53 protein-coding genes and 7 tRNA genes (1 of these 60 running past the window's edge) are annotated in these 54,533 nt (G+C 72.3%); 35 read left to right on the top strand and 25 right to left on the bottom strand.

What is annotated here, in order from left to right:
- Window positions 1-63 precede the first annotated feature (63 nt).
- Both AB0D99_RS29750 and AB0D99_RS29755 read right to left on the bottom strand, forming a co-directional pair.
- Window positions 64-660 (bottom strand): pyridoxamine 5'-phosphate oxidase family protein, encoded by a 597-nt coding sequence (locus tag AB0D99_RS29750; protein WP_362369027.1) that lies wholly within the window; start codon window positions 658-660, stop codon window positions 64-66.
- Window positions 661-731: 71 nt separating this feature from the next.
- The gene (locus tag AB0D99_RS29755) at window positions 732-2,093 is read right to left on the bottom strand and encodes a hypothetical protein (protein WP_362369030.1); all 1,362 of its coding nucleotides are present in this window, start codon (window positions 2,091-2,093) and stop codon (window positions 732-734) included.
- A 239-nt stretch (window positions 2,094-2,332) separates the two neighbouring features.
- Between AB0D99_RS29755 and argH the strand changes: the two genes are divergently transcribed.
- Entirely contained in the window at window positions 2,333-3,760 is a 1,428-nt protein-coding gene (argH, locus tag AB0D99_RS29760; RefSeq protein WP_362369033.1) for an argininosuccinate lyase, read from the top strand.
- A gap of 14 nt (window positions 3,761-3,774) precedes the next feature.
- Here the strand turns inward: argH and AB0D99_RS29765 are convergent, their stop codons facing one another.
- Window positions 3,775-4,284 carry an HAD domain-containing protein gene (locus AB0D99_RS29765; RefSeq protein WP_362369036.1) on the bottom strand — a complete coding sequence of 170 codons (510 nt, stop codon included), beginning with the start codon at window positions 4,282-4,284 and terminating at the stop codon, window positions 3,775-3,777.
- Window positions 4,285-4,369: 85 nt separating this feature from the next.
- Here AB0D99_RS29765 and AB0D99_RS29770 point away from each other — a divergent pair, with 85 nt between their 5' ends.
- Complete coding sequence (locus AB0D99_RS29770; RefSeq protein ID WP_362369039.1) at window positions 4,370-4,921, top strand: helix-turn-helix domain-containing protein; 552 nt, start codon at window positions 4,370-4,372, stop codon at window positions 4,919-4,921.
- Window positions 4,918-6,462, top strand: a complete 1,545-nt coding sequence (locus AB0D99_RS29775; protein WP_362369042.1) for an MFS transporter — start codon at window positions 4,918-4,920, stop codon at window positions 6,460-6,462. The genes AB0D99_RS29770 and AB0D99_RS29775 overlap by 4 nt, the downstream gene beginning before the upstream one ends.
- A gap of 74 nt (window positions 6,463-6,536) precedes the next feature.
- Here AB0D99_RS29775 and AB0D99_RS29780 read toward each other — a convergent pair whose 3' ends face one another.
- Window positions 6,537-7,208: a lysophospholipid acyltransferase family protein gene (locus AB0D99_RS29780; protein WP_362369045.1), complete on the bottom strand. Its 672-nt coding sequence runs from the start codon at window positions 7,206-7,208 to the stop codon at window positions 6,537-6,539.
- Between the two features lie 231 nt (window positions 7,209-7,439).
- Between AB0D99_RS29780 and AB0D99_RS29785 the strand changes: the two genes are divergently transcribed.
- From AB0D99_RS29785 to AB0D99_RS29795, 3 genes are all read left to right on the top strand, one after another.
- Complete coding sequence (locus tag AB0D99_RS29785; RefSeq protein ID WP_362369048.1) at window positions 7,440-8,600, top strand: glycerophosphodiester phosphodiesterase; 1,161 nt, start codon at window positions 7,440-7,442, stop codon at window positions 8,598-8,600.
- An 88-nt stretch (window positions 8,601-8,688) separates the two neighbouring features.
- Window positions 8,689-9,201 carry a sigma-70 family RNA polymerase sigma factor gene (locus AB0D99_RS29790; RefSeq protein ID WP_362369051.1) on the top strand — a complete coding sequence of 171 codons (513 nt, stop codon included), beginning with the start codon at window positions 8,689-8,691 and terminating at the stop codon, window positions 9,199-9,201.
- 38 nt (window positions 9,202-9,239) lie between these two features.
- Complete coding sequence (locus AB0D99_RS29795; protein WP_362369054.1) at window positions 9,240-9,722, top strand: GNAT family N-acetyltransferase; 483 nt, start codon at window positions 9,240-9,242, stop codon at window positions 9,720-9,722.
- A gap of 28 nt (window positions 9,723-9,750) precedes the next feature.
- Here the strand turns inward: AB0D99_RS29795 and AB0D99_RS29800 are convergent, their stop codons facing one another.
- On the bottom strand, window positions 9,751-10,161 hold the full coding sequence (locus tag AB0D99_RS29800; protein WP_362369057.1) for a hypothetical protein: 411 nt from the start codon (window positions 10,159-10,161) through the stop codon (window positions 9,751-9,753).
- Between the two features lies 1 nt (window position 10,162).
- Entirely contained in the window at window positions 10,163-10,525 is a 363-nt protein-coding gene (locus AB0D99_RS29805) for a hypothetical protein (RefSeq protein WP_362369060.1), read from the bottom strand.
- Window positions 10,526-11,105: 580 nt separating this feature from the next.
- On the opposite strand from AB0D99_RS29805, the gene AB0D99_RS29810 reads away from it, so the two are divergent.
- The 8 genes from AB0D99_RS29810 to AB0D99_RS29845 all read left to right on the top strand — a co-directional run bounded on the left by AB0D99_RS29810 (window position 11,106) and on the right by AB0D99_RS29845 (window position 22,227).
- Window positions 11,106-12,212, top strand: coding sequence for an ATP-binding cassette domain-containing protein (locus AB0D99_RS29810; RefSeq protein ID WP_362369063.1), 1,107 nt, complete (start codon window positions 11,106-11,108; stop codon window positions 12,210-12,212).
- Window positions 12,209-12,877 (top strand): methionine ABC transporter permease, encoded by a 669-nt coding sequence (locus AB0D99_RS29815; RefSeq protein WP_362369066.1) that lies wholly within the window; start codon window positions 12,209-12,211, stop codon window positions 12,875-12,877. Before AB0D99_RS29810 ends, AB0D99_RS29815 begins: the two co-directional genes overlap by 4 nt.
- 91 nt (window positions 12,878-12,968) lie before the next feature.
- Window positions 12,969-13,829, top strand: coding sequence for a MetQ/NlpA family ABC transporter substrate-binding protein (locus tag AB0D99_RS29820; RefSeq protein ID WP_362369069.1), 861 nt, complete (start codon window positions 12,969-12,971; stop codon window positions 13,827-13,829).
- Between the two features lie 177 nt (window positions 13,830-14,006).
- A complete protein-coding gene (locus AB0D99_RS29825) occupies window positions 14,007-14,642 on the top strand; it encodes a GNAT family N-acetyltransferase (protein WP_362369072.1) in 636 nt (211 codons plus the stop codon).
- 71 nt (window positions 14,643-14,713) lie between these two features.
- Entirely contained in the window at window positions 14,714-15,964 is a 1,251-nt protein-coding gene (gene cbiE / locus AB0D99_RS29830; RefSeq protein WP_362369074.1) for a precorrin-6y C5,15-methyltransferase (decarboxylating) subunit CbiE, read from the top strand.
- 330 nt (window positions 15,965-16,294) lie between these two features.
- The gene (gene cobT / locus AB0D99_RS29835; RefSeq protein WP_362369077.1) at window positions 16,295-19,735 is read left to right on the top strand and encodes a nicotinate-nucleotide--dimethylbenzimidazole phosphoribosyltransferase; all 3,441 of its coding nucleotides are present in this window, start codon (window positions 16,295-16,297) and stop codon (window positions 19,733-19,735) included.
- Between the two features lie 372 nt (window positions 19,736-20,107).
- Entirely contained in the window at window positions 20,108-21,343 is a 1,236-nt protein-coding gene (gene cobA / locus AB0D99_RS29840) for a uroporphyrinogen-III C-methyltransferase (protein ID WP_362369080.1), read from the top strand.
- A 65-nt stretch (window positions 21,344-21,408) separates the two neighbouring features.
- On the top strand, window positions 21,409-22,227 hold the full coding sequence (locus tag AB0D99_RS29845; protein ID WP_260230355.1) for an RNA methyltransferase: 819 nt from the start codon (window positions 21,409-21,411) through the stop codon (window positions 22,225-22,227).
- A 170-nt stretch (window positions 22,228-22,397) separates the two neighbouring features.
- Here the strand turns inward: AB0D99_RS29845 and AB0D99_RS29850 are convergent, their stop codons facing one another.
- Both AB0D99_RS29850 and AB0D99_RS29855 read right to left on the bottom strand, forming a co-directional pair.
- A complete protein-coding gene (locus AB0D99_RS29850) occupies window positions 22,398-24,656 on the bottom strand; it encodes a LamG domain-containing protein (protein ID WP_362369084.1) in 2,259 nt (752 codons plus the stop codon).
- A gap of 206 nt (window positions 24,657-24,862) precedes the next feature.
- Entirely contained in the window at window positions 24,863-25,342 is a 480-nt protein-coding gene (locus tag AB0D99_RS29855; protein WP_362369087.1) for a DUF2000 domain-containing protein, read from the bottom strand.
- A 49-nt stretch (window positions 25,343-25,391) separates the two neighbouring features.
- On the opposite strand from AB0D99_RS29855, the gene AB0D99_RS29860 reads away from it, so the two are divergent.
- On the top strand, window positions 25,392-26,219 hold the full coding sequence (locus AB0D99_RS29860; protein WP_362369090.1) for an AraC family transcriptional regulator: 828 nt from the start codon (window positions 25,392-25,394) through the stop codon (window positions 26,217-26,219).
- A 22-nt stretch (window positions 26,220-26,241) separates the two neighbouring features.
- Here the strand turns inward: AB0D99_RS29860 and AB0D99_RS29865 are convergent, their stop codons facing one another.
- Window positions 26,242-27,402, bottom strand: coding sequence for a protein kinase (locus tag AB0D99_RS29865; protein ID WP_362369093.1), 1,161 nt, complete (start codon window positions 27,400-27,402; stop codon window positions 26,242-26,244).
- A gap of 195 nt (window positions 27,403-27,597) precedes the next feature.
- On the opposite strand from AB0D99_RS29865, the gene AB0D99_RS29870 reads away from it, so the two are divergent.
- Complete coding sequence (locus AB0D99_RS29870) at window positions 27,598-27,831, top strand: hypothetical protein (protein WP_137990476.1); 234 nt, start codon at window positions 27,598-27,600, stop codon at window positions 27,829-27,831.
- A 188-nt stretch (window positions 27,832-28,019) separates the two neighbouring features.
- Complete coding sequence (locus AB0D99_RS29875) at window positions 28,020-28,187, top strand: hypothetical protein (protein WP_362369098.1); 168 nt, start codon at window positions 28,020-28,022, stop codon at window positions 28,185-28,187.
- A gap of 291 nt (window positions 28,188-28,478) precedes the next feature.
- Here AB0D99_RS29875 and AB0D99_RS29880 read toward each other — a convergent pair whose 3' ends face one another.
- From AB0D99_RS29880 to AB0D99_RS29890, 3 genes are all read right to left on the bottom strand, one after another.
- Window positions 28,479-29,198, bottom strand: a complete 720-nt coding sequence (locus AB0D99_RS29880; RefSeq protein WP_362369101.1) for a GDSL-type esterase/lipase family protein — start codon at window positions 29,196-29,198, stop codon at window positions 28,479-28,481.
- Window positions 29,195-29,665 (bottom strand): cupin domain-containing protein, encoded by a 471-nt coding sequence (locus AB0D99_RS29885; RefSeq protein ID WP_362369104.1) that lies wholly within the window; start codon window positions 29,663-29,665, stop codon window positions 29,195-29,197. The genes AB0D99_RS29880 and AB0D99_RS29885 overlap by 4 nt, the downstream gene beginning before the upstream one ends.
- A gap of 82 nt (window positions 29,666-29,747) precedes the next feature.
- Complete coding sequence (locus AB0D99_RS29890) at window positions 29,748-30,584, bottom strand: helix-turn-helix domain-containing protein (protein WP_362369107.1); 837 nt, start codon at window positions 30,582-30,584, stop codon at window positions 29,748-29,750.
- Window positions 30,585-30,666: 82 nt separating this feature from the next.
- Between AB0D99_RS29890 and AB0D99_RS29895 the strand changes: the two genes are divergently transcribed.
- On the top strand, window positions 30,667-31,617 hold the full coding sequence (locus AB0D99_RS29895; protein WP_362369110.1) for an aminoglycoside phosphotransferase family protein: 951 nt from the start codon (window positions 30,667-30,669) through the stop codon (window positions 31,615-31,617).
- Between the two features lie 40 nt (window positions 31,618-31,657).
- Window positions 31,658-31,930 carry a zf-TFIIB domain-containing protein gene (locus tag AB0D99_RS29900; protein ID WP_362369113.1) on the top strand — a complete coding sequence of 91 codons (273 nt, stop codon included), beginning with the start codon at window positions 31,658-31,660 and terminating at the stop codon, window positions 31,928-31,930.
- Window positions 31,931-31,986: 56 nt separating this feature from the next.
- Here the strand turns inward: AB0D99_RS29900 and AB0D99_RS29905 are convergent.
- The 5 genes from AB0D99_RS29905 to AB0D99_RS29925 form a co-directional block, all read right to left on the bottom strand.
- Window positions 31,987-32,061 (bottom strand) — tRNA-Val (locus AB0D99_RS29905).
- A gap of 39 nt (window positions 32,062-32,100) precedes the next feature.
- A tRNA-Val gene (locus AB0D99_RS29910) sits at window positions 32,101-32,172 on the bottom strand.
- Window positions 32,173-32,206: 34 nt separating this feature from the next.
- Window positions 32,207-32,278: transfer RNA gene (locus tag AB0D99_RS29915), tRNA-Val, on the bottom strand.
- Between the two features lies 1 nt (window position 32,279).
- Window positions 32,280-32,353, bottom strand: a tRNA-Cys gene (locus AB0D99_RS29920).
- Between the two features lie 39 nt (window positions 32,354-32,392).
- A tRNA-Gly gene (locus AB0D99_RS29925) sits at window positions 32,393-32,465 on the bottom strand.
- Between the two features lie 225 nt (window positions 32,466-32,690).
- Here AB0D99_RS29925 and AB0D99_RS29930 point away from each other — a divergent pair.
- The 3 genes from AB0D99_RS29930 to AB0D99_RS29940 all read left to right on the top strand — a co-directional run bounded on the left by AB0D99_RS29930 (window position 32,691) and on the right by AB0D99_RS29940 (window position 35,469).
- Window positions 32,691-33,743 carry a chorismate-binding protein gene (locus tag AB0D99_RS29930; protein ID WP_362369116.1) on the top strand — a complete coding sequence of 351 codons (1,053 nt, stop codon included), beginning with the start codon at window positions 32,691-32,693 and terminating at the stop codon, window positions 33,741-33,743.
- Window positions 33,740-34,567 carry an aminodeoxychorismate lyase gene (locus AB0D99_RS29935; RefSeq protein WP_362369119.1) on the top strand — a complete coding sequence of 276 codons (828 nt, stop codon included), beginning with the start codon at window positions 33,740-33,742 and terminating at the stop codon, window positions 34,565-34,567. Before AB0D99_RS29930 ends, AB0D99_RS29935 begins: the two co-directional genes overlap by 4 nt.
- 62 nt (window positions 34,568-34,629) lie before the next feature.
- Window positions 34,630-35,469: a GNAT family N-acetyltransferase gene (locus AB0D99_RS29940; RefSeq protein ID WP_362369122.1), complete on the top strand. Its 840-nt coding sequence runs from the start codon at window positions 34,630-34,632 to the stop codon at window positions 35,467-35,469.
- 33 nt (window positions 35,470-35,502) lie between these two features.
- Here AB0D99_RS29940 and AB0D99_RS29945 read toward each other — a convergent pair whose 3' ends face one another.
- Window positions 35,503-36,018: a DsbA family protein gene (locus AB0D99_RS29945; RefSeq protein WP_362369125.1), complete on the bottom strand. Its 516-nt coding sequence runs from the start codon at window positions 36,016-36,018 to the stop codon at window positions 35,503-35,505.
- A gap of 167 nt (window positions 36,019-36,185) precedes the next feature.
- Between AB0D99_RS29945 and AB0D99_RS29950 the strand changes: the two genes are divergently transcribed.
- Complete coding sequence (locus AB0D99_RS29950; RefSeq protein ID WP_362369128.1) at window positions 36,186-36,614, top strand: hypothetical protein; 429 nt, start codon at window positions 36,186-36,188, stop codon at window positions 36,612-36,614.
- Window positions 36,615-36,708: 94 nt separating this feature from the next.
- Window positions 36,709-36,861: a hypothetical protein gene (locus AB0D99_RS29955; RefSeq protein ID WP_362369131.1), complete on the top strand. Its 153-nt coding sequence runs from the start codon at window positions 36,709-36,711 to the stop codon at window positions 36,859-36,861.
- A gap of 19 nt (window positions 36,862-36,880) precedes the next feature.
- On the opposite strand, the gene AB0D99_RS29960 is transcribed toward AB0D99_RS29955, so the two are convergent.
- Entirely contained in the window at window positions 36,881-37,438 is a 558-nt protein-coding gene (locus AB0D99_RS29960) for a CGNR zinc finger domain-containing protein (RefSeq protein ID WP_362369134.1), read from the bottom strand.
- Between the two features lie 264 nt (window positions 37,439-37,702).
- The gene (locus tag AB0D99_RS29965; RefSeq protein WP_015032345.1) at window positions 37,703-38,116 is read right to left on the bottom strand and encodes an SsgA family sporulation/cell division regulator; all 414 of its coding nucleotides are present in this window, start codon (window positions 38,114-38,116) and stop codon (window positions 37,703-37,705) included.
- 189 nt (window positions 38,117-38,305) lie between these two features.
- On the opposite strand from AB0D99_RS29965, the gene AB0D99_RS29970 reads away from it, so the two are divergent.
- Both AB0D99_RS29970 and AB0D99_RS29975 read left to right on the top strand, forming a co-directional pair.
- Entirely contained in the window at window positions 38,306-38,728 is a 423-nt protein-coding gene (locus AB0D99_RS29970; protein ID WP_362369137.1) for a TIGR02611 family protein, read from the top strand.
- A 54-nt stretch (window positions 38,729-38,782) separates the two neighbouring features.
- Window positions 38,783-38,857, top strand: a tRNA-Val gene (locus AB0D99_RS29975).
- Window positions 38,858-38,916: 59 nt separating this feature from the next.
- Here the strand turns inward: AB0D99_RS29975 and AB0D99_RS29980 are convergent.
- Window positions 38,917-41,625, bottom strand: a complete 2,709-nt coding sequence (locus AB0D99_RS29980) for a hypothetical protein (RefSeq protein WP_362369140.1) — start codon at window positions 41,623-41,625, stop codon at window positions 38,917-38,919.
- Window positions 41,626-41,708: 83 nt separating this feature from the next.
- Between AB0D99_RS29980 and AB0D99_RS29985 the strand changes: the two genes are divergently transcribed.
- Both AB0D99_RS29985 and AB0D99_RS29990 read left to right on the top strand, forming a co-directional pair.
- The gene (locus tag AB0D99_RS29985) at window positions 41,709-42,167 is read left to right on the top strand and encodes an SRPBCC family protein (RefSeq protein ID WP_362369143.1); all 459 of its coding nucleotides are present in this window, start codon (window positions 41,709-41,711) and stop codon (window positions 42,165-42,167) included.
- Between the two features lie 39 nt (window positions 42,168-42,206).
- Window positions 42,207-42,278 (top strand) — tRNA-Val (locus tag AB0D99_RS29990).
- 78 nt (window positions 42,279-42,356) lie between these two features.
- Here the strand turns inward: AB0D99_RS29990 and AB0D99_RS29995 are convergent.
- Window positions 42,357-43,085 carry a 3'-5' exonuclease gene (locus AB0D99_RS29995; RefSeq protein WP_362369146.1) on the bottom strand — a complete coding sequence of 243 codons (729 nt, stop codon included), beginning with the start codon at window positions 43,083-43,085 and terminating at the stop codon, window positions 42,357-42,359.
- Between the two features lie 120 nt (window positions 43,086-43,205).
- On the opposite strand from AB0D99_RS29995, the gene AB0D99_RS30000 reads away from it, so the two are divergent.
- The 3 genes from AB0D99_RS30000 to thrS all read left to right on the top strand — a co-directional run bounded on the left by AB0D99_RS30000 (window position 43,206) and on the right by thrS (window position 47,187).
- Window positions 43,206-43,772, top strand: a complete 567-nt coding sequence (locus AB0D99_RS30000; protein WP_362369149.1) for a DUF4365 domain-containing protein — start codon at window positions 43,206-43,208, stop codon at window positions 43,770-43,772.
- Window positions 43,772-45,043, top strand: coding sequence for a hypothetical protein (locus AB0D99_RS30005; protein ID WP_362369152.1), 1,272 nt, complete (start codon window positions 43,772-43,774; stop codon window positions 45,041-45,043). Before AB0D99_RS30000 ends, AB0D99_RS30005 begins: the two co-directional genes overlap by 1 nt.
- Window positions 45,044-45,210: 167 nt before the next feature.
- Window positions 45,211-47,187, top strand: coding sequence for a threonine--tRNA ligase (gene thrS, locus AB0D99_RS30010; protein ID WP_362369156.1), 1,977 nt, complete (start codon window positions 45,211-45,213; stop codon window positions 47,185-47,187).
- A 17-nt stretch (window positions 47,188-47,204) separates the two neighbouring features.
- On the opposite strand, the gene AB0D99_RS30015 is transcribed toward thrS, so the two are convergent.
- The gene (locus AB0D99_RS30015) at window positions 47,205-47,882 is read right to left on the bottom strand and encodes an ion channel (protein WP_362369159.1); all 678 of its coding nucleotides are present in this window, start codon (window positions 47,880-47,882) and stop codon (window positions 47,205-47,207) included.
- Window positions 47,883-47,948: 66 nt separating this feature from the next.
- On the opposite strand from AB0D99_RS30015, the gene AB0D99_RS30020 reads away from it, so the two are divergent.
- On the top strand, window positions 47,949-48,521 hold the full coding sequence (locus tag AB0D99_RS30020; protein WP_362369161.1) for an HIT domain-containing protein: 573 nt from the start codon (window positions 47,949-47,951) through the stop codon (window positions 48,519-48,521).
- Between the two features lie 31 nt (window positions 48,522-48,552).
- On the opposite strand, the gene AB0D99_RS30025 is transcribed toward AB0D99_RS30020, so the two are convergent.
- Both AB0D99_RS30025 and AB0D99_RS30030 read right to left on the bottom strand, forming a co-directional pair.
- The gene (locus AB0D99_RS30025; protein WP_362369191.1) at window positions 48,553-50,193 is read right to left on the bottom strand and encodes a hypothetical protein; all 1,641 of its coding nucleotides are present in this window, start codon (window positions 50,191-50,193) and stop codon (window positions 48,553-48,555) included.
- Window positions 50,194-50,415: 222 nt separating this feature from the next.
- A complete protein-coding gene (locus tag AB0D99_RS30030) occupies window positions 50,416-52,623 on the bottom strand; it encodes an elongation factor G-like protein EF-G2 (RefSeq protein ID WP_362369164.1) in 2,208 nt (735 codons plus the stop codon).
- Between the two features lie 281 nt (window positions 52,624-52,904).
- Between AB0D99_RS30030 and pgsA the strand changes: the two genes are divergently transcribed.
- The 3 genes in view from pgsA to AB0D99_RS30045 are tightly spaced (each overlapping or abutting the next) and all read left to right on the top strand, a layout consistent with a single transcriptional unit that may run on beyond the window.
- Window positions 52,905-53,573 carry a phosphatidylinositol phosphate synthase gene (gene pgsA, locus AB0D99_RS30035; RefSeq protein WP_362369167.1) on the top strand — a complete coding sequence of 223 codons (669 nt, stop codon included), beginning with the start codon at window positions 52,905-52,907 and terminating at the stop codon, window positions 53,571-53,573.
- The gene (locus AB0D99_RS30040; RefSeq protein ID WP_362369170.1) at window positions 53,570-54,487 is read left to right on the top strand and encodes a phosphatidylinositol mannoside acyltransferase; all 918 of its coding nucleotides are present in this window, start codon (window positions 53,570-53,572) and stop codon (window positions 54,485-54,487) included. The genes pgsA and AB0D99_RS30040 overlap by 4 nt, the downstream gene beginning before the upstream one ends.
- Window positions 54,484-54,533 carry the 5' portion of a glycosyltransferase family 4 protein gene (locus tag AB0D99_RS30045; RefSeq protein WP_362369173.1) on the top strand. The gene runs 1,114 nt beyond the window's last position, so 50 of the gene's 1,164 nt are visible here — the first part of the coding sequence; the start codon lies at window positions 54,484-54,486; the stop codon falls past the right edge of the window. The genes AB0D99_RS30040 and AB0D99_RS30045 overlap by 4 nt, the downstream gene beginning before the upstream one ends.

Consider the following 54,533-nt stretch of genomic DNA (forward strand, 5'->3'; position numbering starts at 1 on the left):
CGGGGGCGGGGGCGGGCGGCGCACCGACGACCGTCGGTCCGCACCCCGCCCGTCCCCTCGGGCTCAGCGGACCGGGCCGGGGAGCGGCGGCAGGGGCAGGGGAAGCCCCGGCAGCCCGTCGAGGCTGGACGCGATGTGCTCCTTCTTCGCGAAGTACGCGCTCAGCGAGGCGTCGTCCTCGCGCGCGAACCGCCTCCCGTGGAGGTCGCGGTCCTCGTCGTACGCCATGAACGGCACCCCGTAGCCACAGCTGTCCCGGACCAGCTCGGCGGTGACCACCACGATCGCGCGCAGCCCGTGCTTGGTCACGTCGATGTCCGGGAAACGCGCCATGAGCCCCTCCCACCGGGGGTCGTCCCGGAAGACGGGCTCGCCCCGGCCGTGCACGCGCACGATGTTCGGCGGCCCCTGGAAGGCGCACCACATGAGGGTGATGCGACCGTTCTCCCGCAGATGCGCGACGGTCTCGGCGGTGCTGCCGGCGAAGTCGAGGTAGGCGACGGTCAGTTCGTCGATGACGGCGAAGGAGCCGGTCAGCCCCTTCGGCGAGAGGTTGACGGTGCCGTCGCCGTCGAGCGGCGCGGTGGCGGTGAAGAAGATCGGCTGGGCCTCGATGAAGGCGCGGAGTCGTCCGTCTATTCGCTCATACGTCTTTCCCATGCCGTGATTCTCCCCGCAGACGCACCGGGGCGTCCCACCCCCTGACCGCGCGGGCGCGCCGCGCCGCCCCCTCACCTGACCGTGCGCCAACCTCCCAGCACCGCACGCGCGTTGGCCCGCAGCCTCGCGTCCGCGTCGTCACTCAGCCGCCGCGCCGCCTCCCCACACGCCTCGCCGCCCCGCGCGGCCAGCAGCCGGAAGGCACCGACGCGGACGTGCCGGGGTCGGTCCGGGGCCAGGCGCTCCATCAGCTCCTCCGGGGACAGTCGGCGCACCCACGGGAGAAGCGCGGTCGCCGTCTCCCGTACGACACCGGGCGCGGGGTCGTCGAGCAGCACCGTCAGCCGTGCCACGTCCGCCGTCTCCAGGAGTCGCAGCCCTGCCACGGCGCGGGCGCGGACACCGTCGTGCGGGTGGCGAGTCAGCGGCCACAGCAAGTCCCTGTCGTCCCGCGCACCGCATTCGGCGAGCCCGACCGGAGCGCCGGCCGGCACGTCCGTGCCCACGCACAGCGCCCGGTAGAGGGGGACGGGGTCGACTCCGGCCTGCCGCAGTACGTAGCGCGCGCACGCCCGCACCAGCGGCGACCGGTCGGTGAGGAAGGGCTCGGCCTCCCCGTACCGCTCCGCCCGGCGCAAGGCCGTCACGCCGGCCGACCGCACCCGCGGGTACCGGGACCGCAGCAGCTGCCGCAGCACGTCGTCGTCGGTGGTGACGTCGACGGCCGCGAGGGCGCCGCTCGCGGCGAGGTCCTGGATGACCACGTCCTCGTCCGAGGCGGCGATCAGGGCGAGCCGGGCGGGGGAGAAGAGCCCGCGTTCGACCGCGAGCCGGTGGGCGAGCCTCCGCACGGATCGCTCCTCGCTCACGAGCACGGCGTCGAGCACGGGCGCGGGCGCCTCGCGCAGGGCGCTCTCCAACAGGTCGAGGGCGGCGGCTCCGCGCTGTCGGCCGGAGATCCGCAGGACGACCGAGGCCAGAACCCCGATCGCCTCCGGGCCGACGCCGGGCAGCGCGGCCCGCAGCATGCTCCGTGCCTCGGTGCGGACCGGCTCGACCCAGTCCGCGCAACGGATCACGACCAGGGGCAGCAGGGCGGGCACTCCCTCCGCCCGCCGCAGCGCGGCCTGCCGTATCCGGCCGTCGGGGTGGCAGAGCGCGAGGGCGAGCTCGGTCTCGGTCGGCTCAGGGTGGGAACGGCGCCGTGACAGGGGCACCGACGGCAGGGGCGCGTCCCACCTCCAGCTGACCCGGCGCACGGGGTGGTCGGACGCCCACGCGGGGGCGCGGCGCATCGAGGGTCGGTGCCGGGCGGTGTCGCGTACCGCGTGGTCCAGCTCGGTCCACTCGGACGCGTCGGAGACGTCGATCGCCTCGGCGATCGACGCCCCTCGCACGAGTCCCACGACTTGTTCGACGTCCCAGCTCGACATGGGGGGAGCGTAGGCGTCGCCTCCGGTGGGCGTCCCCGGATTTTCGGCGGGCGAGGGGCCGATTGACAGAACATACGGAGGACTGCATAGTTATGCCTATCGCAACGTCGAGCTCTCCGCGAAGAGCGCCGCCCGGCGTGACCTCGCGCAAGCCCTGGTCGTTCCACAGCCGCCTCCCCGGTCGTCCAGTGCGGGGAAGGCGGTCGCACATCTTCACCCTTGCCCTGAGGAGCACAGCAGTGAGCAGCAACAACGGTGACGTCCGGCTCTGGGGCGGACGCTTCGCCGACGGCCCCGCCGAGGCCCTCGCGAAGCTGTCCGCGTCGGTCCACTTCGACTGGCGTCTCGCGCCGTACGACATCGCCGGTTCCCGTGCCCACGCGCGCGTGCTCCACAAGGCCGGGCTGCTCACCGAGGACGAGCTGACGCGCATGCTCGCCGGCCTCGACCAGCTCGAAGCCGATGTCGCCGACGGCTCCTTCGTCGGCACGATCGCCGACGAGGACGTCCACACCGCCCTGGAGCGCGGCCTCCTGGAGCGCCTCGGCCCCGACCTCGGCGGCAAGCTGCGCGCCGGCCGGTCCCGCAACGACCAGGTCGCCACCCTCTTCCGGATGTACCTGCGCGACCACGCCCGGATCATCGGCGGCCTCGTCGCCGACCTCCAGGACGCCCTCGTCGGCCTCGCCGAGGCGCACCCGGACGTCGCCATGCCGGGCCGGACCCACCTCCAGCACGCCCAGCCGGTGCTCTTCGCCCACCACGTCCTCGCCCACGTCCAGTCCCTCTCCCGGGACGCGGAGCGGCTGCGGCAGTGGGACACCCGGACCGCCGTCTCCCCCTACGGCTCCGGAGCCCTGGCCGGTTCGTCCCTCGGGCTCGACCCGGAGGCGGTCGCCAAGGACCTCGGCTTCGAGCGCGGCTCGGCGGGCAACTCGATCGACGGCACGGCCTCGCGCGACTTCGTCGCCGAGTTCGCCTTCATCACCGCGATGATCGGGGTCAACCTCTCCCGCATCGCGGAGGAGATCATCATCTGGAACACGAAGGAATTCTCCTTCGTGACCCTGCACGACGCCTTCTCCACCGGCTCGTCGATCATGCCGCAGAAGAAGAACCCGGACATCGCGGAGCTGGCGCGCGGCAAGTCGGGCCGCCTCATCGGCAACCTCAGCGGTCTGATGGCGACCCTGAAGGCCCTGCCGCTCGCCTACAACCGTGACCTCCAGGAGGACAAGGAGCCGGTCTTCGACTCCTGCGACCAGCTGGAGATCCTGCTTCCCGCCTTCACCGGCATGATGGCCACGCTCACCGTCAACCGGGAGCGCATGGAGGAGCTGGCCCCGGCCGGATTCTCGCTCGCCACCGACATCGCCGAGTGGCTGGTCAAGCAGGGCGTGCCGTTCCGTGTGGCGCACGAGGTCGCGGGCGAGTGCGTGAAGGTCGCCGAGGCCGACGGCGTCGAGCTCGACGGCCTCACCGACGACCAGTTCGCCAAGATCTCCGAGCACCTGACCCCCGAGGTCCGCACGGTCCTCAACGTGCCGGGTGCGTTGGCCTCCCGTGACGGGCGTGGCGGTACGGCCCCCTCCGCCGTCGCCGCGCAGCTCGTCGAGGTCAAGGCGGACCTGGTCGTCCAGCACGCCTGGGCCACCGCCAAGCAGTAGCGGACACCCGCTCCTCACAGCGCCGCCGCCCACTCCGCGAGCGCGTCGAAGTCCGGCCGGATCAGTCCGATCCGGGGGTCGACGTGCAGCAACAGGGCGGCGGCGAGGTGGTTCGCCTCCACGTACGCGTGGTCGTACGAGGTGATGTCGTCGTCGACCCAGGCGAACGGCCGTCCCGCCGCGTACTCCAGGATGTACTGCGTCTTCCAGAAGGTCCCGCGAGGGGCCTTTCCGTGCATCTGGGGCCAGTCGATGAAGGGCAGCCCGGGCAGCCCGAGGTGCGGCCCTATCCAGGCATTGGCCTCGCCCTTCCACGTCGTCGCCCACACCAGCTCGTACGCCCCGGCCAGCGCGAGCAGCTCGGCGCCGTGGTCGGGGTTCAGCCATACCCGCAGCGGCTTCGGCCCCGTCCAGCCCTCGGGGCTCATCCGGTGCGTGTCGTACCCCTCCGGGCGGTGCTGGGCCTTCGCCGCATAGGGGTTCAGCGGTCCGTCCACGTCGATCAGCAGCAGCGGCTTCGTCATGTCCACAGCATTCCTTTCCCTGTCATGGTGAGGCGTCGATTTATCGAATGAGACAACGACGTCTCATTCGGTGTATGGTCGTCTCATGTCAGTCGACCGCAACCAGGTGCTCCGCACCGCAGCCGCCCTGCTCTCCCGGAAATCGACCGCCACCATGGACGAGGTCGCCCGGGCCGCGGGGATCGGCCGCGCCACCCTGCACCGGCACTTCGCCGGGCGGGACGCGCTGGTCAGGGCGCTGGAGGCGATGGGCCTCCGGGAGTTCGAGGCCGCGTGCGACGCCGCGCGCCTCGACGACGGTCCGGCGGACGAGGCGCTTATGCGGCTCGTCGCGGAGACCGAGCCCAACGCGCCGCTGCTGGCCTTCCTCGTCACCGAGAACCAGCTCTTCGAGGGCGACGACGTCGACGAGGGCTGGGCCCGGCTCGACGCGCGTGTCAGCGCCCTCTTCAGACGCGGCCAGGAGGAGGGCGCCTTCCGGATCGACCTGAGCCCCGCCTGGCTCACCGAGGCCCTCTACGGCCTCGTCTCGGCCTGCGCCTGGTCCGTCATCGACGGCCGGGTCGCCCCCAACGACTTTCAATACATGATCACCGAGCTGCTGCTCGGTGGCGCACGACGGAGCGTGGAGAAATGAGCACCACCCAGCAACTGGGCCTCGCGAAGGGGACGGAGGCGAAGAGCCCCGGGCGATGGCTCGCGCTCGCCGTACTCGTCCTGGCGGTCCTGCTGGTCGCGGTCGACGCCACCGTACTGGGTCTGGCCACGCCCTCGCTCAGCGAGGACCTCAAGCCGTCCGGCACCCAGCTCCTGTGGATCGGCGACATCTACTCGTTCGTCATCGCCGGTCTGCTCGTCTCCATGGGCTCGCTCGGTGACCGGATCGGCCGCAAGAAGCTGCTCCTGATCGGTGCGACGGCCTTCGGCGCCGTCTCCGTGCTCAACGCCTACGCCACCAGCCCCGAGTTGATGATCGTCGCCCGCGCCCTCCTCGGTGTCGCCGGTGCGACGCTGATGCCGTCGACGCTGGCGCTGATCCGGAACATCTTCCACGACCCCAAGGAGCGCAGCCTCGCCATCGGCATCTGGGGCGCCACCGCCTCGGCCGGCGCCGCCATCGGCCCGGTGATCGGCGGAGCGCTGCTCCAGCACTTCTACTGGGGCTCGGTCTTCCTCATCAACCTGCCCGTCATGGCGGTCCTGGTCCTCGTCGGCGTCAAGCTGCTGCCCGAGTCCAGGAACCCGGTCGCCGGACCCTGGGACCTCATCAGCGTCGGGCTCTCGCTCGTCGGCGTCATCGGAGTCGTCTACGCCATCAAGGAAGTCGCCTCCCACGGCCTGACATGGGAGGTCGCGGCGGCCGCCGTCATCGGCGCGGTCACCCTCCACGCCTTCGTCCGGCGCCAGCACACGCTGTCGTCGCCGCTGCTCGACATGCGGCTGTTCAAGCACCGCGGCTTCTCGGGCGCCGTCCTCGCCGACCTGCTCACCGTCTTCGGCCTGTCCGGGCTGGTCTTCTTCCTCTCCCAGTTCCTGCAGCTGGTCCAGGGCCGCGAACCCCTGGAGGCCGGCCTGGCCGAACTGCCGGCCGCCATCGGCGCGGTGGTCACCGGTCTGATCGCGGGCCGCTACGCCCGGCGGTTCTCGGTACGCGCCGTCGTCGCCGGCGGTCTCGGCGCGATCGGCCTCGCGCTCGCCGTCATCACCCTGGTCCACAAGGAGACCGGCTACCCGCTGCTCGGCGCGGCCCTGCTCGTCGTCGGCCTCGGCGCCGGGTTCTCGTTCACCGTCACCGCCGACGTGATCCTCTCCAGCGTGCCCAAGGAGCAGGCGGGTTCGGCGTCCGCGGTCTCCGAGACCGCGTACGAACTGGGCGCGGCGCTCGGCATCGCGCTCCTCGGCTCGATCGTCACCGGCGTCTACCAGGGCTTCGTCACCCCGGCCGGCGTTCCCTCGGACGCGGCGGCGGCGGCGCACGAGTCGCTCGGCGGAGCGGTCGAGGCCGGTGCCGGCCTCGCGCCGGACACGGCGAACGCCCTGGTCTCCGCGGCCCAGGTGGCCTTCGTCGACGGCCTGCGCATCGCGGCCGGCGTCGGCGCGGCGGTCCTCCTCGCGACGGCGGTCGCGGCCTGGTTCCTCCTGAAGGGCCAGAAGCTGGAGGACGGCGTCGAGCACTGACGCGCGGACGTCATCAACGATCGGGCCCCGCACGGCGACTGCCGTGCGGGGCCCGATCGTTCACTTCGTGACCGCTACGCGGCCTTCGCCTTGGTGGCGTACATGTCCACGTACTCCTGGCCGGACAGCCGCATCACCTCGGCCATCACCGAGTCCGTCACCGCCCGCAGCACATAGCGGTCGCGGTCCATGCCCTCGTACCGCGAGAACTCCATCGGCTCACCGAAGCGCACCGTCACCCGGCCCGGCCGGGGCAGCCCCGCCCCGCCCGGCTGGATCTTGTCGGTGCCGATCATCGCGAACGGCACGACCGGCGCCCCGGTCATCAGCGTCAGTCGCGCGATGCCGGTACGGCCCCGGTACAGCCGGCCGTCGGGGGAGCGGGTGCCCTCGGGGTAGATGGAGAAGATCTTGCCCTCCTCCAGCACCCGGCGGCCCGTCATCAGCGCCGCGACACCGCCGCGCCCGCCGTCGCGGTCGACCGGGATCATGCCGACGCTCGTGAAGAACCAGGCCATCAGCCGGCCCTTGAATCCCTTGCCCGTCACGTACTCGTCCTTGCCGATGAAGAAGACCGGGCGGTCCGTGCAGATCGGCATGATCATCGAGTCGATGAACGTCAGGTGGTTGCCCGCCAGGATCACCGGCCCCGTCCCCGGGATGTTCTCGGCGCCCTCCACACGGGGGCGGAACATCATGCGCAGGATCGGTCCGAGCACTGCCTTGATGAGTGCGAGACGGGACAACGGTTCCTCCGGTATCGGGACGGTCGGCGTCGGTGTGTGTGGGGGACTGTGCAGGTGAGGACGATACTCGCGGGTCGGCCCCCCGCGCACATCGGGTTCACCGAGTGGATACACAGTGTTGACGTGTGTTTCCGCCATGTTCGGCCGTGGTCTGCCGCAGGTAGGGGGTGACTGCCTACGGTCGGAGCAGCCGTTGACAGGTGCGGGACATCACACGACGAAGGAGCCTTCATGACACAGGGTGAGCAGCGGAGCCCCGGCCGGCGGACCGTCCTCGGGGCGGCGGGCGCGGCCGTACTGGGCGCCTCCACGGTCCTTCCCGCGGGCACCGCGCAGGCGGCGGAGAGCCGGGGCCGAGGACACGGACACGGCTTCCGCTCCCTCCCCGTCCCCACCGTCATCGCCCACCGCGGCGCCAGCGGCTACCGCCCCGAGCACACCCTCGGCTCCTACCAGCTCGCGCTCGACCTCGGCGCCCATGTGATCGAGCAGGACCTCGTCCCCACCAAGGACGGCCACCTGGTCTGCCGCCACGAGAACGACATCACCGGCACCACCGATGTCGCCGACCACCCCGAGTTCGCCTCGCGCCGCACCACCAAGTCCGTCGACGGGGTCTCCCTGACGGGCTGGTTCACCGAGGACTTCACCCTCGCCGAGCTCAAGACGCTGCGCGCCAAGGAGCGCATCCCCGGCACCCGCCAGGAGAACACGCTCTACGACGGCCGCTGGCAGATCCCCACCTTCGAGGAGGTGCTCCGCTGGGCCGACCGGGAGGGTCGCCGCCGGGGCCGTGAGGTCTGGCTCCACGTCGAGACCAAGCACCCCACCCATTTCCGCGCCCTCGGCCTCGGTCTGGAGGAGCGCCTCGCCAAGCTGCTGCGCCGGTACGGCCGGCACCGCGCCGACGCCGCGGTCTTCCTGCAGTCCTTCGAGCCGAGCAGCGTCCAGCGTCTCGCCGGGCTGGTGGACTCCCCGCGCGTGGTCCTGCTGTCAGCCGCGAACAGCCGCCCCTGGGACTTCGTCCAGGCGGGGGACCCGCGCACGGTCGCCGACCTCGTGACGCCCGCGGGGCTGCGCTGGATCGCGTCGTACGCCCAGGGCATCGGACCCACCCTGGACCTGGTCATCCCGCGCGACGCGAGCGGCCGGCTCGGCACCCCGACGACCCTGGTGCGCGACGCGCACGCGGCGGGCCTGATCCTCCACCCGTACACCCAGCGCAACGAGAACGGCTTCCTGCCCGCCGACTTCCGCCGCGGCACGGACCCGAACGCCTACGGAGACGTCTTCGGCGCCCTGCGGACGTACCTGGCGACAGGCATCGACGGCATCTTCTCCGACAACCCCGACACGGCCCTGCTGGCGGCGGCCGACCTCACGAGGGGCTGAGCCCCGCGCCACCCGGTCGGAACGCCCGACCGGGTGGTTTACGCCCCGTCCCGCAACCGCCCCGCACCTGACCCGCATCGTGGCGGTCATGACCCACCTCCTCCGAACCCTGGCTCCCCTCCTCGCCGCGGAATCCAAGGCCGAGGCCCCGGCCGCCGGCGTCGACGCCGGGGACCTCGAACAAGCAGTGTGGCTGCGGCTCCTGGAGCGCCTCGAAAGGGACGACGCCCCCACGCGCCCCGCCGACTGGCTCCGCCGAGCCGTCCGCGCCGAGGCCCGCCGAGCCCGCCGCGCCGCCCTGCGGGAACGCCCCTACGAGGGCGAGGAGGCCGCCGAACCGCACGCCTCCCCCGAGAGCTCCGCCCTCGTCGCCGAACGCCGCCGGGTCGTGCGCGCCGCCGTCCGCCGCACCCCCGGTCACTGCCCCCGCCTGCTCACCGCGATGCTCGACCCCGCCGACCCCACCTACCGGGAAATCGCAGGGGAGTTGGGTATCTCACAGGGCAGTCTGGGGCCGATGCGTTCCCGTTGCCTGGGATGCCTGCGCAGAATGCTGGCTGCAGAGGTTCCCGCATCGACCCGGAGGGGAAGGGTGCGGTAGACCGACCGGTGGACCAGGTGAGCGGGAGGCATGCGCACATGGGCATGAGCGTGACCATCTCAGCGGCAGACGCGCAGGACGCGGAGCACATACTCAAGCTGCAGTACCTCTGTTACCAGAGCGAGGCCGAGCTCTACGGCGACTACTCCATCGAGCCGCTCACCCAGACCCTGGACGCCCTGCGGGCCGAACTGGCCCAGGGCCACGGCCTCGTGGCCCGCCTCGGCGACGAGGTCGTCGCCTCCGTCCGCGGACGGGTGGACGAGACCGGCACGGTGCGGATCTCCAAGCTCATCGTCCATCCGCGGATGCGTCGCCACGGCCTCGGCGGCCGACTGCTCGACGCCATCGAGAGCCACTTCGCCGGCGACCCGGTCCCCGGCGCCAAGCGCTTCCAGCTCTTCACCGGCCACCGCAGCGAGGGCAACCTCCGGCTGTACCGCAGCAAGGGCTACGAGCCGGTCGCCACCCGCGAGATCGGACCGCGACTCACCCTGGTCACCATGGAGAAGGCGGCCTAGGCGCCCCGCACGGGGCGACCGCCTCCGCCTACGCGGTCGCCCGGGAGCGGCGGAGCCACCAGATTCCGGTCACCGGCAGCAGCACCGGGATGAAGATGTAGCCGTACCCGTAGTCCGACCAGACCGTGGCGTCGGGGAACGCGGAGGGGTCGACGAGGGTCCAGGTCCCCACGGTCAGTACGCCCACCAGCTCGGCGGCGCAGCACACCAGCGCCGCCCTGCGGGCCGTCTCCCCGCCCCTGACCAGTGTGTACGTGATGAAGGCGTACACCACGGCCGCCACCGCCGACAGCGCGTACGCCAGCGGAGCCCGGTCGAACTCGGTCGCGATCTGGTAGATCGAGCGCGAGACCGCGCCGACCGACATCACCCCGTACAGCCAGACCAGCAGCATGCCCGGGCCCGTGACCAGGCCGCCGGCTCCCTCGGTCGCACTCATCTCAGCCCACCGTCCAGATGTCGAAGAGACGCACCTCGAGCACCGCGAGCACGACCGCCCCGGCCGCCACCGTCGCCGAGCCCCAGCGGCTCCGCTCCGCGAGCGACATGAACCCGGCCGCCGGGACGGCGCAGAGCGAGCCCAGCAGATAGGCGACGAAGATCGTCGTGCCCTCCTCCGCCTTCTCACCGCGCGAGAGCTGCACGATGCCCACGATCAGCTGCACCAGCGCGAGGAAGGTCACCACGGCCATGCCGATGAAGTGCCAGTCCTTGGTGGGCTGATCACGGGAGAAGGCGAAGCCGCACCAGGCGGCGAGGGCGAGCGCGGCCACCGAGACCGCGACCGTCAGGGCGTCAAGCATGGGCCCGAGGGTATTACGCGCCGAAAGGCCCGATGCGCTCGCCCCCCACCCGCCCGGTGGGGTCGGCGGCCGCGGGCCCGCCCGGTGGACCGGGGGCCGGGCGGGCCGGCGCGGAGCCGTGGCCTTGGCCACAACCCGGGGCCGATCCGAGGCCGGCACCGGTGACGCCGGGACCGATCCGTCGGAGGCATCCGCGCAGGCCACGGACGGGGGTGCGGGGAGCGCCGCCGGAGCGCGACCGCCGGGCGACGTGTCCGCATGGCATCTCGATGATGTCCGCTATTCGGACACCCCCGATTCGGCCTGACAGGTGCGTGCTTTACTTGCAGCCATGACCACGACGAGCAGCCGCACCCTTGCGACCGAGGCGATCAGCACGCCCGGTGCTCGTTGTATGTGTCGAATGTGCGCCTTCTGAGGGCCCCCGCCGAGCCTCGCGCCCCGAAGCGAGACCCCGACGGCCGAGCCGATCCGCCCGCCCTTCCGGCGCCGGACCGTGCCCGCCCCGCGCACGCGCTGCCTTCCGGCCACCAGCTGGACCAGCCCTTTCGCGCCTGACTGTCCGAACGACGAATGCCCCGTGCCCGGCGGACCCCGCGCCGTGCACTCGACAGTGACGGAAACCCCTGTGATCACCACTACGGGCCTGACCAAGGTCTACGAGTCGCGAGGCCGCCAGGTCACCGCTCTGGACGGCGTCGACCTCCACGTCCGCGAGGGCGAGGTGTTCGGCGTGATCGGCCAGAGCGGCGCCGGCAAGTCCTCGCTCATCCGCTGCGTCAACCTCCTGGAGCGCCCCACCTCGGGCACCGTGACCGTCGACGGAGTCGACCTCACCGCACTGGCCGCGAACGGCCGCCGCGCCGGCAAGGACCTGCGCCGCGCCCGCAGCAGCATCGGCATGGTCTTCCAGCACTTCAACCTGCTGTCCTCCCGCACGGTCAAGGACAACATCGAGCTGCCGCTGGAGATCCTCGGCGTCTCCGGAGCCGAACGCTCCACCCGCGCCCTGGAACTCCTCGACCTCGTCGGCCTCGCCGACAAGGCCGCGTCCTACCCCGGCCAGCTCTCCGGCGGCCAGAAGCAGCGCGTCGGCATCGCCCGCGCCCTGGCCGGCAAGCCCAAGGTGCTGCTCTCCGACGAGGCCACCAGTGCCCTCGACCCCGAGACCACCCGCTCCATCCTCCAGCTGCTGCGCGACCTCAACCGGCAGCTCGGCCTCACCGTCCTGCTCATCACGCACGAGATGGACGTCGTCAAGACGATCTGCGACTCGGCCGCGCTGATGCAGAAGGGCCGGATCGTCGAGTCCGGCACCGTGAGCGAACTGCTCGCCACCCCCGGCTCCGAGCTGGCGGCCGAGCTCTTCCCCGTCAGCGGCGCCGCGACCGGTCCCGACCGCACGGTCGTCGACGTCACCTTCCACGGGGAGGCCGCCACCCAGCCCGTGATCTCCCAGCTCTCCCGCACGTACAACATCGACATCTCGATCCTCGGCGCCGCGATGGACACCGTCGGCGGCAAGCAGATCGGCCGGATGCGGATCGAACTGCCCGGACGGTACGAGGAGAACGTCGTGCCCGTCGGCTTCCTCCGTGAACAGGGCCTCCAGGTCGACGTCGTCGACGAGGACCAGGTCCCCGCCCAGGCCCAGAGCGCCGTGCTCGTCAAGGAAGGTGCCCAGTGACCTGGTCGGAGATGCAGCCCCTCCTCGAGCAGGGCACGATCGACACCCTCTACATGGTCCTGTGGGCCACGGTCGTCACCGTCGTCGGCGGACTGCCGCTCGGCATCCTCCTCGTCCTCACGGACAAGGGCGGCCTGCTCCAGAACACCGTGGTCAACAAGGTCGTCGGTGCGATCGTGAACATCGGCCGCTCGCTGCCGTTCATCATCCTGCTGATCGCCCTGATCCCCTTCACCACCTTCGTGGTGGGCACCTTCATCGGTCCCACCGCGATGATCGTGCCGCTCGCCATCGGCGCCATCCCCTTCTTCGCGCGCCTCGTCGAGACCTCGGTCCGCGAGGTCGACCACGGCCTCGTCGAAGCCGTCCAGTCGATGGGGGGCTCCGTGCCCACGATCATCCGCAAGGTGCTGCTGCCGCAGGCGCTGCCCTCGCTGGTCTCCGGGATCACCACCACCGTCATCGTGCTCGTGGGCTACTCCGCCATGGCCGGCGCGGTCGGCGGCGAGGGCCTCGGCTCCAAGGCGATCACCTACGGATACCAGCGCTTCGACACCCAGTTCATGCTGGTCACCGTCGTCGTCCTGATCGTGATCGTCACCGTCGTCCAGCTCATCGGCGACCTCGCCGTACGCCTCCTCGCCCGCCGGGGACGCGCCGCCTGACCCACGGCGCCACCACAGACTTCGTCCTTCGAAGAAGAGCCCGGACTTGTTGTCCAGGCGTCCACCGCACCACCAGAAAGAGGCACTCTTCGTGCGTAAGAACATCAAGCTCACCGCCGGTATCGCCGCCACCGCCGCACTCGCCCTCGGCCTCACCGCCTGCGGCACGTCGTCGGACCCGTCCTCCGCGAAGGACTCGGCCGGCTCCGCCGACAAGCCGCTCGTCGTCGCCGCGTCCCCCACGCCGCACGCCGACATCCTGAACTACGTCAAGGACAACCTCGCCGCGAAGGAGGGCCTGAAGCTGGAGGTGAAGGAGTTCACGGACTACGTCCTGCCGAACACCGCCACCGAGTCCGGCCAGGTCGACGCCAACTTCTTCCAGCACAAGCCGTACCTCGACGACTTCAACCTGAAGAACAAGACCCACATCGTCCCGGTGGTCAACGTCCACCTGGAGCCTCTCGGCCTCTACTCCAAGAAGGTCAAGGACCTCAAGGACATCAAGGCCGGCCAGACCATCGCCGTCCCCAACGACACCACCAACGGCGGCCGCGCGCTCAAGCTGCTCGCCGACAACGGGCTCATCACCCTCAAGGACGGCGTCGGCTCCAACGCCAAGCTCTCCGACATCACCGACAAGAAGGGCCTGGAGTTCAAGGAGCTGGAGGCCGCCACCGTGCCCCGCGCCCTGAACGACGTGGACGCCGCCGTCATCAACGGCAACTACGCCATCGAGGCCAAGCTCTCGCCCGCCGACGACGCCATCGCGCTGGAGAAGGCGGACGGCAACCCGTACGCCAACTTCCTCGCCGTCAAGGAGGGCAACGAGAAGGACGCCCGCGTGCAGAAGCTCGTCAAGCTCCTCAACTCGCCCGAGGTGAAGAAGTACATCGAGGACACCTACAAGAACGGCGCGGTCGTCCCGGCCTTCGGCGCCGTCGCCAAGTAGGCACCGCAGTACAGTTCTTGTGGCGAAGACCCCCGCATCCCGTCCGATGCGCGGGGTCTTTGTCGTACCCCGGCGTCATCTGACGCCACATCGGACCCGGCCATGCACACCTGCGGCTTCATACTGCATGCTGTGCGTTCACGGTCGATTCGGACGGTCCTCGGCATGGAGCTGCGCATGACTACCACCTTTCCGGACATCTCCATCAACACGGACCGGTTGGTGCTGCGCGCACTCGAAGCGGCCGACGCCCCGGCGCTCGCCGAGATGATGAACGACGAGATGGTCGCGGCCTGGACGGCCGTCCCCCAGCCCTTCACCGAAGCGGCGGCGCACCGGTGGATCACCGATGACGCGCCCACGGAGCGCACCGCCGGCCGCGGGCTCGACCTCGCCGTGACCGAGTTCCTCACCCAGCGGCTCGTGGGCATCGTCCAGCTGGGCACGACCGATTGGCGGGTGCGCTCCACCGAGATGTCGTACATCGTCGCCCCCTGGGCCCGCGGGGAGGGTTACGCGGCCGAGGCCGCGCTCGCCACCGCCCAGTGGCTCTTCAAGGACCAGGGCTTCGAGCGGATCGAGCTGCGCACCGCGGCCGACAACACCGCCTCCCAGCAGGTCGCCCAGAAGATCGGATGCATCAGCGAGGGCGTCCTGCGCGGCGCCTGCATAGCCCGTACCCGCACCGAGGACGGGGAGTGGGCCGACCTTCGTACCGACTTCATCCTCTGGGGCCTGCTCCCCGAGGACCTCGACGGCGTCGCCGACCAGATGGCGGAGGCCGGATACTCCTCGTTCACCGACTGGAGCTGAGCGGGCCACCTGCTCCGGGGTACCCTCGACACCCCCCGACCTGCGACAAAGACTTCAGGAGACAGACGACGATGGCCGACCGGGTCACGGTGATCGGCTGGGACGGCTCGCCCCTCACCGCAGCGGCCCGGTCCGCGCTCTCCGCCGCCACCCTCGTGGCGGGCGCGGCGCACCATCTCGCCCTGCCCGAGGTGCCGCCGGGAGCCGAGCGCATCCGCCTCGGCAGCGTCGACCTCGCCGCCCGCCGCATCGCCGGCCACCGCGGCACCGCCGTCGTCCTCGCCGACGGAGACCCGGGCTTCTTCGGGGTCGTCCGTACCCTGCGCGCCCCCGAGCACGGCTTGGAGGTCGAGGTCGTCCCCGCGGTCTCCTCCGTCGCCGCCGCGTTCGCCCGCGCCGGAATGCCCTGGGACGACGCCCGGATCGTCGTCGCCCACCAGCGCACCCTCCGCCGGGCCGTGAACGTCTGCCGTGCCCACCCGAAGGTCGCCGTCCTCACCTCGCCCGGCGCCGGCCCCGCGGAACTCGCGCTCCTCCTCGACGGCGTGCACCGGACCTTCGTCATCTGCGAGGAACTCGGCACCGACCGCGAACAGGTCACCGTCCTCACCTCCGACAAGGCCGCCGACCACGCCTGGCGCGACCCGAACGTCGTGATCGTCATCGGCGGCCCCGCCGGCGGTCAGGGCGGGGGCTGGCTGATGGGGCACGAGACGCCGAGGGTACGGGGCTGGGCGCTGGGGCCCGAGGAGACCGGCGGCGGCTCCGGCCCGGGTACCGGCCCCCGCGAGGACGCCGGCCCGTACGGCGGCTCCGGCACCGGTGAGGCGCCGGTGCTGCGCGCCGCCCAACTCGCGCGTCTCGGTCCGCGCGTCGGCGACCTCGTCTGGGACATCGGCTGCGGCAGCGGCGCCCTCGCCGTCGAGGCGGCCCGCTTCGGCGCGGCCGTCATCGCCGTGGACGCCGACCCCGGCGCCTGCGCCCGCGCCGAGGCCGCCGCCCGCCGCGACGGCGTCCAGCTGCAGGCCGTCCGCGGCCGCGCCCCGCACGTACTGGAGCGGCTCCCCGAACCCGATGTCGTACGGATCGGCGGCGGGGGCGTCCCCGTCGTCACGGCCTGCGCCGACCGCAGGCCCGAGCGGATCGTCACGCACGCCTCCACCCGCGACGAGGCGGAGGCCGTCGGCGCGGCGCTCGCCGACGGCGGCTACACCGTCGAGTGCTCCCTGCTGCAGAGCGTCGGTCTCGACCCGGCGGACTGGTCGGAACGCGACCGCACCGTCGTCTTCCTCATCTCCGGGCGCAGGTCGGCCTCCCCCTGACCTCGCCGGGGACCCCCACCCGTGATCAGGCGACCCGACCGGGCCAGGTAGGCTGGCGGATTGTTGTACCGCAGCCGGACCTTCACTACTTTGTTCGTCAATGTCCGGAAGTAGGGGCTCCATTGAGCCGCTGATGTGGTACCGAGCAAGCGGGGGGCGCGCGACGTGGCGCAGTCCACAGCAAACCGTGGCGGATCCGCCTGTCATGACGGCCGATGGCCGCGACAATGCTGGGGTGTCCGCGCGTCATTCGTGCCGCACGGCGCGCACGCTCGTTCTTGTTGACGGGTGAAGGTCTGAAGGAGCACAACCGATGGGCGAGGGGTACGCATGACGGACACCGGCCAGGTCCCGGGCGAGGGGCTGCCGGAGAACGCAGGCATGGTCGAGCAGCCGGGCATCCCCGCTCCGGGCGCGTACACCTTCCTGGACCCCTCCGAGAACGCAGCCGAGGACGACGACCTGCTCCTGATGCCGGGCGCGCAGGGTGCCTGGAGCGAGCAGCAGCCGGGCGCCGTGCCCGCGCCGCCCGTCGCCGTACCCGCGCCGGGGACGATGCCGGGGCAGCCGCAGCACCTGGGCGACCCGCTCACCGATCCGCTGGCTGGTCCGATCGCCGACGCCCTGGCCTCGCAGACGCCGGTTCCGCAGGTCGTCCACGAGGCCGTCTCCACCCCCGCGCACGGAGTGCCGGCGGCCGTGCAGGAGCCCGTCCTCACCGACCACGGTTACGAGCCCGGCATCCTGGACACCGGCGCCCACGAGGCCGCCGGCCGCGACTCCGGCTCGGTGGACCTCAGCGCGGTACGCGTACCGCCGCCCGCCGCCGCGCCGACCCCGCCGCCCGCCCGTCGGCCGCTGCACATGGGTCCGCCCGTGCCCGAGACCAACGGGGGAGTCGTGCGCTCGCTCGCCGACCGCGGCCCCGCCGGTGTGCCGGCCGCCGCGCCCGCTCCCATGAGTGTCCCGGCGTCCGTGCCGGCCGCCGCCCCGGCGCCCATGCCGGCGCCGATGCCGGCCCCCGTGCAGGGCCCGGCGACGACCGGTCCCGAGTACCTCGACATCCCGCAGGAGCAGGTCGCGCCGGTCGCCCCCCAGCTCGGCGAGATCCCGCCGCAGGGTGCCGTCCCGTGGGACCCGCAGCCGCAGGGGCCCGTCGCGGCACCCGCAGAAACGGTCGGCCAGTTCGTCCAGGTCGAGGGCACGGTCCCGACCACCCCGCACCTGGCGCCGACGCCGGTGGCCGAGGCGGCGGCGGAGCCGGTTCCGGAGCCCCTGCCCGAGGCGCGGCCCGAGCCCGTGCCGGCGCAGGCCGTCGAGCCGGTCGTCGAGGAGCCCGCGGCCGAGCTCGTGGCCGAGACGCCCGCCGAGGCCGCCGTCGCGACCGAGGTGCCGGTCGAGGAGGCCCCCGCGGCCGTCCCCGCCCCGCGTGACGGCGGTCCGACCGCCGGCGTTCCCGCGCCGCCGGTAGAGGAGGCCGAGGCCGTGGCCGAGGTCCAGCCGGACCCGGCGCCGGAGGCCGCCGCCGAGCCGGTGCCCGTGGTCGAGCCGGCCGCCGAGCCCGTCGCCGAGGTGGCGCCGGAGCCCGAGGCCGAGCCGGTCGTCGAGACCCCCGTCGCCGAACAGCCCGTGGCGGACGAGACCCTCGAAGGGGAGCCCCTCGTCGAGGCAGTCGTCGTCGAGGCCGTCGTCGTGGAGGCCGTCGCCGAGGCCGAGCAGGCGCAGCCCCAGCCGCCGGTCCGGGCCGAGGGCGGCGAGACCGAGGCGGAGGCCGAGCCCGCGGAGCCCACCGAGGCCGTGGAAGGCGTCGAGGTCGCGGAAGGCGTCGAAGCCGTGGAGCCCGTCGAGCCGGCGGAGCCCGCCGAGGCCGTGCAAGGCGTCGAGGTCGTGGAGCCCCTGGAGGCCGTCGAGGCGCCCGTCGCCGAAGACGCTCCGGAAGCCACGGCAGCTCCGGAAGCCACGGAAACTCCGGAAGCGTCGGAAGAGGAGCCGGTGACCGAGGGCTCCGTCGAGGAGGCCCAGGAGTCCGAGGCGCCCGGCGCCCCGGCACCCGGCTACGGCGAGGCCGAGCGCGAGGCGGTGCTCCGCGTGATGCGCGAGCGCCGTGACATCCGCAACGGCTTCCGGTCCGACCCGATCCCGCACGAGGTGCTGCTCCGCGTCCTGGAGGCAGCCCACACGGCGCCCAGCGTCGGACACTCCCAGCCCTGGGACTTCGTCGTCATCCGCTCCGCCGAGACCCGACGGAGCATGCACGAACTCGCCCAGCGCCAGCGCGAGGCGTACGCGCAGTCGCTGCCCAAGGCCCGGGCGAAGCAGTTCAAGGAACTGAAGATCGAGGCCATCCTCGACACCCCGGTCAACATCGTCGTCACCGCCGACCCCACGCGCGGCGGCCGGCACACCCTGGGCCGCTACACGCAGCCGCAGATGGCCCCGTACTCCTCCGCCCTGGCCGTCGAGAACCTGTGGCTCGCCGCCCGTGCCGAGGGCCTCGGCGTCGGCTGGGTCAGCTTCTTCGACGAGCGCGAGATGGTCCGCGCGCTCGGCCTCCCCGAGCACCTGGAGGTCGTCGCGTACCTGTGCGTCGGGTACGTCGACGAGTTCCCCGAGGAGCCCGAGCTGATGCAGGCGGGCTGGTCCAAGCGGCGCCCGCTGTCCTGGGTCGTCCACGAGGAGACGTACGGTCGTCGCGCGCTGCCCGGCGAGGAGCCGCACGACCTGCTCCAGGAGACCATCGCCAACATCCGCCCGCTGGACGCCAAGGCGCTCGGCGAGGCGTGGGAGCGGCAGAAGCGCATGACGAAGCCCGCCGGGGCGCTCGGCATGCTGGAGATCATCTCCGCGCAGCTCTCCGGCCTCTCCCGGATGTGCCCGCCGCCGATCCCCGAGCCCGCGGCCGTCGCGATCTTCGCAGGCGACCACGGCGTGCACGCCCAGGGCGTCACCGCCTGGCCCCAGGAGGTGACCGGCCAGATGGTCGCGAACTTCCTCGGCGGCGGAGCGGTCTGCAACGCCTTCGCGAACCAGGTCGGTGCCGAGGTCTGCGTCATCGACGTCGGCGTCGCCTCCGACCTGCCGTCCACGCCGGGGCTGCTGCCCCGCAAGGTCCGCGCAGGGACGGGCGACTTCACGACCGGTGCCGCGATGACCCGCGAGGAGGTGCTCGCCGCGATCGAGGTGGGCATCGAGACCGCGCGGGACCTGGTGGCGGCGGGCAACAAGGCCCTGCTCACCGGCGAGATGGGCATCGCGAACACGACCGCGTCCGCCGCCCTGATCTCCGTGTACACGGGCGTCGACCCGGTCGAGGTCACCGGTCGCGGCACCGGTATCAACGACGAGATGCACGCGCGGAAGGTGGACGTGGTCCGCCGCGCCCTCGACCTCCACAAGCCGGACCCGGCGGACCCGATCGGTGTCCTCTCGGCGATCGGCGGCCTGGAGCACGCGGCCCTCGTCGGCCTGATCCTCGGCGCTGCCTCGCTGCGCACGCCGGTCGTCCTGGACGGCGTCTCCACGGGAGCGGCGGCCCTGCTGGCCCGGGCGATCGCGCCCGAGTCCCTGGCGGCCTGCATCGCGGGCCACCGCAGCGCGGAGCCCGGTCACGTCGCGGCCCTCAACAAGCTGGGTCTGCGCCCCCTGGTCGACCTGGACCTCCGCCTCGGCGAGGGCACCGGCGCGCTCCTGGCCCTCCCGGTCGTCCAGAGCGCGGCCCGCGCGATGCACGAGGTGGCGACGTTCGACTCGGCGGGCGTGACGGAGAAGTAGCCGCCGGGGCCGCGGTCTGCCGTGTCCCGTCCCGCGAGCGCGGGGCGGGACACGGCCCCGCGGCCCGGTGACGTGCCCGGTCTCCGCCGTGCTCACGGGCCCGGGCGCGGACCGCCCGGTCCGGGGCGTCCGCCCTCGGCACGCCCGGCCCACCCCTCCCGGCCCGTGGAACAATCGCCCGCAGCCAGGGGGGCCATGCGGGCGCCGCCCTCAGGACACCCGGCCCGTGGAACAGCCGACCGCAGCCGGGGGGACATGCGTCACAGGTCGCCCACCGCCGGTCACCGATATCGTGGACACCGGTCCCCACCAGCCGCTTCACCGCCGCAGCGGCCCCGCATACGCTTCGCCCCTTCGAGGAGCCGCACACCCATGGCCGAGCACGCCGCCGCGCACCCCGCCTACCCCGTCGGACTCCGCCTCTCCGGCCGCCGCGTCGTCGTCTTCGGCGGCGGCCAGGTCGCCCAGCGCCGGCTCCCCGCTCTGATCGCGGCCGGGGCCGACATCACCCTCGTCTCCCCGTCCGCCACCCCCTCCGTCGAGGCGATGGCCGAGGCGGGCGAGATCACCTGGGTCAGGCGCCGCTACCAGGACGGGGACGTCGCCGACGCCTGGTACGCGCTCGTCGCCACCAGCGACCCCGTCGCCAACGCCGCCGCCTCCGCCGAGGCCGAGCGCACCAAGACCTGGTGCGTGCGCTCCGACGACGCCGCGGCGGCCACCGCCTGGACCCCGGCGACCGGCCGCGTCGACGGCGTCACCGTCGCCGTCCTCACCGGCCACGACCCGCGTCGCTCCGCCGCCGTCCGCGACGCGATCGTGGAGGGCCTGCGGGACGGCACGATCGCGGCCCCGCAGCATCGCACCCGTACCCCCTTCGTGGCGCTGGTCGGCGGCGGCCCCGGCGACCCCGACCTGATCACGGTCCGGGGCCGACGGCTGCTCGCCGAGGCCGACGTGGTCATCGCCGACCGCCTGGGCCCGCGTGACCTGCTCGACGAACTGCCCCCGCACGTCGAGGTGATCGACGCGGCGAAGATCCCGTACGGCCGCTTCATGGCCCAGGAGGCCATCAACAACGCGCTGATCGAGCACGCCAAGGCCGGCAAGTCCGTCGTGCGGCTCAAGGGCGGCGACCCGTTCGTCTTCGGCCGCGGCATGGAGGAGGCCCAGGCGCTGGCGGCCGAGGGCATCCCCTGCACCGTCGTCCCCGGCATCTCCAGCTCGATCTCGGTCCCCGGCGCGGCCGGCATCCCCGTCACCCACCGCGGTGTGGCGCACGAGTTCACCGTGGTCAGCGGCCATGTCGCGCCCGACGACCCGCGATCGCTGGTCGACTGGGCGTCGCTCGCCAAGCTCACCGGCACGCTCGTGATCCTCATGGGCGTCGACAAGATCGGGAAGATCGCCGAGGCGCTGATCGCCCACGGCAAGGCCCCCGAGACCCCGCTCGCCCTGGTCCAGGAGGGCACCACGGCCGCCCAGCGCCGCGTCGACGCCACCCTGGCCACGGTCGCGGAGACGGTCAGGGCGCAGGAGGTCCGCCCGCCGGCCGTCATCGTCATCGGAGAGGTCGTCGGCGAGGGTCCCGACAAGCTCGTGAAGTAACCAGGGGTAATCGAACCCCTGCCGCACACATTGGCACCACACCCCGGACAAGGCAGTATCACCTCGTGGCCGAACTCATCACCATCGACGATCCCGACGACCCGCGCCTGCGCGACTACACCGGGCTGACCGACGTCGAGCTGCGCCGCCGGCGCGAGCCGGCGGAGGGCCTGTTCATCGCCGAGGGCGAGAAGGTCATCCGCCGGGCCCGGCAGGCCGGGTACGAGATGCGGTCGATGCTGCTGTCCGCCAAGTGGGTCGACGTCATGCGCGACGTCATCGACGAGGTTCCGGCGCCCGTGTACGCGGTGCAGCCGGAGCTCGCCGAACGCGTCACCGGCTACCACGTGCACCGCGGCGCCCTCGCCTCCATGCAGCGCAAGCCGCTGCCGAGCGCCGAGGACCTGCTCCGCACGACCCGTCGGGTCGCCGTCATGGAGTCGGTCAACGACCACACCAACATCGGCGCCATCTTCCGCAGCGCCGCCGCCCTCGGCATGGACGCGGTCCTGCTCTCCCCGGACTGCGCGGACCCGCTCTACCGCCGGTCCGTGAAGGTCTCCATGGGCGCGGTCTTCTCGGTCCCCTACGCCCGCCTGGACACCTGGCCGCGCGGTCTGGAGGCGGTACGGGAGGCGGGCTTCAAGCTGCTCGCGCTCACTCCCGACGAGAAGGCGTCCCCGATCGACGTGGCGGCCCCGCACAAGCTGGAGCGAGCCGCCCTGATGCTCGGCGCCGAGGGGGACGGCCTCTCCACGCAGGCGCTCCGGGCCGCCGACGAATGGGTCCGGATCCCGATGGCCCACGGCGTGGACTCCCTCAACGTGGGCGCGGCGGCAGCCGTCGCCTTCTACGCGGTCGCCTCGGGCCGCCCCCAGGACTAGGCCGTCCCTTTCGGATCTCGCCGGGCTCGCGGCCGAGGACCCGAGGCAGGGACCGGCCGTGCCCCGGCGGATCGTCGTCGACGCGGGCCGTGCCCCGGCGGATCGTCGTCGACGCGGGCCATGCCCCGGTCGGATCGTCGCCGACCGGGGCACGGGCGCGGGGCGGGCCGCTACGGCAGGGCCGCGGGTGCCCTGAAGTGGCAGTTGGCGGAGACGGGCGTGTTGTTGGTGGTCCCGTCGGCCGTGCGGACGCGCCAGCCGTAGCTGTGGCCGGGAGTGAGCGTCGGCACGGTGAGGGAGACGGTGCCCTGGCCCTTGACCGTCGTGGCACTCCTCGATCCGGGGGTGCCCAGGGTCAGGATCTGGGTCGAGTCCGTGTTGTCCCAGAGGGAGAACTCGGCCCACACGTCCTTGGACGGGTCCGGGTGCCGAACCGTCGCGGTGAGCGTCGGCGTGAGGCTGGTGGCGGTGCCGAACTCGTTGCCGAACTCGTCGGGCTTCTTGTGGCACCCCTGAGAGAGCTCTCCCGGCGCGCCCTCCATCGCGACGCCCTTGCCGGTGGGAGGCGCCATGGTGCCCGCGTAGGAGGCGACCTGGTCGTCCCGGAAGGCGTACCCGAAGGCCTCCGTCCGCTGGATGTGGCCCTTGAATCCGGCGTTGCGCACGCCGCTGACCAGGTCACGGCCGACGACGAAGGGGCCGTCGGCGCGCCACCTGGCCGTGTGCGTGGTCTCGGCCCTCTTCGTACCGTCGACGAAGAGGCTCACCTTGCCGGTGGCGGCGTCGTAGACGCCCGTGAGTCTGGTCCACTGCCCCTTGACGGCGCCCGGGGCCACGGCCTGGTCGACGTTCCATCCGTCGGCGTCCGCCCTCGGCAGGCCGAACCGCCAGGAGTTGTCGCCCGCGTTGTACCAGAGGATCACGCCGCTCACCCGGCTGCCGTCCTGGGAGAGGACGGCGGAGGTGCCGGCGTCGGCGTCGAGCCTGGCCCAGGCCGAGACGGTGAAGCTGTGGGTGGTGTCGATCGCGGGACCACCGGCGGCGATGGCCTCGTCCACGCGGCCGTCCATGTACAGCGCGCCGCCGTGCTCGGCCGTCCGCCAGTCGCTCGTACCGTCGCCGCTCGTTCCGGTGAGCCCGGCCGAGCCCCCGGTGGTCGCGTCGGCGCCGCCGTCGAGCTTCCACGAGAGAGCCGGACCGCCCTGGGTGTAGCCGTAGAGCGGAGTGTGGTCGGAGTAGGCGTTCGGGTCCGGACGGCACTGGTCATCGACGGACTGGCAGGTCGACTGGGCGGGGTGGGTGACACGGTAGTCCGTGCTGTCGCCGAACTCGGTCTTCGAATCACAGCCGGTGAAGCCGCCGGTCGAGAAGAGGTAGTCGATCTTGGTCGCCGTCTCGTCGTACGAGAGGTATCCGCCGTCGCTCCGGAGGCTCGCGTTGGTCCGGTTGAGCTTGGTGACCTCGTTGACCGCGTCGCCGGGCAGGTACGCCCTCTGATCGCACTCCGCCATCAGACTGTAGAGCGGCTGGAGCTTGTCCTGGTTCCTCGTGTTGAAGTCACCGCCCAGGACCACGGACGGGAAGGACTTCACCGTGTCGACGATGATGTCGAGCTGCTTCTGGTAGTAGGCGTCGGCCGTCGCCTGCGAGATCGGGACCTCCCAGTGCGGCAGCTCCTTCTTCTTCTCCGTGTCGGCGTCGAAGTTGGAGACGTGTGTGGTGCACACGTGGCTCTCCCAGCCCGCCACCTCGGCACAGAGCACGGTCCCGCTGCTCATGGACAGGCCCGTGCCGACGGGGGTGTGGAAGTCGGTCTCCGTCTTCCAGGTGATCTCCCCCTTGACGGCGATGGCGACGCTCAGCGTGCCGGTCAGGGCCTCACCGCGACAGGTCGACCCCTCCGAGTCGATCAGCTCGACGTTCGAACGCTCGGGCTCCGGCCCCTCGCTGTCGTCGGGCCGCGTCACACCCGCCGACACGAAGCTCCATCCCTTTCCGTCGAGCAGCTTCGCCAGCTCGTCGAGATGGCTCGTTCCGTAGGGGTCGCCAGGCGTCGTACCGGCGCAGACCTCCTGAAGCATCACGGCGTTGAGCCCGCGCTCCTCGATGAGCTTGACGACTCCCTCCATCTTGGTGCGGGGGCCGTCGTAGTCCCAGACAGGCGTTCCATCCGGCTTGTCGAGTCCGGTGTCGGTCCTGTCGCCGTTCCGCCAGGGGCAGTACCCGGCCTCCGCGGCGTACGTCCCGCCGGCCTCCCCGCACATGTTCCAGGTCGCCGCGCGCACCGAGTCGCGGGTGTAGGCCGTCGCCGCCGCGTCGCCGGGCGTGGTGGTGACGGCCGCGGCGGGCGCCGCCTGGCCCCCGAGGAGAAGGGCGGCAGCCAGAGCGGGCGCCCATGCGTGCAGCCATCGGGCTGCGAATCCAGTCATTGAAGCTCACATGCGGACGTAGGGGTGTCCGCATTCCCCCCGTCCCGGGCCATGACATTCCCAGGACAGCTCCAGGACTGTGTCACACGCGCGATGAGGACGATCACTCCAGGGTTCCGCGCCGCGCGAGCACGTCGACGACGCGGCGCCGGCCTTCCCATCGAGGGCACGGCGTCGTCCCTGGGCGGCGGCCCGGGCCCGGCGGCTCAGGGGTGCATCCGGGCGCCCTTGAGGACCTTGTCCACCGCGTTGCGGGGCCCGTACACGGCCATCCCCACCAGATCCAGCGCGTCCCGGCACACGGACCGGACCGCCGCCCGGTTGTCCCGGTCGTTACCCGTGGCGAAGAGGTCCGAGGTGAACACCGCCGCCGGCAGCCCGCGGGACAGCGCCCGTCCGTGGGCGGCGGCGAGCACCTCCTTGGTCCCTTCGAACACGAGCACCGGCTGACGGAACATCGGCAGGTACGGGGTGCCGTCGGCGTCCTCGTACGGCTCTCCGATCACCTCGGGCGCCGCCGTCCCGAGGCCGCTGACCAGGAAGGCCGTGACGTTCAGCCGCTGCCAGGGCTCCAGGTCCGCGCGCAGCAGGACGGCGATCTTCGTGTCGAAGCGCACCGGGGCGCTCCCGTCCGCCGCGCCGTTCCCGGCCTCGGCCGGCGTTCCGTTCTCGTCGTTCGCTCTCATACGTCGAGACTGCGGGATGCGCCCGTGCGCCGTCTTGTACGTTCTTTGCATGACGTCCCGGCAGGAGATCTCCGCATGGCGCCCGGCGGTGCCGGGGGTCACGGAGGTCTTCCACGCGCGTTTCACCGAGCACGCGTACCCGATGCACGTCCACGACGACTGGACGCTCCTCATCGTCGACGACGGCGCGGTCCGCTACGACCTGGACCGCCACGAGCGCGGCACCCCGAACGGCACCGTCAGTCTGCTCCCGCCGTACGTCCCGCACAACGGCTCGCCCGCCACCGCCCACGGCTTCCGCAAGCGGGTGCTGTACCTCGACCTGACGCACCTGGACGAGGGCCTGATCGGGGCGGCGGTGGACCGGCCCGACCTGGTCGACCCCGTGCTGCGGCGACGGGTCGAGCAGGTGCACACCGCTCTCGCACGGCCGGGTGACGAGCTGGAGGCGGAGAGCCGCCTCGCGCTGATCGGCCGGCGCCTGCGCGCCCACCTGGGCCCGGCCCCGGCGGCCGAGCTCGCGGAGGGGCCCGACAGGGGCGTGCGCGACCCCGGAATCGCGCAGGACTTCCGGGACCTCCTCGACACCCGGCTGCGCGAGGGGACCACGCTCCAGGAGGCCGCCTCCGTCCTCCACGCCCATCCCGCGCACCTCGTCCGTGCCTTCAGCGCCGCGTTCGGGATCGCGCCCCACCAGTACCTGATGTCCCGCCGCGTGGGCCTCGCCCGCCGGCTGCTCCTCGACGGCGCGCCGCCCGGTGAGGTGGCCGCCTCCACCGGCTTCTACGACCAGTCCCACCTCACCCGCCATTTCCAGCGGGTCTGGGGCGTCACTCCGGGCCGGTACGCCCGCACCGGACGCGCGGACCGCGGCTGATTCCGAGGGCCGGTCGGAGACCTCAGCCCTGGAGCGCCTGGGCGGCCGCGATGCCCAGGGCCACGACCAGCGTCACCACGACGAAGACGAAGAGCCGCTGGCGCAGCAGACGCGGGTTGGCCGGCCGGCGCCCGGTCGAGGTGGTGCGCGCGCCGCCGGGCCGGGACGGCGCGGGGCGCCCGTTGGGCCGGGACTGCGGGGCCCGCGCGGAGCCGCCGCCCGTGCGGGGGGCGGACGGCCGGGAGGCCGGGTTCTGGGCCCGGCCCTGGGTGGTGCGTTCGGTGTACCGCTCGGTCGGCCGGTTGTCGGCCGTCTGTTCCGTACGCTCCCGCTGCACCGGCGGGCGGGCGGCGGGCAGTCCCTGGGCCTCGCGGGCCGCGATCTCCTTGAGCCGCATCGAGAGCTGCAGGGTGCTGGGGCGCTCCTCGGGATCCTTCGCCAGACAGGCCCGGACGAGCGGGGCCAGCGCGTCCGGTACGCCGTTCAGCTGTGGTTCCTCGTGCACCACCCGGTAGAGCATGACCTCCGAACTGCCGTGCCCGAAGGGTGAGTCCGCCATCGAGGCGTACGCCAGGGTGGCGCCCAGCGAGAACACGTCGGTCGCCGGGGTGACGGCCGCGCCCCGCACCTGTTCGGGTGCGAGGAAGCCGGGGGAGCCGACGGCCGTCCCCACATGGGTGAGGGTGCTCGCACCGGTGGCCCAGGCGATGCCGAAGTCGATGATCCGCGGACCCTTGGGGGAGAGCAGGATGTTCGAGGGCTTGAGGTCCCGGTGGACCACCCCGGCCTCGTGGACGGCGACCAGGCCCTCCGAGAGGGCCGCCCCGATCGCGGCCACGTCGGCGGCCCGCAGGGGGCCCTCCTCCGCGACCCGGTCGTGCAGCGAGGGGCCGGGCACGTACTGGGTGGCGAACCAGGGGCGGTCGGCCTCCAGGTCGGCGGCGACCAGCCGGGCGGTGCAGCCGCCCCGGATCCGCCGGGCGGCGGAGACCTCGCGGGCGAACCGCGACCGGAACTCCTGGTCCTCGGCCAGATCGGGCCGGATCACCTTCAGCGCGACCCGCTGACCACGGCGGTCGGAGCCCAGGTACACGACACCCATGCCGCCGGCGCCGAGTCGCCGGTGGAGCCGGAACGACCCGACGATCCGCGGATCCTCGCGCCGGAGCCGCATCATCGCCATGTCCGTCCCCTCGTCCGTTCGACGTGGCACAGCTTACGTATTGCCGCCCCGGTGTGCTCATAGGCCGCGCCCTCGCGACCGCATCGATTGTCAGTGCTGGGGAGGACACTTGAGGGGTGGTCAGGCGGGCGGCGCGACCGCCCGACCCGGCCGCGGGATTCTCCAACATCCAATCGCAGAAGGGGGATTCGGTCGATGAAGGGTGATCGTGTGGAGATAGTCGTGGATGCGGGGGACACGACACGGACGTACGAAGTGGTGGCAAGCCGGGCGGGCCGGAGGGTGGAGACGGCGGTACGGCGGGGGGTGGTGGAAGTGAGCGAAGTCACGCGGACCGGGGTGGTCGTGCGGACGGCCCGCTTCATGGCCAGCCGGGTCCTCGCGCTGGTCGAGCAGCCGGTCCCCCTCAGGGAAGACCCTCAGTCCTAGGGCCGGCTCTCCACCCAGGGGAGTACGCCATGGGGGTACTCGTCATCCTCATGGAGGCCCGTAGATCGGTACGCGGGCATGACGTCCGGACCGCTTCGGATCCCTAGTGTTGAGGTCAAGCGGCGGGTGCAGCACTCGTCCCCCGAGGTCAGACACCCGCCGCTGTCAGACGAGACAGGAGAGGACCCATGGCGTACCCGGCACCGCGGATCAGTACCCGTCCTTCGGGCCGCCGTCACCCCCTGGTGGCGACCGCCATGGTCCTTCCTCTCGCGACCCTGCTGGTGGTCGTCTTCGGCGGCTGGGAGGCAGTGGTCACACAGGCGTCGTCCGTGGGCGTGATGCTGGGGCGCTGAGCGGCGCCCCGGACCCGGGAGAGCGGCCCGGGTCGGGGACATCCGGCCAACAACCCCGTGGGGACGGGGGTGCGGCGGACGGCAGCGTGGGGCCGGTCAGCTGGGGAGCTGACCGGCCCTCGCGCGTTCCGGACCGGGCCACCCCGGGGGATGCGGTGAGGCAGTCCGGCGCCGCCTTCGCCGCCCGCAGCACCGAGCCGTGGGGCCAGGGCTCGACCGCGGTCGCCTCCGCCCTCACCCACGCGCGTGCCTACGACCAGAACCTGTTCACCGGCCGGGCGCCGACACCGGCTACGAGCTCCGGGTCAGCAGGCCGGCGTCGATGACCTCGGCGACAAGGGTGGCGCCGCGGCTGTTCTGGTGGATGTGGTCGGTCGTGAGCACGAGACCTCGCCGCCGTGAGATCGCGTCGAGGCTGCGGCGCAGCACCGCCTGCTCGACGAGGACGCCGACGACCGCCGCGGGCGTCGCCTCCCGGTAGGGAACCGGCGGCGGGTCCGCCTGGCGCAGTTCCTCGCTCTGGCGTTCGTGGAGCGGAAGGTAGGCCACCTCGTCGGCGGCGGCGACCTCGGCGATCAACCGGCTGTACGCCTGCGATGCCTGTGCCGCCGCTCCGTCGAGTTGTTGGCCGAGCACCGGTAGCGACAGCAGACCGATCGTCGCGTCGGTCTCCGCTCGCAGCCGCGCGACGACGGCGCCCAGGCATTGTTGGAACCAGCCTGCCGACGGGCGATGGGGGAGCTGTTTGCGCTTCATGGCCTGCTCGACGGGGTAGCCGGCGAGGCTCGCTCGGGCGTCGTTGGTCCCGATCAGCACGGTGATCACATCGGGTGGGTTCATGACGACGGCATCGAGGCGTTGCAAGAGGTTGTGGGCGAAGTCGCCGTTGACCCCGAAGCGGGCGGACCGCACGTCACCGGGAGGGTGACGTCGTTCGAGAAGACCCAGGTAGTCGACGCTGAACTGCGCGCGGGTGAGGCTGTCCCCGAGGCAGGCGACGCGTGTCCTCACGGCGCCTCCTCCGGGCTGGGCGTGCCGACGCGTCCGGTCGGGCGGGTGTCGGTCCGAGGACGGTGGTCGGTGCCGAGGGTCGCCGTGATGGCCAGGAGGGATGACGGCCCCTCCATGTCGACCGCGTGCCATACCCCGGCCGGGTTGACGGTGGCCTCGCCCGGCCCGAGCAGCACGCGGTCGGGCACCCCGTCCACCTCGCGGGTGACCGTCACGGACCCGCTGAGGCAGACGACCAGTTCGTCGCCTGCCGGGTGGCTCTCCCAGTGGTCGCCGAGCCCGTCGCCGTCGAAGATCATCACCATTCGGCCCTCGGCGCCGTCCGCCGCGACCGCGGCGCTGTATGCCTGGAGCACCTCCGGGTCCCAGGCGAAGCCCTCGACGGGCTTCGCCCTCGATCCCAGTCCGAGGTGCACAGGGGTGGTCCGCAGGTCCACGGCATCGCGTTCGTGGTTGACGAGTCTCATACCGACGATCGTCCGCGACAGCGACGGGGCAGTCTTGAAGAAAAGGGAAGAGAACTCGACGCCACGGGCGGACTGTTGGCGGCTACCCGGCTCCGAGGAGGACTTCGCCGCGACGCCACGCCGTCGGCGATCGGCCGGTGAACTCGCGCCAGTCCCGTACGAGATGGGCCTGGTCGGCGTAGCCGGAGACGGTTGCCACATCGCCCCACGGAAGCGGGTCCTGCGCCACCGCCAGCTCGTGCGCGTGCTCGAAGCGCAGGACGCGGGCGAAGGTCTTCGGCGACAGGCCCACCTCACCTCGAAACCGCTCGGAGAGGTACCGACGGCTCCAGCCGAGCTCCGCGGCGACCGCACCGACCTGGACGCAACCCCGCGCGGCGACGAGACGGCGCCACGCCTCGGCCACCTCGGGGCGTACCCGGCGCACAGGGTCGCCGCAGGCGCCACGGCCGACGGCTCGGAGGAGCACGTCGTCCAGCACGGTGAACCGCGCGGCCCATGTCGTCGCCGATCGGAGCCGGTCGACCAGCTCGACGGCAAGCGGTCCGAGAAGCTCGTCGAGGGGGACCAGACGGTGGGCGAGCTCGGCGGCGGGCATCCTGTAGACGGCCCGAGCCCCGAGCGGTGTCAGCGACACCTGAACTCCGTGCTGGCGTCCGTCGTGGTGAATCGCGACGGACCGGCACATCAGACCGCCGGCCACGCTGCCGAATCGGGTGACCGGTGACCCGTCGTCGACGCCCGCCGCCACCTCCAAAGGATCCGACAGGCTGATCACCGCGGTGAGCGCGCGGCTCGGCGGGCCGCAGTGCACCCCTGTCGGGAGCCCTCGGAGGTCGAAGCCGACATACGAGTCGACGTACTGCCGCAGGACGGGAGCCGGATGCGCACGGATCCCGGTGGCCGTGTGGTCCTCCATTTTCGGCAGTGTACGAGCCGCCCGGCCCAGGAGGACCAGGGACGGTCCGGGCCGCGGGCACCGCACCGCGTACGCTCCCCGCGTGGAGCACGATCTACTCGAAGAACTCGGCGCCCTCGCGCGCGAGACCGCGCATCGCGCCGACCCGGCCTGTCCGTGCGCCCCGCACACCACGGGCGTCCTCGCCGACCGTGACGACGGCACCGTCGTCCGGCACGGCGCCGTCGTGGTCAAGGCACACGCTCCCGGCATCGACCCCGGCGCGCACGCCGCCCGGATCGCAGTCGCCGCGCTCGACGCGCTCGACGGGGTCCTCCTCCCGCCCCACGCCCGACCGGCCGGCACACACGACGCGCGCACCCATGACGCCCGCCCCCTCACCGCCTGGCCCTACGGCACCCCCGTCGCCCCCGACGATCCCGACGCCGCCCCCTGGGAGGACGCGGCGCGGCTGCTCGCGCGGCTCCACCGCACCCCGCCGCCTCCCGCGCTCCCGGCCATGCGCGCGCCCGCCAAGGCCGCCCTCGCGGTCGAGCGGATGCGCCGGGCCGACGGCGCGCCCCGCCCCGCCGTCGAGGCCGTGCTGAGCGCGTGGCGCACCCTCCCGCGGCAGCCGGCCGACCGGCGCCTGCTCTGCCACGGCGACTTCCACCTCGGCCAGCTGGTGCGCGATCCGCGGACGTCCGAGGGGCCCTGGCTCCTCATCGACGTGGACGACCTCGGCCTGGGCGATCCGGCCTGGGACCTCGCCCGGCCCGCCGCCTGGTTCGCCGCAGGCATCCTGCCCCCGGACGTGTGGTCGCGCTTCCTCGGCGCGTACCACCAGGCCGAGGGCCCCGCCGTCACCGTCCACGACCCGTGGGCCCAACTCGACGTCCCCGCCCGCGCGCTGACCGTCCAGACCGCCGCGCTCGCCGTCGCCAAGTCCACCGTGGAGAGGCGCCCCCTCGACGAGGTCGAGGAAGTGATGATCGACACCTGTGCGCGAATAGGTTCGCTCCGAACCGAGTTGACCCCGCCTGCGTCCTCCTAAGCTGAGAGCACCATCCGAACGGCAGGGAGTTGAGCCGAACATGCAGTGTCCCAAGTGTCATGCGGCCATGCACACGTACAACCGCAACGGCGTCCAGATCGAGCAGTGCAGCGGTTGCCGTGGGATATTCCTGGACTACGGCGAGCTGGAGGCCCTGACCCGGCTGGAGTCCCAGTGGGGGCAGCAGGCCCCGCCGGCGCCGCCGGCCTACCCCGCGCCGGCCGCCCCCGCCTGGGGCGCCCCGCACCACGGCGGCCACCACGGCGGTCACCACCACCAGCGCGGCTTCGGCCGGATGCTCTTCTCCTCCTGAGCGGGAGCGGGAACGACGAAGCCCCCGGCCGCGAGATGCGGCCGGGGGCTTCGAGGTGGTGCGCGATACTGGGATTGAACCAGTGACCTCTTCCGTGTCAGGGAAGCGCTCTCCCGCTGAGCTAATCGCGCGGGACGATCCTGAACGATACAGGACCAGCTGTTACTGCGTGCGCGATACTGGGATTGAACCAGTGACCTCTTCCGTGTCAGGGAAGCGCTCTCCCGCTGAGCTAATCGCGCGGGGATCCTTGCGGACCAGATCCTTACGGATCAGTGGACGATACTGGGATTGAACCAGTGACCTCTTCCGTGTCAGGGAAGCGCTCTCCCGCTGAGCTAATCGTCCTTGGAGGTGGAGACGGGATTTGAACCCGTGTAGACGGCTTTGCAGGCCGTTGCCTCGCCTCTCGGCCACTCCACCAGGAGTGAATACGGGGGTTCGGGAAGATCCCCCACATCGAGCGGACGACGAGATTCGAACTCGCGACCCTCACCTTGGCAAGGTGATGCTCTACCAACTGAGCCACGTCCGCTTGTCGTTTCCGTTCCGCTTGCGCGTCCCGGCGACGTGTTGAACTCTAGCGGATTCCTGGGCCAGCACAAAAACGCGTTTCCGCAGCGTGCTGAGCTGCGTGCCCAGCCGGGCGGCCGGGAGCGTCCGCGCGGCGTTCACTCCTCGTGTCCCCGAGGTGGCTCGCAGCCGCCCTCGCCCGCATGCCTCGCCGCCCCTTCCGCGCGCGCCCGCCTAGACTCGATCCGTGCCCGACCTTGCTCCTCTGGCCCGCTTCGGCGGCCTCGTCGCGACCGACCTCCGGGATGTCACCAGTGACCCCGAGGCCCTGGACTCCGCCGGCTTCTGGGCCGTCTCCGCGGACTTCGAGGGCCGTCTGACCTGCGCGCGCTTCGGTGACGTGCGGCCCGACCCCGTCCGTGCGCCCGCCCCCGGGGCCTGGCGCGGTCCGGCCGTGGGTGACTGGACGTCCTCGCTCGACCGCGCCGCGTACACCGCGGGCGTGCGAGCGATCCGGGCGCACATCGCGCGGGGGGAGGTGTACCAGGCGAACCTCTGCCGCGTGATGTCCGCGCCGCTGTCCGACCCGCGGGCCGCCGACGTCGACGCCCTCACCGCCGTCCTGGCCAGCGGCAACCCCGCCCCGTACGCGGGAACGATTCGGCTGCCCGCCCACGGGGTGGAGATCGCGACCGCGTCGCCCGAGCTCTATCTGCGCCGTGAGGGACGCGTGGTCGAGTCCGGCCCCATCAAGGGCACCGCGCGGACCGCCGACGGCCTCCTGGAGAAGGACCACGCGGAGAACGTGATGATCGTGGACCTCGTGCGGAACGACCTCGGCCGGGTCTGCGCGAGCGGCTCGGTCACCGTCCCCGAGCTGTGCGCCGTCGAACCCCACCCCGGCCTCGTCCACCTGGTGTCCACGGTCCGGGGCGTTCTCGACGACCGCGCGGGCTGGCGGGAGCTGCTCGGCGCGACCTTCCCGCCCGGCTCCGTCACCGGCGCCCCGAAGTCCAGCGCCCTGCGGATCATCGAGGAGCTGGAGACCGCGCCCCGGGGCCCGTACTGCGGAGGCATCGGCTGGGTCGACGCCGACCGCCGCACCGCCGAGCTCGCCGTCGGCATACGCACCTTCTGGATCGACCGCGCCGAGGGCGTCCTTCGCTTCGGCACCGGCGCCGGCATCACCTGGGGCTCCGACCCCGAGCACGAGTGGGCGGAGACCGAATTGAAGGCGTCCCGTCTGCTGGCGGTAGCGTCGGGCACGTACGAGGCGAGCGGAAAGGCCATATCGCGATGAAACTCTGGGTCAACGGCGGGCTGTACGACGCGGCGGAAGCCCGGGTGTCCGTACTGGACCACGGCCTGACCGTCGGCGACGGCGTCTTCGAGACGGTCAAGGCCGAGCGCGGCGAGACCTTCGCCCTCACCCTGCACCTGGAGCGCCTCACCCGCTCCGCGCGCGGGCTCGGCCTGCCCGACCCCGACCTCGACGAGGTCCGCCGCGCCTGCGCCGCCGTCCTGGAGGCCAACCCGATGGAGCTCGGCCGGCTCCGCATCACGTACACCGGCGGAGTCTCCCCGCTGGGCTCCGAGCGGGGAGACGAGGGCGCCGGGCTGGTCGTGGCGCTCGGCGAGTCCGGCCGTCGCCCCGACTCGACCGCCGTGATCACGGTCCCCTGGACCCGCAACGAGCGCGGAGCGGTCACCGGTCTGAAGACCACCTCGTACGCCGAGAACGTCGTCGCCCTGGCCAGGGCGCGCGAACAGGGCGCCTCCGAGGCGCTGTTCGCCAACACCGTCGGCCGGCTCTGCGAGGGCACCGGATCCAACGTCTTCGTCGTGCTCGACGGGCGGATCCACACCCCGCCCGTCTCTTCCGGCTGCCTGGCGGGCATCACCCGCGCCCTCGCGGTGGAGTGGACCGGCGCGCAGGAGACCGATCTCCCGTTCGACGTGCTGGAGAGCGCGGAGGAGATCTTCCTGACCTCGACCCTTCGGGACATCCAGGCCGTCCACCGGGTCGACGGCCGCGAGCTGACCGCCGCCCCGGGACCGGTGACCGCCAAGGCCATGCGTGTCTTCGACGAGCGCGCGGCGGCCGACAGGGACCCGCGCCGCTGAATCGCACCTCCCACGCGTCAATCCTGATGACGGACGGCCGCCGGGAGGGTAGAACACCGGTGATGACCACCACCCTGCGGCCGACCGGGCCGCTTCAGCAGACCCCCGGCGGCGACCGCTCCCGCACGTACGACGTGTGTGTGAACAGCCGCCGCGTCGGCTCCGTGCGCCTGGCCACCGCCCCCGGATTCGGCGCCGGGGCCGGGGTGATCGAGGCTCTGGGCATCGACGAGAAGGACCGCCGCCGCGGCCGGGGCACGGTCGCGGCGCTGGCGGCGGAAGAGGTGCTGCGCGGCTGGGGCTGCGGCCAGGTCCAGATTTCCGTACCGGCGGACGCCGGGGCGGCGCTGCGGATGGCGGAGGCCCTCGGCTACACCGAGCGCAGCCGGAACATGGTCAAGGAGCTGCCGGGCGAGCCGCCCGAGCTGCCCCCGGGGATCACGGTCCGCCCCATGACCGAGGCGGAGTACGGGGACTGGCGGGCCAAGGCCATGGAAGCCTTCGCGCGGAGCTGGATCGACCGGGGCGTGCCGGAGGACCAGGCGCGGGCCAAGGCCGAGGCCGGCAACCGCACGCACCTCCCGCAGGGACTCGCCACGCCCGGTGTGGCGATCAACGTCGCCGTGGCGGACGGAGAGGTCGCCGGGGTCCTGTGGACCGGCCGGATCGAGCTCGAACCGGGGCTCCACGGCGCTTTCGTCTACGACATCGAGGTCGCGGAGGCACGGCGCGGGCACGGCTACGGCCGCGCCCTGATGCTGCTGGCCGAGCGGGTCGCGCTCGGCGCCGGGGAGCGCCTGCTCGGACTCCATGTCTTCGCGGGCAACACCCCGGCGATCCGGCTCTACGAGTCGCTCGGCTACCGGACGACCTGCGTCAACAGCTGGAAGCCCCTGCTCTAGCGCAGGTATCGGCAGTCGGGCCCGTCGCGCGCCCTAGCCGGCCAGCAGCCGGTCGGTGATCTCCTCGACGCGCTCGCGCAGGCCGTCCTGGCTCTGGCCGCCGTCCAGGCGCTCGCCGCCGACGACATAGGTGGGCGTACCGGTGACCTTGATCGCCTTGCCCTCCGCCTGATCGGCGTCCACGGTCAGCAGATGCCGGCCGTCGATCAGCGCGGTGTCGAACTCCTCCGCGTCCAGGCCCAGTTCGCTCGCGACCTCCAGGAGCACCGGCTCGCCCCGGTCGCCCAGCTCCGCCGTCCTGGCGAGCAGCGCCTCCACGTACGGCCAGCCCTTGCCCTGCTCGGCCGCCTCCTCGGCGGCCTGGGCGGCGGCGTAGGCGTGCTTGTGCTTCTCCAGCGGGAAGTGGCGCTGCTGGACGTCGACGCGCTCGCCGTACTTCTCGCGCAGCGCCCGCACGTCGTCGAGGGCGCGGAAGCAGTCGGGGCACTGGAGGTCGAGCCAGACCTCCACGACGACGGGGGAGGGGGACGGGGTGGTGGAGTCACTCATGGGAGCAGTCTTCCAGCCGCCCGGGAACCGTTCCCACCGGGACCTGAGGAGGAGATCCGTGGGGGACGACCCGGAGATCTCCCTGAGGTCCGCCCGGGAACGTGGCCGCGAGCGGCCTCGTCGGTGCAGGATGGAAGGGACGTATCGCCCTGGCCCAGGAGGATCGCATGCTCGCCGAGACCATCTTTTCCGCGGTGTCCGTGGCGGGGCTGGGCATCGCCGCGATCACGGCGTACCGCAAGCGATTGCTCGCCGCGGCGCGGATCGCCGCCTACTCGCTCGTGCCCCTCGGACTGGTCCTGACCGGGGCGGTGGAGTGGGCCTTCGACACGGTCTTCAGCCCGACCGCCTGGGTCGGCTTCGGCGTCCTCGGCGCGGCCCTGCTGCTCTTCATGTCCACGCGCGCGATCGAGCGGCGCCGGGCGGGACGCAAGGAGGCCACCGAGGGCTCCCGGCCCGGTGCCGTCGCCGCGCCGGCCGCTTCCGCTCCCGCGCTGGGGCAGGGGCAGCGCGGTGCGACACCGAAGGCGCAGGCGCAGCAGGCCGCGGACGACTTCAGCGACATCGAGGCGATCCTGAAGAAGCACGGGATCTGACGGGCGCGCAATCCACGGGATGGGATGAACTGCCCTCCCCGAGGGGCGTGTTGCGGGCGGTCCGGGGGCTTCGCTGCGCCATCATCGCCCCGAGATGCTGGATACCTCGCGGGATCATGCCCCCGCCCCCACCGAAGAGCCGCGCGGCTGCCTGTTCGCGCTCTCCCAGCCGCCGCTGATGATCTTCCTCGCGGTGATCGGCTGTCTGCTCCTGCTGTCCGCCGTGCACGACCTCTTCCTGCTGTGAGGGGCGCGATCGCGGCTGATCAGCCGGCGGCTTCCTTGCGCCGCGCCCGGTACGCGGCCACATGGAGACGGTTACCGCAGGTACGGCTGTCGCAGTACCGGCGCGAACGGTTGCGGGACAGGTCGACGAAGGCGCGCCCGCAGTCCGGGGCCTCGCAGCGCCGCAGCCGCTCCTGCTCGCCCGCCACCACGATGAAGGCCAGCGCCATGCCGCAGTCCGCGCCGAGGTGGTCGGCGATCGACGCGCCCGGCGCGAAGTAGTGCACGTGCCAGTCGTAGCCGTCGTGGTCGGTGAGCTGCGGGGTCGTGCCCGCGGCGGCCACCAGCTGGTTGATCAGCGTCGCCGCGATCCGCGCGTCCGGCGCCGCGAAGACGGCGGCGAACCTGGCGCGCACCTCCCGCACGCCGCGCAGGTCGTTCTCGTCGAGCTCGCCGACGTCACTGATGTCATGCGCCCGCACGAAGGTGTGCAGCGACTGGAGGTCCCCGAGTTCGTCGTCGCGGTCGCCCTGGGGGGCGGTGTTCATCAGATCGACGACGGTGTCGAGGGCGATCCGGGTGTCGTGAGGGATCAGCACGATTCGCTCCATGGCCGGCTGCGGGCGGGCGCCCGCGAATTGCGCTGACTCTAGCGGCTTCGTGGCGTGTCGCCCGGAGCGGTCCGAAAGCGGGCCGGTACGGGGCCGAAACCATGCTCCGACCTGCCGTCCCCGACCCGGAAACGGGCATCGGCGCCCTCCTCGCGCCGGCTGCGCGGTGAGGACGCCGATGTCTGCCGTTCGTTTTGTCCGCGCGGCGCCGTCTCCCCGAGTCGGACGGCGCCGTGCGGCTCTCGGCCTGGCTCAGCTGTCGGCCAGGATGTGGGAGAGCTCCGTATCGAGGTCGAAGTGGCGGTGCTCGGTGCCCGGTGGCACGGCGGCGTCGGTCCGCTTCAGGAACGACTCCAGGGCCCTCGCCGGGGCCTCGAGCAGGGCTTCGCCCTCGGGGGAACTCAACGCGATGCAGACGACGCCCTGACCGTGACTGCGGGACGGCCAGACTCTGACGTCGCCGGTGCCGGTGGGCCGGTGCAGCCCCTCGGCGAGAAGGTCGCGGGCGAAGACCCACTCGACCGTCTCCTCGGCTCCGGTGTGGAAGGTGGCGTGCACGGCATAGGGATCGGCCGTGTCATACCGCAGGCCCGCGGGTACAGGCAGTGAGGACTCGCTCGATACAACGAGGCGCAGGTGCAGCTCGCAGCTGACCGTGGTGTTCATAAGCGCCAGGGCCTTTCGCTCAGTGTGCGCTCGGGGATTCGCACGTCGGCGAAATCGACATGCCACCTACGGTGCCGTTGTAAACCCCTCTGTCTGTTTTGTGATCGTTCAGGTAGCTCGTTCGGGGGTGTGTAACTTTTGGTAATGCGGCTGAACGGGTGAGGGCGTCGGGTCCGGTAAGTTGGGACCATGAATGCGGAGAGTGACGAGCGCACCGGGGAGTCCGCGGCCGACGGGGAGTCCGAGCTGGGATCCCGGGCCCCCGATTTCATCAAGGCACGCAAGACCCTGCACCTGAGCTGGCAGGTCGGCGTCTTCGTCGTGGGACTGGCCGTGGTCGGCGCCGGTGTCGCGATGCTGGTGCTGCCGGGCCCCGGCTGGGTGGTGATCTTCGGTGGCATGGCGATCTGGGCGACCGAGTTCGTGTGGGCGCAGCTGGTGCTCCGCTGGACGAAGCGGAAGGTCACCGAGGCGGCGCAGCGCGCCCTCGATCCGAAGGTCCGGCGCCGGAACATCATCCTGACCACCATCGGCCTGGTGATCGTCGCCCTGCTGCTCGGCTTCTACCTCTGGAAGTACGGCCTCGTCATGCCGTGGAAGATCAACGACTGACCTGGAGGGCGGTCCGGCGCGCCTCTGACATGGGGTAATGTTTGCGGTGCGCCCGGGCGATTAGCTCAGTGGGAGAGCGCTTCGTTCACACCGAAGAGGTCACTGGTTCGAACCCAGTATCGCCCACCACCCGGACCGAAGGCCCGGAGACTGGACCAGTCTCCGGGCCTTCGGCGTTCCCCGGCACGTCACCGCATGCGGCCGAGCCGTTCCCGGAGCCGCCGGGCGTCGCGCAGCCGCTGCTCGTACGTCGCGCCCACCGCGAGGAGCAGCAGTCCGGCCAGTGCCGGGGGCAGCCAGCGGGGGAGGGCCCCGACGACCTGGACGACGTACGGCGCCAGCTCGTGCAGCCCGTCGAGCGCGAGCACCGAGCCGCCGAGCACGAGCAGCGCCTGCAGCCGGAACCGGGCGCCCAGCAGCGTCACCGCGAGCGCGGCGAGGCCGAGGAGCAGCGGGCGCGGCCAGTCGGGGTCGACCCAGGCGGCGAACAGGCTCGGCACCAGCGTCGCGGCCAGCCCCGGGCCGTACGCCACCCAGGAGGAGGTCCCGGGGTCGCGGCGCCGGCGCAGCACGCCGACCACGAGCGCCGGGACGGTGACCGGCAGCGTGTACGCCTCCGGGGTCTCGACGTCCCAGACGGCGAGCCGCACCCAGGTGGCCGCGAGGAAGAGCGCAGCGGCCGTCCACGAGGCGAGCGGGCGCCGCTCCGGGCGGACGGCCGTCGCCGCCGCGAGCACCCCGCACAGCGCGAGGACGAGCGCGAGGAACGCGGGCCGCGTGGCGGCCAGGGCGATCGCGAGGACGGCCACCGCCGCACCACTGATCTCCACGGGCAGGGCGACGGGATGCCGCCGCAGCCACGCTCCGGCGGCCGCGGTGACCGCCGGGACCACGAGCAGGGCGAGAGCCGTGTGGTGGTCCTGGAGCTCCGCGGCGGCCGCCCCCGCGCCCACCAGGCCCGCCGCGGTACCGACCGCGACACAGGCCGCCACGGCCTTCCGCGCGCCCTCCGCGAGGAGCGAGGTCGTGATGAGGAGCCCGAGCAGCACGCCCAGCACGGTGAACGTCGCCGCGCGGGTGTCCAGCGCCGCCGCGACCGCGCTCGCCGCCGTCGCGAGCGCGCAGCCGAGCGCGCTCCAGCCGAGCACGTCCCGCGGCGACGCCGGTGCCGCGCCGGCCCCCGGGGCCGCCCCGGGCCCCCACCCGGCCCACGGCCCCCGGGGACCGGCCTCCGCGACGCCGGGCACTGCCGTCGCGTCGCCGCCCGCATCGGCGCCGGCGCCGGAAGCCGAGGCCGCCGGACCCGCTTCCGGCCCGGAGGCCGTGGCGGACGCCGCCCCCTCCCGCCCGTCGGCCGCACCGGGTCCGACGGTGCCGTCGGACGGGTCACCCGCTCCCGCCGGGCGGCGCGAGTCGGCCTCGGCACCGACTCCGGCCGTACCCGGCGTCGGGCCGGCCTCCGCACCGGTCCCGGTGCCGCCCGCTCCGGCCGGGGCCGGAGCAGGGATGCCCCGGGTCAGCGTGCCCGGACGGCACGCCACGAACAGCGCCGTCGCGGTCGTCAGGAGCTGGAGCGCCAGGGTGGCCGTGTGGGCGAGGTCCAGCGACAGGGGGAGGGACGTCAGGAGCGCCCAGCCGAGCAGCAGCGCGGCGCAGCGGGTCCAGAGGCGCGGCACCGCGGCCAGGGCCGTCGCCGCGACCAGCAGGACCAGCGGGGCCGTCGACGGGTACCAGGTGAGGACGGCCTCCGGGTGCCCGCCCGACCAGACCGGGGTCGTACGCGCCGCCGGGGCCAGCAGCGCCGCCGCCACCGGCGGCAGCGCCCAGGCCACGCCCAGGGCCAGCACCCCGGCCCCCGCGCTCGCCAGACCCCGCTTCACCACGCGCGGCGCCGACGACCGCAGGACCGTCGCCAGGGCCACCGCGCACAGCACGTACCCCGGCACCTCCCAGTCGCCCGGCAGCACCGATCGCAGGACACCGCCCACCGCCGCGATCACCGCGAGACCCGCCACCACGGACGCGGCCCCCGCCGCCCCGGCCATGCTCCCCGGGCCGCCTCGGGCAGGCGCGCCCATGGCCAGGAAGAGCGCCACCCCCGCGCAGGCGAGCAGCAGGGCACCCGCCGGGATCGCCGACGTCAGCGACAGGACGCCGCCCGCCACGAGGGCCCAGCCGCCCAGCACCGCGGCGCCGACCCCTGCCGTCGTCCGCACCGCCACCGGCTTCGCCCACAGCACCACGGCCAGGTCCGCCACCGCCGTCGCGAGCGCCGCCCAGCCGAGCGCGAGCGCCCCGCCGTCCGCGGCCAACACGCCGAGCGGCAGCGGGAGCTGAGCCGTCACCACCGCCACCGGAAGCGGTACCCGCAGCCGCCCCAGCGCCGATCCGTACACCGTCCAGGCACCGGCGAGAACCGCCGAGGCCACCGCGGTGTACCCGAGCGGGTCGGTGTCGCCCAGCGCGACCCGGTGCAGCGCGTACGCGTCGAGCACCATCAGCACCAGGCCGAGCGCGGCCACCGACTCCGCGGTGGAGCCGAGGCCACGGCGCAGCAGCGGCACCGGCACGGCGAGCGCCGCCGAGGTCACCACGCCCAGCACGGCCGCACGCCCGCCGATGCCCATCGAGCCCCAGCTCACCAGCGTGAAGGCGAGCGCCGCGATCGTCAGCAGCACCCCGCCCAGGGTGAGCAGCACGTTCTGCGCGCTACGCGGGGTCGAGTCCGCCACCGGGCCGGTGGCGGCCCGCGAACGGGCGGGGATGGTCGCGGGCGGCCGCAGGACCTGCAGCAACCAGGCCCGGCGGGCCAGCAACTGGGACCGACGGGCGTCGAGTTGGGCCAGCTCGCGGTCGATGAGCCGCAGCTCGTCCGCGGGTGGCAGGGCGTTGTCCATGTGCGGAGTGTGGCTCCGGACACAGTGGAGGGGTATGCGCGCGGGTACTCATATCCCCGCCTGAGTACGTACACACTGGGGACATGGACTGGTGCCGCTACCGCTTCCGCAGCGTCTGGCAGTTGGCCGCCCCGCCCGACGCGGTCTACGCCGTGCTCGAACGCGCCGAGGAGTACCCCCGGTGGTGGCCCCAGGTCCGCGAGGTCGTCCCCGTCGACGAGCTCACCGGCACGGCCCGCTTCCGCTCCCTGCTCCCGTACGACCTCGTGGTCACCGCGGAGGCCCTGCGCCGGGACCCCGTCGCCCGGGTCCTCGAGGTCTCGCTGCGCGGCGATCTGGAGGGCTGGGCGCGCTGGACCCTGACCCCGCGCAGCCCCGGGACCCGCGCGGTGTACGAGCAGGAGGTCGAGGTGACCAGGCCCCTGATGCGCCGCCTCGCGGTCCCCGGCCGGCCCGTCTTCCGCGCCAACCACGCCCTGATGATGCGCGCCGGACGGCGCGGCCTCGCGGCCGAGCTGGCGGGATCCGCCGAGCCGGTTTGAAGGAAGCCCGCGGAAACCTGTATGGTTCAACCCGTTCCCGGGCGATTAGCTCAGCGGGAGAGCACTTCGTTCACACCGAAGGGGTCACTGGTTCGATCCCAGTATCGCCCACCGGGAGAGGCCGGTCCGTCGAAAGACGGACCGGCCTTCCGCATTCCCGGCCCGTGACGGCCGTTCCGAGGCCGTGCCTCACGCCGCCGTCCGCATCTCCGGACGGAGCGGCCACGCCGGATCCACCGTCTCCGGTGTCCCGTTGCGCGTGAACCACGCCTGCAGTCCGCGCGCCTGCGCCGCATGCCACACCGCCTGCAAGGTGTGCAGCTCCGCCGGCGACAGCCGCTCCAGACGAGAGGTGAAGCGCCGCGCCACCGCCCGTACGACGTCCAGCGCCGCCTTGGCGTCGGCCGCCGCGTCGTGCGCGTCGTCCAGCTCCACGCTGTACTGCGCGCACAGATCCGTCAGCGTCCGGCGGCCCTTGCGATAGCGGTCCAGATGCTTGTCGAGCACGCGCGGATCCAGCACGGACAGCGACGCGTTCTCCAGATACCGGCCCAGCGAGGAGGCGCGATGGCGCCGCAGCTCGCGGTCCAGGATCGTCAGATCGAAGGGCGCGTTCATCACCACCAACGGCCGCCCCGCCGCACACTGCTCGGCGAGCGCCCGCCCCAACTCCTCCATCACGGGCGCGGGCCAGCGCCCATTCCGCTGCAGGTGTTCATCCGTCAGACCATGGACCGCCGTGGCCGCAGCGGGCACCGGAACCCCGGGATTGACCAGCCAGCGCGTCACCCGCGGACGCGCCCCGGCCGTGTCCTGGACGACGAGGGCGGCCGAGACGATTCGGTCCTCCTCGACGTCCACTCCTGTGGTTTCCGTGTCGAATGCGGCCAGGGGCCCGTCGTACCAGTGCGTCGTCATCCCCGAACTCCTCGCACCTCTGCGGCAGATGGCGATCCCCCTGCCCAAATCGGTTGTACCCGGGCTGTTTGCACCGTACGCGGGCCGGTGACAACACAGATGACGGGGAAGGGAATTGACATGGCGCTCGCCCAGCCCGAATCGGGAGGGCTGCCGCCCCAGCGGGCAGCACCGCTGCGCGGCTCACTCGCCACCACCGCCTGCATGGAGACGCTCCAGGTCGGATATCTCCACGCGGTCGCGGCGGCGGCGGGCTGCTCGCTGTCGCAGCCCTTTCCGGACAACGGCATCGACTGGCACGTGAGCCACAGCGCTCCCGGCCACACCGTCGACGACGAAGTGACCATCAAGGTGCAGCTCAAGTGCACCTACCAGCTGGCGCCGCGGCCGACCGGCCCCGCGTTCTCCTTCACCCTCGACAACGAGCACCTGGTGAAGCTGGCGCGGACCCCGGTCTCGGTGCACAAGATCCTGGTCGTGATGATCGTGCCGCGCTCCCAGGACGACTGGCTGCGGGCCGGCCACGACCGGCTCGACCTGCGGCACTGCTGCTACTGGATCAACCTGGCCGGCCACCCGGTCACGGGACGGCGCCGGACGACCGTGCGCATACCCACGGCACGGATCTTCGACGACCGGGCGCTCTGCGAGATCATGACCCGGGTCGGCGTGGGAGGGAGACCTTGATGCACCGGCCGATCGAGGAACCAGGAGGCGGGTCCGGATTCGGGCCCGCGCTCCCGCCGTTCCGCCCGCACCCCACGCCCGGCGACCCCGGCGGCCCCTGGGCCGATCCCGGAGGCGCGCCGGACCCCGGACGGGTCGACCCGCTCGTCCTCGGCGCGCTCCTCGCCCGGCACGGCTGGCGCCGGCGCGGCGGGGCCCCGGGCCGGTACAGCCGCTGGACCCCGCCGCCGTCCGGCGGCTCGGCCGGGACCACGAGCCTGCTCGTGCCCGAGAGCCGCGCCTTCCCGGACTGCGAGGACCTGCTCGGCGAGGCGCTCGCCGCCCTCCAGCACAGCGCGGCGCCGTCCGCCCGGGAGGTGCTGGTCGGACTGACCGTGCCCAGCGACGAGATCCGCTGGTGGCGCGACGTACCGCCCGGACCCGCGGGGACCGTCCCCTGGACCGTCCAGGAACAGCTCAGGTCGGCCGCCCGCCAGCTCCTCCTCGCCGGCGCGCTCGCCGTCCGGGGCCGCGCCGGGTACTACGGCGCCCGGCACCGCCGCCAGGCCCAGGCGTCCCTGGAGACCGTCGTCGTGGGCGCGGCGCCCGGCGGCCGCGGGCTGACCGCGTTCGTCCCCGTCGACCCCGGCCGGGCGATCGCCGTCCGGCTCTACCACGCGCTCTACGCGGCCCGGGAGGCCACCGACTACCAGCGGGCGACCGGTGGCATGGAAGCCTTCGACGCGGCGGTGGAGGCCGGGGTGAGCCGCGAACTCACCGAGGCCCTGGTGGCGCTGGTGCGGGGCACGGAGGGCGCGCGGATCGCGCTGGAGTGGGCGCCGGCCGCCGGGACACCGACGGGCTGCGCGGCGCGTCCGGAGCCCGTCGAGTTCTCGGCGGGCGATCTGCCCGCGCTGCGCGAGGCGGGCGCCCGGTATCTGACCGACGAGCCGTCCGTACCGGTACGGATCACCGGAGCCGTCGTCCGGATGCGCCGTTCCGGGCCGCGCGGTGAGGGAACGGTCAGGCTGCGGGTCCTGGGCGGGGCGGAGGTGCCGCATGTGCGGGTCACCCTGGACGAGGAGTCGTACCGCACGGCCGGCCACGCCCATCTCGTGGGGCTGCCGATCCGGGTCGTGGGACGGCTGGAGAGCCGCGGAGGCTTCCGGCGGCTGACCGACGCCTCGGGTGTCGTGCCGGTGCAGGTCGACGAGGCGGAGCGGGACCGGCTCATGAAGTCCCTCCACGAGAACCTCGACTTCTTCGAGGAGGCGTGCGGCCCGGGAGAGTGACGAGCACGGGCCCGGGCTCCGGCTCGAAGCGCCCGGTGGGGGTTCCCCCGTCGACAGCAGGGGGAGGGCCGAACCTTTAGGATTTAGGCGCGCGGCACCTCGTCTCTGCCGTGCGCCGTCGACGCCGGCACCTCGTGTCTGCCCGCGTCCCTAGGGAAAGAGCATTCGTGTCTGATGTCCGTGTGACCGTCCAGTCCGCCTCAGGAGCCGAGGATCGGGCGGTGAGCGCGGGCACCACCGCCGGCGCGCTGTTCGCCGACGACCGGTCCGTGATCGCCGCCCGCGTCGGCGGTGAGCTGAAGGACCTCACCTACGTCGTCGCCGAGGGCGATGTCGTCGAGCCCGTAGAGATCTCGTCCCCGGACGGCCTCGACATCCTGCGCCACTCCACCGCCCACGTCATGGCCCAGGCCGTGCAGGAGCTCTTCCCCGAGGCCAAGCTGGGCATCGGCCCGCCGGTCCGGGACGGCTTCTACTACGACTTCGACGTCGAGAAGCCGTTCACGCCCGAGGATCTCAAGGCCGTCGAGAAGAAGATGCAGGAGATCCAGAAGCGGGGCCAGCGCTTCTCCCGTCGTGTGGTGACCGACGAGGCCGCCCGCGAGGAGCTCGCGGACGAGCCGTACAAGCTGGAGCTCATCGGCATCAAGGGCTCCGCCTCGACCGACGACGGCGCCAGCGTCGAGGTCGGCGGCGGCGAGCTCACCATCTACGACAACCTGGACGCCAAGACCGGCGAGCTGTGCTGGAAGGACCTCTGCCGAGGCCCCCACCTGCCCACCACCCGGAACATCCCGGCGTTCAAACTGATGCGCAACGCGGCCGCCTACTGGCGCGGCAGCGAGAAGAACCCGATGCTCCAGCGCATCTACGGCACCGCCTGGCCCTCGAAGGACGAGCTCAAGGCCCACCTCGACTTCCTCGCCGAGGCCGAGAAGCGCGACCACCGCAAGCTCGGCAACGAGCTCGACCTCTTCTCCATCCCGGACGAGATCGGCTCCGGCCTCGCCGTCTTCCACCCCAAGGGCGGCATCATCCGCCGGGTCATGGAGGACTACTCGCGCAAGCGGCACGAGGAGGAGGGCTACGAGTTCGTCTACTCGCCGCATGCCACCAAGGGCAAGCTGTTCGAGAAGTCGGGCCACCTCGACTGGTACGCCGAGGGCATGTACCCCCCCATGCAGCTCGACGAGGGCGTGGACTACTACCTCAAGCCCATGAACTGCCCGATGCACAACCTGATCTTCGACGCGCGCGGGCGCTCCTACCGTGAGCTGCCGCTGCGACTCTTCGAGTTCGGCACCGTGTACCGGTACGAGAAGTCCGGCGTCGTGCACGGCCTGACCCGGGCCCGCGGCTTCACCCAGGACGACGCGCACATCTACTGCACCAAGGAGCAGATGGCGGAGGAGCTCGACAAGACCCTCACCTTCGTCCTGAACCTGCTGCGCGACTACGGTCTGACCGACTTCTACCTGGAGCTGTCCACCAAGGACCCGGAGAAGTTCGTCGGCTCGGACGAGATCTGGGAGGAGGCCACCGCGGTCCTCCAGCAGGTCGCCGAGAAGCAGGGCCTTCCCCTCACCCCCGACCCGGGCGGCGCCGCGTTCTACGGTCCGAAGATCTCCGTGCAGGCGCGCGACGCCATCGGCCGTACCTGGCAGATGTCGACCGTGCAGCTCGACTTCAACCTGCCGGAGCGCTTCGACCTGGAGTACACCGGCCCCGACGGCACCAAGCAGCGCCCGGTCATGATCCACCGCGCGCTGTTCGGTTCCATCGAGCGCTTCTTCGCCGTGCTCCTGGAGCACTACGCGGGCGCCATGCCGCCGTGGCTGGCCCCCGTCCAGGCGACCGGCATCCCGATCGGCGACGCCCACATCCCGTACCTGCAGGAGTTCGCCGCCAAGGCGAAGAAGCAGGGGCTGCGGGTCGAGGTCGACGCCTCCTCGGACCGGATGCAGAAGAAGATCCGCAACGCGCAGAAGCAGAAGGTCCCGTTCATGATCATCGCGGGTGACGAGGACATGGCCGCCGGCGCCGTCTCCTTCCGTTACCGCGACGGTTCGCAGGAGAACGGCATCCCGGTCGACGAGGCGATCGCCAAGATCGCCAAGGTCGTCGAGGACCGCGTCCAGGTCTGACCGTCCGCGACGTGAGCTCAGCGGGCCCCCGGGGAACCCCCCGGGGGCCCCTTCTCGTCCTCGCGCGTGAACGTCTGGATCAGCCACGAGGAGAAGGAGCCCGTCACCGCTCCGAGCAGGGCGACTCCGCAGGCCATCATGCCGACCGCGATGGTCCGGCCGATCGGCGTCACCGGGGTCACGTCCCCGTACCCGACCGTCGTCAGCGTCTCCGCCGCCCACCACAGGGAGTCGCCGAAGGTCCTGATGGTGGCGTCCGGGGCACCGCGCTCGTGCTGGAAGACGGCGAGCGCGCCCGCGAAGCCCAGCAGGGCGACCGTGAGGCTGGAGTACGCCATGACCCGGGCGTAGAGGCTGAGCCGGGGCTGGTCGCGGCGGCGCTGGATCTGCTCGTAGATCTTCACCATCTGCAGGGGCCGGAGCAGCGGGAGGGTCAGCACCACCGTGTCCAGGAGGTGCGCGCGGACGAAGCGCAGGGGCCCGAGACCGCTGAGCCGGAGCCGTACCACGTAGTCGAGGACGAAGACGGCCCAGGCGGAGAGCGTGACCGCCAGACAGAGGTCGAGCCAGACCTGGTCCATGCCGTGGGCCAGCACCCGCACCGTGTACCCGGCGAGATAGAGCAGGGAGGCCACCGCGAGCGGCGTCTCCATGCGCCGGTCCCAGCGTTCCTGCTCCTCCGGCGTCTCGTTCATCGGATCAGCATCTCCGAGCCGGGGTGATCACCGCCCCGGCGACACGTTCCGAACGGGCGACGCAATATGCTGCACAGCATGACGATTGAGCCGGAGCAGCAGATCGGAGTGGGGACGCAGGACGCGTTCCAGCGCCTGTGGACGCCTCACCGGATGGCGTACATCCAGGGCGAGAACAAGCCGACCGGGCCAGGGGCCGAGGACGGCTGTCCCTTCTGCTCGATCCCGGCGAAGTCGGACGAGGACGGGCTCGTGATCGCGCGCGGCGAGCACGTGTACGCCGTGCTCAACCTCTACCCGTACAACGGCGGCCATCTGATGGTCGTGCCGTACCGGCACGTCGCCGACTACACGGATCTGGACGCCGCGGAGACCGCCGAGCTGGGCGAGTTCACCAAGCGGGCGATGATCGCGCTGCGGGCCGCGTCCGGCGCGCACGGCTTCAACATCGGCATGAACCAGGGCTCGGTCGCGGGCGCCGGGATCGCCGCCCACCTGCACCAGCACGTGGTGCCCCGCTGGGGCGGCGACACCAACTTCATGCCGGTGGTCGGTCACACCAAGGTGCTGCCGCAGCTCCTCGCCGACACCCGCACCATGCTGGCCACCGCCTGGCCCGCCTCGTCCGAGCTCGCCTGACGCGAGCCCGGCGAGCGCGGGGCCCGGCCCGCTAGGCGTCGTAGACGTCGGCCTTCTTCGGGCCCGGGTCCTGGATGGCGCCGCTCAGGATCAGCGAGCGGTTGGTGAAGCGCTCCGTGTCCACACCGTGCTCGTCGAGCACGGCGATCGTCGCGGTGTGGACGGCGCGCATCACGGGCGTCGCCGCGCGGATGGCGTCGTCGGCCATGAAGCGGTGCCGCCAGGGCTGAGCGGCCCAGGCGTGCCGCAGCCCGAAGGGCTCCGGCAGGACGAGCTTGCCGCCGAGGAAGTCCAGGACCGGCGGGAACCAGGTCAGCGGGGCGCGGACCGCGAGGCGGACCACCTCGTCGGTGTCGACCAGCGGCAGCTGGATCTCCCTGGTCTCCCAGAACCGGACCGTCTTGGAGACCTCCTTGGTCTTCGCCTTGGGCTTGGTGGTGAAGAGCGAGTGCACCGGCCCCAGGGCGTGCCCGGTGACCTCGACCCGCAGGGTGTGCAGCAGCGAGGTGACCGTGATCATCATCGTGAGGACCAGCTGGCCGTCCCAGAGCGTGAACTGCACCCCCAGGTAGTGGCGGTTGCCGCTGCCGAACTGCTGGTCGTTGCAGATGCGCTGTATCTCGTGCGGCTTCACCTGGAAGTGGACGATGTTCTCGCCGTCGGGGCGGGCGACCTCGTCCGCGCCCTCGCCGACCGGCGAGACGATCCAGTGCTTGACCGTCGGCTTGGGGAAACCGGTCTTGAGGGAGCCGCGCTCCAGCAGCGTGAGCTGGTCGTGGATCTTCCGTACGACGTCCCAGGCGCGGAAGTCGTGGATCTCCGTGCCCTCCTTGGGGATCAGCTCCTCGGCGAGCGTCCAGCTGCCCCAGCGCGTACCCATGCCCAGTATTCCCTTGGGGCCCGCGTAGAAGACGACGTTGGACTGCTGCTCGGCGGTGAGCTTCTCCAGGTTCTGCCGGAGCGCCTCGGCCGTCTTCTCGGTCGGGTCCTGCGGGACCGCCTCGGGCACCTTCGCTCCGATGCCGCCGCCGCTGAGCAGGGCGGTCCAGCGCTCGCGCAGGTCCTTGGCCGTCGACTCGCAGACCCGCTTGGCGAGGAACCAGCCGGCGACCGGGGCCACGATCATGGCCCGCAGGTAGATCGACAGCACCCCGTCGACCGGCAGCTTGATCATGAAGATGGCGGCGAGCAGGGCCGCGCCGATCAGCAGGGCCGTGCCGATGGCGCTGGTGCGCCTGTTCTCCGTGCCGGCGACCATGCGGCGCAGCTGGATGACGCCGAGCCAGAGCAGCAGCCCCGGCAGGAAGAGGAAGCCGAAGACCAGGGTGATCAGCGTCAGCCTGGTGTCCCGCTGCCGGCGGATCCCGGTGGCGGCCAGACAGTGCTCGACCACGGGCTGCGGTTCGGTGCCGAAGGACTGGATCAGCGGCTTGCGCGCCCCGCCGAGCGTCCGCACCTGCACCGCCCGTGAGAACGCCTCACCGAGGTCGGGCCGGAAGAGCTTCTTCCATTTCCCTTCCTTGACCGTCGACTTGTGCCAGTCGTTGTTGGCGGCGAGGATCTCCTCGACCGGGCCGTCGCGGTACGCGGCGGAGGCGAGCGCATGCGTCGCCGCCGTCTGTCCGTCGGACCCCTGGAGGGGAATCTGCGCCCCGGGTCCGAAGCTGCCCATCGTCACCTGATGCCCCCTCGCCGCGTGCCCGCGTGGTTCACCGCGTATTCCTCTGCGGCCTGTTCCCAACTACCGCGCCCCGCACACCTGCTGAGCTGGGCACCACAGCGTAACCGGGTACCGGTGGATGCGTCACGAGTCGGCCGGATGCCGCCCGTCCGAGGGGAGTCGGACGGGCGACATCCGGCCGTGTGCGAGGGGGAGCACCTGTGACGGGAGTGACTAGACGCCCTTCTCCGCCTGTTCGCGGATCTTGTCCGCGAGATGGGGCGGCATGGCTTCGTGCCGGGCGTACGCCCGGTCGAAGCGGCCGGTGCCGTGCGAGACCGAGCGGAGGTCGACCGCGTACCGGCCGATCTCGATCTCGGGGACCTCGGCCCGCACCAACGTCCGTCCGGCACCGGCCTGTTCGGTTCCGACGACCCGTCCGCGCCGCCCCGACAGATCGCTCATCACGGGTCCGACGTACTCGTCGGGGACGAGGACCTGGACCTCCGCCACCGGCTCCAGGAGCTGGATGTTCGCCTCGGCGGCGGCCTCGCGCAGCGCGAGCGCTCCCGCCGTCTGGAACGCGGCGTCCGAGGAGTCGACCGAGTGGGCCTTGCCGTCGCGCAACGTGATCCGCACGTCGACCAGCGGATATCCGGCGGCGACCCCGCGCGCGGCCTGGGCACGTACGCCCTTCTCGACGGAGGGGATGAACTGGCGCGGCACCGCTCCGCCCACCACCTTGTCGACGAACTCGACGCCGCTGCCCGGGGGAAGCGGCTCCACGTCGATCTCGCAGATCGCGTACTGGCCGTGCCCGCCGGACTGCTTCACGTGCCGGCCCCGGCCGGCCGAGGGCCCGCCGAAGGTCTCACGGAGCGACACCTTGTGCGGTACGGCGTCGACCTGCACCCCGTACCTGTTGCGCAGCCGCTCGAGCGCCACGTCCATGTGGGCCTCGCCGAGACACCACAGAACGACCTGATGGGTGTCCTGATTCTGCTCCAGGCGCATGGTGGGGTCCTCGGCGACGAGCCGGGCCAGACCCTGGGAGAGCCGGTCCTCGTCGGCCTTGCTGTGCGCCTCGATCGCGAGCGGGAGCAGCGGATCGGGCATCGTCCACGGTTCCATCAGGAGGGGGTCGTCCTTGGCGGAGAGGGTGTCGCCGGTCTCCGCGCGGCCGAGCTTGGCGACGCAGGCGAGGTCACCCGCGATGACCCGGTTGAGCGCGCGCTGCTGTTTGCCGAAGGGCGAGGTCAGCGCGCCGACCCGCTCGTCGACGTCGTGGTCCTCGTGACCCCGGTCGGTCAGCCCGTGTCCCGAGACATGGACGGTCTCGTCGGGCCGCAGGGTGCCGGAGAAGACCCGGACCAGCGAGATCCGGCCCACGTACGGGTCGGAGGTGGTCTTCACGACCTCCGCGACGAGCGGGCCGTCGGGGTCGCACGTGATCGGTGGCCGCGGGACGCCGTCGGGCGTGGTGACGGCCGGGAGTTCGTGCTCCAGCGGTGTCGGGAATCCACCGGTGATCAGTTCGAGCAGCTCGACGGTGCCGAGTCCCTGCTTCCCGCCGTTCGTCGCGGGCGCGGCGGCCAGCACCGGATGGAAGGTGCCACGGGCGACGGCCTTCTCCAGGTCGTCGATGAGCGACTTGATGTCGATCTCCTCGCCACCGAGGTAGCGGTCCATCAGGGTCTCGTCCTCGCTCTCGGCGATGATCCCCTCGATCAGCCGGTTACGGGCCTCCGCGATGAGCTCCTGCTGGTCGCCGTCCGGTGCGATCTCCTGCCGGACGCCCGTGGAGTAGTCGAAGATCCGCTCCGAGAGCAGTCCGACCAGGCCGGTGGTCGGGGCATGTCCGTCCGGGGCCTCGGGGCCGTGGACGGGCAGATAGAGCGGGAGGACGGCGTCGGGGTCGTCGCCGCCGAAGATCGAGGCGCAGACGGAGGTCAGCTCGTCGAAGTCGGTGCGGGCGGTCTCCAGGTGGGTGACGACGATGGCCCGGGGCATCCCGACCGCCGCGCACTCCTCCCAGACCATGCGGGTCGACCCGGCGATCGCGTCGGCCTCCTGGGCGGCCGAGACGACGAAGAGGGCCGCGTCCGCCGCGCGCAGACCGGCCCTCAGCTCCCCGACGAAGTCGGCGTATCCCGGTGTGTCGAGGAGGTTGATCTTGCACCCGCCCCATTCGAGGGGGACGAGAGAGAGCTGTACGGAGCGTTGCTGGCGGTGCTCGATCTCGTCGTAGTCGGAGACCGTTCCGCCGTCCTCGACGCGTCCGGCCCGGTTGACCGCCCCCGCGGTCAGCGCCAGCGCCTCGACGAGCGTCGTCTTTCCCGATCCGCTGTGGCCGACCAGCACCACGTTCCGTACGGCCGAGGGCCGGTCGGCCGTTGGAGCCCTGCCCGCGGCTCCGGAGTGTGCGTTCGCCTTGTCGCCCATGGTGTCTTCCTCCCGGTCGCGTGCACCGGTCGCGCGGCGTGGGCCGCCCGGACGGTGCGGCGGGGCGCGGGCGCGGGGGAGTCGGCGCGGGAGGGGATCGCGTGCAGCTCCGGCGATGCCCGCGGTGGTTCTTCGAGCTTTGCACCGACGCCTGGGCGCGTCCATACGTCGTACACGACGCGACGGGCGGGTGGCCGAGGGAACGGCGGGGGTGGTCCTGGCTACGATGGGCGGGCCGGTGGTCGTAGGGGCCGCGCGGCCCACCGAACCTCGGGAAGGCCATGCTGAACAAGTACGCGCGTGCATTTTTTACGCGTGTCCTCACACCGTTCGCCGCGTTTCTGCTCCGCCGGGGCGTCAGCCCCGACGCGGTCACGCTCATCGGCACGGCCGGAGTGATGGCGGGTGCACTGGTCTTCTTCCCCCGGGGGGAGTTCTTCTGGGGCACGATCGTCATCACGCTCTTCGTCTTCTCCGACCTCGTCGACGGCAACATGGCCCGGCAGGCGGGGATCTCCAGCCGGTGGGGCGCGTTCCTCGACTCGACCCTCGACCGGGTGGCGGACGGCGCCATCTTCGGCGGCTTCGCGCTCTGGTACGCGGGTACGGGCGACGACAACGTGATGTGCGCGGTCTCGATCTTCTGCCTGGCCAGCGGCCAGGTCGTCTCGTACACCAAGGCGCGTGGTGAATCGATTGGCCTGCCGGTGGCCGTCAACGGCCTGGTGGAAAGGGCCGAGCGGCTGGTGATCTCCCTGGTCGCGGCGGGCCTCGCCGGACTGCACGGCTTCGGCGTGCCGGGCATCGAGGTGCTGCTGCCGATCGCGCTGTGGATCGTCGCCGTGGGCTCCGCGGTGACGCTGGGACAGCGTGTGGTGACGGTACGGCGGGAGTCGGCGGAGGCGGACGCGGCCGCGGCCGCCACCGGGGGGAGCGAGGCGACGTCATGAGTGGCATGAAGGACCGGCTCACCGACGGGCTGTACGGGCTCGGCTGGTCGACCGTGAAGAAGCTGCCGGAGCCCGTGGCGACGGGGCTCGGCCGGCGGATCGCCGACTACGCGTGGAAGCGGCGCGGCAAGAGCGTGCTGCGTCTGGAGTCCAACCTCGCGCGCGTGGTCCCCGACGCGACGCCCGAGCGGCTCGCCGAGCTGTCGCGCGCCGGGATGCGCTCGTACATGCGGTACTGGATGGAGTCCTTCCGGCTGCCGACCTGGAGCAAGGAGCGCGTCGACACCGGCTTCGACGTCAAGGACGTCCACCACCTCAAGGACGGTCTCGCCTCGGGGCGCGGGGTCATCCTCGCGCTGCCGCACCTGGCCAACTGGGACCTCGCGGGCGTGTGGGTGACCCGCTCGCTCGGCGTGCCCTTCACCACCGTCGCGGAGCGGCTCAAGCCGGAGACGCTGTACGACCGGTTCGTCGCCTACCGCGAGTCGCTGGGCATGGAGGTCCTGCCGCACACAGGCGGATCCGCCTTCGGCACGCTGGCGCGACGGCTGCGGGCCGGTGGCCTGATCTGCCTGGTCGCCGACCGCGACCTCTCCGCCTCCGGCATCGAGGTCACGTTCTTCGGGGAGACGGCGCGGATGCCGGCCGGTCCGGCGATACTCGCCCAGCAGACGGGCGCGCTGCTGCTGCCCGTGACCCTCTGGTACGACGACACCCCGGTCATGAAGGGGCGGGTGCACGCGCCCATCGACGTACCCGAGTCAGGTACGAGGGCCGACAAGATGTCCCTGATGACACAGGCGCTGGCCGATGCCTTCGCCGGCGGCATCGCGGACCATCCGGAGGACTGGCACATGCTCCAACGACTCTGGCTCGCCGACCTGGAGGAGCGCGGGGAGGAAGGGCGGACGTGAAGATCGGCATCGTCTGCCCGTACTCCTGGGACGTACCGGGCGGCGT

Source organism: Streptomyces sp. NPDC047971 (assembly GCF_040653355.1).
Taxonomy (GTDB): domain Bacteria; phylum Actinomycetota; class Actinomycetes; order Streptomycetales; family Streptomycetaceae; genus Streptomyces.

Excerpts from the sequence above, each read along its gene's own strand:
- AB0D99_RS29750 (WP_362369027.1), bottom strand. The coding sequence starts at position 660 with ATGGGAAAGACGTATGAGCGAATAGACGGACGACTCCGCGCCTTCATC.
- AB0D99_RS29755 (WP_362369030.1), bottom strand. The coding sequence starts at position 2,093 with ATGTCGAGCTGGGACGTCGAACAAGTCGTGGGACTCGTGCGAGGGGCG.
- AB0D99_RS29765 (WP_362369036.1), bottom strand. The coding sequence starts at position 4,284 with ATGACGAAGCCGCTGCTGCTGATCGACGTGGACGGACCGCTGAACCCC.
- AB0D99_RS29770 (WP_362369039.1), top strand. The coding sequence starts at position 4,370 with ATGTCAGTCGACCGCAACCAGGTGCTCCGCACCGCAGCCGCCCTGCTC.
- AB0D99_RS29775 (WP_362369042.1), top strand. The coding sequence starts at position 4,918 with ATGAGCACCACCCAGCAACTGGGCCTCGCGAAGGGGACGGAGGCGAAG.
- AB0D99_RS29785 (WP_362369048.1), top strand. The coding sequence starts at position 7,440 with ATGACACAGGGTGAGCAGCGGAGCCCCGGCCGGCGGACCGTCCTCGGG.
- AB0D99_RS29790 (WP_362369051.1), top strand. The coding sequence starts at position 8,689 with ATGACCCACCTCCTCCGAACCCTGGCTCCCCTCCTCGCCGCGGAATCC.
- AB0D99_RS29795 (WP_362369054.1), top strand. The coding sequence starts at position 9,240 with ATGGGCATGAGCGTGACCATCTCAGCGGCAGACGCGCAGGACGCGGAG.
- AB0D99_RS29800 (WP_362369057.1), bottom strand. The coding sequence starts at position 10,161 with ATGAGTGCGACCGAGGGAGCCGGCGGCCTGGTCACGGGCCCGGGCATG.
- AB0D99_RS29805 (WP_362369060.1), bottom strand. The coding sequence starts at position 10,525 with ATGCTTGACGCCCTGACGGTCGCGGTCTCGGTGGCCGCGCTCGCCCTC.
- AB0D99_RS29825 (WP_362369072.1), top strand. The coding sequence starts at position 14,007 with ATGACTACCACCTTTCCGGACATCTCCATCAACACGGACCGGTTGGTG.
- cbiE (WP_362369074.1), top strand. The coding sequence starts at position 14,714 with ATGGCCGACCGGGTCACGGTGATCGGCTGGGACGGCTCGCCCCTCACC.
- cobT (WP_362369077.1), top strand. The coding sequence starts at position 16,295 with ATGACGGACACCGGCCAGGTCCCGGGCGAGGGGCTGCCGGAGAACGCA.
- cobA (WP_362369080.1), top strand. The coding sequence starts at position 20,108 with ATGGCCGAGCACGCCGCCGCGCACCCCGCCTACCCCGTCGGACTCCGC.
- AB0D99_RS29850 (WP_362369084.1), bottom strand. The coding sequence starts at position 24,656 with ATGACTGGATTCGCAGCCCGATGGCTGCACGCATGGGCGCCCGCTCTG.
- AB0D99_RS29855 (WP_362369087.1), bottom strand. The coding sequence starts at position 25,342 with ATGAGAGCGAACGACGAGAACGGAACGCCGGCCGAGGCCGGGAACGGC.
- AB0D99_RS29860 (WP_362369090.1), top strand. The coding sequence starts at position 25,392 with ATGACGTCCCGGCAGGAGATCTCCGCATGGCGCCCGGCGGTGCCGGGG.
- AB0D99_RS29865 (WP_362369093.1), bottom strand. The coding sequence starts at position 27,402 with ATGGCGATGATGCGGCTCCGGCGCGAGGATCCGCGGATCGTCGGGTCG.
- AB0D99_RS29870 (WP_137990476.1), top strand. The coding sequence starts at position 27,598 with ATGAAGGGTGATCGTGTGGAGATAGTCGTGGATGCGGGGGACACGACA.
- AB0D99_RS29875 (WP_362369098.1), top strand. The coding sequence starts at position 28,020 with ATGGCGTACCCGGCACCGCGGATCAGTACCCGTCCTTCGGGCCGCCGT.
- AB0D99_RS29885 (WP_362369104.1), bottom strand. The coding sequence starts at position 29,665 with ATGAGACTCGTCAACCACGAACGCGATGCCGTGGACCTGCGGACCACC.
- AB0D99_RS29890 (WP_362369107.1), bottom strand. The coding sequence starts at position 30,584 with ATGGAGGACCACACGGCCACCGGGATCCGTGCGCATCCGGCTCCCGTC.
- AB0D99_RS29900 (WP_362369113.1), top strand. The coding sequence starts at position 31,658 with ATGCAGTGTCCCAAGTGTCATGCGGCCATGCACACGTACAACCGCAAC.
- AB0D99_RS29935 (WP_362369119.1), top strand. The coding sequence starts at position 33,740 with ATGAAACTCTGGGTCAACGGCGGGCTGTACGACGCGGCGGAAGCCCGG.
- AB0D99_RS29940 (WP_362369122.1), top strand. The coding sequence starts at position 34,630 with ATGACCACCACCCTGCGGCCGACCGGGCCGCTTCAGCAGACCCCCGGC.
- AB0D99_RS29945 (WP_362369125.1), bottom strand. The coding sequence starts at position 36,018 with ATGAGTGACTCCACCACCCCGTCCCCCTCCCCCGTCGTCGTGGAGGTC.
- AB0D99_RS29950 (WP_362369128.1), top strand. The coding sequence starts at position 36,186 with ATGCTCGCCGAGACCATCTTTTCCGCGGTGTCCGTGGCGGGGCTGGGC.
- AB0D99_RS29955 (WP_362369131.1), top strand. The coding sequence starts at position 36,709 with ATGCTGGATACCTCGCGGGATCATGCCCCCGCCCCCACCGAAGAGCCG.
- AB0D99_RS29965 (WP_015032345.1), bottom strand. The coding sequence starts at position 38,116 with ATGAACACCACGGTCAGCTGCGAGCTGCACCTGCGCCTCGTTGTATCG.
- AB0D99_RS29970 (WP_362369137.1), top strand. The coding sequence starts at position 38,306 with ATGAATGCGGAGAGTGACGAGCGCACCGGGGAGTCCGCGGCCGACGGG.
- AB0D99_RS29980 (WP_362369140.1), bottom strand. The coding sequence starts at position 41,625 with ATGGACAACGCCCTGCCACCCGCGGACGAGCTGCGGCTCATCGACCGC.
- AB0D99_RS29985 (WP_362369143.1), top strand. The coding sequence starts at position 41,709 with ATGGACTGGTGCCGCTACCGCTTCCGCAGCGTCTGGCAGTTGGCCGCC.
- AB0D99_RS29995 (WP_362369146.1), bottom strand. The coding sequence starts at position 43,085 with ATGACGACGCACTGGTACGACGGGCCCCTGGCCGCATTCGACACGGAA.
- AB0D99_RS30000 (WP_362369149.1), top strand. The coding sequence starts at position 43,206 with ATGGCGCTCGCCCAGCCCGAATCGGGAGGGCTGCCGCCCCAGCGGGCA.
- AB0D99_RS30005 (WP_362369152.1), top strand. The coding sequence starts at position 43,772 with ATGCACCGGCCGATCGAGGAACCAGGAGGCGGGTCCGGATTCGGGCCC.
- AB0D99_RS30015 (WP_362369159.1), bottom strand. The coding sequence starts at position 47,882 with ATGAACGAGACGCCGGAGGAGCAGGAACGCTGGGACCGGCGCATGGAG.
- AB0D99_RS30020 (WP_362369161.1), top strand. The coding sequence starts at position 47,949 with ATGCTGCACAGCATGACGATTGAGCCGGAGCAGCAGATCGGAGTGGGG.
- AB0D99_RS30025 (WP_362369191.1), bottom strand. The coding sequence starts at position 50,193 with ATGGGCAGCTTCGGACCCGGGGCGCAGATTCCCCTCCAGGGGTCCGAC.
- AB0D99_RS30030 (WP_362369164.1), bottom strand. The coding sequence starts at position 52,623 with ATGGGCGACAAGGCGAACGCACACTCCGGAGCCGCGGGCAGGGCTCCA.
- pgsA (WP_362369167.1), top strand. The coding sequence starts at position 52,905 with ATGCTGAACAAGTACGCGCGTGCATTTTTTACGCGTGTCCTCACACCG.
- AB0D99_RS30040 (WP_362369170.1), top strand. The coding sequence starts at position 53,570 with ATGAGTGGCATGAAGGACCGGCTCACCGACGGGCTGTACGGGCTCGGC.